The following is a 57,671-nucleotide window of genomic DNA, read 5'->3' on the forward strand; positions in this document are numbered from 1 at the left end:
GGAGGAAATCTGCATGGAAACTGTACTTATTGCGGATGATGAAGAGAATATCAGAGAAGGTATAAAACTAATTATTGATTGGGAAGAACTTGGATTCGAAATCGCAGGAACTGCCACCAATGGTGAAGAGGCACTTTCTTCAATAATGAAGCTTAATCCTTCATTGGTAGTCATGGATATGCAGATGCCCAAGCTTCACGGAATTGATGTCATAAAAAAATCAAGAGCCCTGGGTTATGAGGGGTATTTCATAATACTTTCCGGTTTTTCCAACTTTTCATATGCACAGGATGCCATCAGAAACAGAGTCACAAACTATATCACAAAACCTGTTGATGAGGATGAGCTCTACGATACAGTTAAGAAGATAAAAGATGAAATAGACAAAAATGTAAAGGAAGGCAGGCGCTCAGGCCAGATAAGAAATAAGGCAAAGAGCGTTGTTGTGAGTGAGCTTTTTCTTGGAACCTACTTTGAAAAGAATGAAAAGGAAGAAGTGGTTTTCACAGATGAAAGCAGAGAAGAGCTGGAATCCATGAAGCTTTTATTCCCTCTTTATCAGGTGGTCATTCATGAAACCTATCAGGCAGGGAAAAGAAAAGAGTCTCTATCAGAGGATTATAAGCTGACAGATCTTTTGCCAACCTTCCTTGATGAAAATAATTATGAAATTTTAGAGGTGAATGGCAATGATTGCCTGCTCCTAAAGGGAAAAGCGGCTATATCAAGATTCGATGATTTTATTCACCATTATGAAAAATCCCCGATAGAATCCGATAGCCCTTTGGATGATATTTTTATTGCTATAGGAAAATCTGTGGAGTCTCCCACGGAGATTGAAGAATCCTATGAGTCTGCTAAGAGCCTTGCTGACAGAAGGTTTTTCTGTGATGAGGGCGAGCATTTTGTAAGAGCAGACAGGGTGAAAGAGGAGAGCAGCGGTTTTTTACAGGAGAAGGAAAACAATAAGTCCTCAGAGAATATTAAGGATGTGCAAAACAGCCTGTCTGAAAAGATTCTGGATGCAGTGATACAGGGAAACAGGACTGCAATGATCAATTCTTCTGAGGAGCTTTATAACTATATAAAAGAAAATATTTCAGGAAACTCAGATGCCTGTCTGTTTGTGACTGAGATACTTTTACAGATAAAGGACAGACTGACGAAGCAGTATCCAGTGGTTCAGGATCTGTTTGATTCCCACGCCGGGATAATTGAATTTATTGAGGGGCGGTTCTACCTTTATGAAATAATGCAGTACATGATGGAAACTCTGGAGAAGGTATTGTTTAAGCTCCATGAGCATGGCACCTATGAAAATATCATTGACGATATTATTTCATACACAGACAGAAATTATGCTCAGCCTCTGACATTGGAGGATCTGGCTTCTCAGTTTGGATACAACAGTGGGTACCTTGGACGACTTTTCACAAGGACCACAGGAACAGGATATAACTACTATCTGAATGAGTGCCGTATAAACAAAGCTAAGGGATTTCTTGCCGAGGGGCAGTATAAGGTCTATGAAGTTGCGCAGCTTGTAGGCTACAACGATGTGGACTATTTTGGAAAGAAATTCAGAAAGCATGCCGGAATGACACCTGCAGAGTTCAGAAGGCATATGAAAGAAAGTAAGTCGTAAATGTGCGACATTTTTATAATAAATAAAATTCGTGGACCTTTAAAACGCATTTAGCTGTTGCGATTTAGAAGTCATGAATTGGGGAAAACAATTAGGAGGCGAAATGAACTGGAATGATAATCTGAAAAAAGTTCCCTATGGGGGTGACTACAATCCGGAGCAGTGGCCGGAGGATGTATGGGAAGAGGATATGAAGCTGTTTAAGCAGGCAGGAATAGATACTGTCACGCTTAATGTTTTTTCCTGGGCATCGATTCAGCCCTCGGAGGATGAGTACGATTTTGACAGACTTGATAAGATTGTGAAGCTTGTTACTGAAAATGGCATGAACATAATAATGGCAACATCCACAGGAGCGCATCCCGCATGGATGGCAAAGCGTCACCCTGACATTTTAAGAACTGATTTTGAGGGTAGAAAGAGAAAATTTGGCGGACGCCACAACTCCTGTCCTTCAAGTCCCACTTATCGTATGTATGCCGGAAGACTGGCAGCAAGACTTGCAGATCATTTCAAAAATCAGGAAAACATAATCGCATGGCATATTTCCAATGAGTTTGGCGGTGAGTGCTACTGCGAAAACTGTGAGAGAGCCTTCAGGGAATGGGTTCAGGACAGATATAAGACCATTGAAGAAGTGAATAAGGCCTGGAACACATCCTTTTGGGGACACACTTTTTATGATTATGATGAAATAGTTTTACCTAATGCCCTTTCTGAGGAAAGCGTGTGGGGAGGAAGACTGCACACAGATTTTCAGGGAATCTCAATTGATTACAGAAGATTCATGTCTGACGCGATTCTTTCCTGCTACTGCCTTGAAAGGGATGAAATAAGAAAAATAATACCGGATGCTCATATAACAACAAATCTTATGGCATTCTTTAAGCCGCTGGATTACAGAAAGTGGGCTAAGGAAATGGATTTTGTATCCTGGGATAATTATCCTCAGCCAACGGATTCTCCTGCAAGAATTGCCATGAGCCACGACCTTATGAGAGGCGTTGGTGACGGTGCACCTTTTGCACTTATGGAGCAGACTCCAAGTGTTACTAACTGGCAGCCCTATAATTCCTTAAAGAGACCCGGAGTCATGAGACTATGGAGTTATCAGGCCATGGCCCACGGCGCAGACAGTGTGCTCTTTTTCCAGATGAGGAGAAGCATAGGTGCCTGTGAAAAGTATCACGGTGCGGTTATAGACCACGTGGGTACAGGTAATACAAGAGTATTTAGGGAAGTTACGGAGCTTGGAAAAGAACTGTGGGAAATCGGAAGATGCTCTATCGGAATGAAGACAAAGTCAGAGGTCGCAGTTATGTTTGACTGGGATAACTGGTGGGCAACGGAGCTATCTGCAGGTCCTACAAATGAGATGAATTATAAAGAGATAATCACTCAGTACTATGAGTCTCTTAGAAAGCTAAATGTAAATGTAGATATCATTTCCCAGGACTCAGATCTTTCTAAATACAAGGTTGTGATAGCACCTCTCCTTTACATGATAAAAGGAGATCTTGATCAGAGGATTCGCTCATTTATAGAAAATGGCGGCAGCTTTGTGACAGGTGTTTTCAGCGGATATGTTAATGAGAGCGACCTTGTTGTGACAGGAGGATATCCTGGAAAGCTCCGTGATATTCTTGGAATCTGGGTTGAGGAAACAGATGCTTTTCCTGCAGATAAGCACAATCACTTCAGCTATCATGGACAAAGATTTTACGCACGCAAGCTTTGCGATCTGGTACATCTTGAAGGAGCAAAGATGCTGGATGACTATGGTTATCTTGAGGACTTTTACCAGGGAATGCCGGTGCTGACATCAAGAAAACTAGGAAGCGGACGCGCATATTATATTGCGACAGAGTCTGATGAAGACTTCAGGGCAGCTTTCCTGTCAGATGTTCTGTCAAAGGCCGGAGTTCATCCTATTACCTTTACATCAAGTGATGTGGAAGTAACCAGCAGGGAAAATGATGAGGAAAAGATCCTTTATGTTCTAAATCATGGAGACAGCGAGGGTATTTACGAGCTTCACGAGGATGGAACTGAACTTATTAGCGGCATAGAACTTGCATCCGGTATGCATCGTATAGCACCAAAGGATGTTCATATTATAAAACGAAGTAAGTAATATTTTGTCCGGATCCGTTACTCAGGATTGTGAAGCGTGAATGGGTAACGGTACCGGCCAAGTCAGATAAGAACAATTATTTATACGTGAGGAAAAATAATGGAAGGATCAATACAAACACTTAAATACCGCGCAGAGGAGATACTTGAGGCACTTACCCTTGATGAAAAGATCGGAATGATCCACGGGGATGGTCTTTTTAAAACAAAGGGAGTTCCGCACCTTGGAATTCCGCCGCTTGTAATGTCTGACGGTCCCATGGGAGTCAGGGCGGATTTTCAGAATAGTCAGTGGATTCCTGTTGGGAATACAGATGATTATGTGACTTATCTTCCCTGCAACAGTGCTGTTGCTGCTACATGGAACAGAAATCTTGCATCCAGAACAGGAAGTGTTCTTGGATCAGAGGCCAGAGGAAGAAGAAAAGATGTGATACTTGCGCCCGGAATCAATTTAAAGAGATCACCTCTTTGCGGAAGAAATTTCGAGTATTTCAGTGAAGATCCATTCCTGACTTCTGAGCTTGCCACGGAGTATGTAAAGGGAGTTCAGAGCTGGGATGTGGCGGCATGTCTTAAGCATTTCGCCTTAAATCATCAGGAAACTGCAAGACTTGAAGTTGATGAAGAAATAGATGATGAAGTATTAAAGGATCTGTATCTGCAGGTTTTTAAGGATGTCATAGACAATGCTAATCCCTACAGCATCATGGTGGCATATAACAAGATAAAAGGAGAATACTGCAGCGAAAGCAAATTCCTTTTAAATGAGATACTCAGAAAGCAGTGGGGCTATCAGGGCTTTGTGGTTTCAGACTGGGGAGCAGTCCATGACACGGTAGGAGCCGCAGAAGCAGATATAGATTGTGAGATGTCTGTTACGGATGATTTTGACAACTACAAGCTGGCTAATCCTTTGAAGGAAAAGGTTTTAAGCGGAGAGATCGATGAAGAACTGATAGATAGAAAGGTTATCAGAATACTTATTTTGATGCTGCGTCTTAACATGCTTGATGAAGATGCAATGACAAGGAAGGATGCTGCCTACAACTCATTTGCTGCAAGACAGGACTGCCTTGATATAGCAAGAGGAAGTGTTGTTTTACTTAAAAATGAGGAGCATATATTACCCCTTGGCAGATATCAGATAAAGAATAAGAAGATTCTGGTTATTGGAGAAAATGCCAACAGAATTCATTCTAATGGTGGCGGAAGTGCAGAAATTAAGGCTTTGTATGAAATCTCACCTCTTATGGGATTGAAGGCAAGGATTGGTGGAGCAACCAAGATAGATTATCTGAGAGGTTATGCAAGCACCATAGTTGAAAACTCTGCACCAAACGGAACAAACTGGCAGGCTATAAGTCTTGAAAATGAAGGTGGAAAGACTGCAGAGGGTGAGGATACCGCTGCAAAGGAACTCTCCGAATACAGGAAAAAGTTAAGAGATGAAGCGCTGGCAGCCTGCAGCGATTATGACCATGTAATTTTCGTAGGAGGTCTTAACCACGATATAGATTCAGAGGGTCTCGACAGGAAGGATATATCACTTCCTTATGAGCAGAATGAACTGCTTGAAGCTCTTCTTGAAAAGCGCCCCGACACTATAGTTGCCATGATTGGCGGTGGAGTAGTGGATATGACTCGCTGGCTTGATAAGTGTAAGGCTCTTATATGGATGTACTATAACGGAATGGAGGGCGGAAATGCTCTTGCTGAGGTTATATACGGTGACATAAATCCCTGTGGACATCTCCCTGAAACTTTCTACCGCTCAGCCTCAGATTCATCAGCTCTTAGCGTGGGCGATTTTGGTGACAGCCGCATGGTACATTACCGCGAGGGCTTCCACATCGGTTACAGACACATTTATAAAGAAAATATACCGGTGCAGTTCCCCTTCGGATTTGGACTTACCTACTCCGATTTTGAGATAACAGATTTGTCCTACAATACCGGCAGACACGCAGCAAAGGGTAAACTCATAAATAAATCAGATGAGGACGGCGCTGAAATCATACAGGTATATCGCCTGCCTGATGAACAAAAAGATTACCTTGAACTTGTAGGATTTGAAAAGGTATATCTCCGCGCTAATTCAGAAATAGAATTTGAAGTTAATGTAAGAGACAGAGTCGGAATCGGTAAATATGCAGTTGGATTTAACAGCAGAGATCTGATAGAGATTTAATATATAGAGATGGTTTATCTGCAAAAATCTGATTGAGATTTAATAGGGATCAGCCAGATATCGATAAATATTGCGAAAAAGTACTTCGCCAAGTGTACTTTCTCAATATATGAAGCCTTCCAAGGTATTTTAATGCCGGGGAAGGCTGATTTTATGTGCAGAGTACAAGGGGAGGTTCTTTACAAGCTTGTGGTGTGCTTGAAATTGTTGATATTTATACTTAATGGTACTCCAGTTAGCTAAGTATACTATTTCGCGCAGTATTTTAGGTCAATTGTGTGGAAAAAATTGGAAAATCTGCTATCATTGATAAAGGAAATCAGTCTAATTGTGAATAAATTTGAAGTAGACTGTGTGACGTACAAGAAGTCAAAAATTTCAAGAATAATTCCAGGGGGAGAATTATGCTGAACATAAAATGTGATCTTCACACTCATACACTTTACTCAGCACATGCATACTCAACAATTGAGGAGAATGTCAGAGAGGCTGAAACTGTAGGATTGGAGCTCCTTGCAAGTACAGATCATTTCAGTTCAATGGTGGTTGCTGAGGATGAGGACTTGCGCTCGTATCAGTTTTTCACAAATCAGGGCTGTTGGAAAAGATTATGGCACGGAGTTAAGCTCCTTAGAGGGTGTGAAGTCGATATAGTTACACCGGATGGGTATCTTTTCGGAATGGGACTTCCAATAAAAAAATCAATTGTCGGGGATCCATATACTGAGGATAAGGATTTATTTCAAAGAACTACTGAGCGTCTTGATTTTATAATTGCAAGTGTCCATGGAAAATGGGGACTTCAGGGAATAACCCAAAATCAGGCTACTCAGATGTACATCACTGTTCTTGAGGATCCAAGGATTCTGATGCTTGGACATATCGGAAGAGCTGGAATTCCTTTTGAAACTGATGAGGTACTTCTTCGGGCAAAGGAGCTTCACAAGCCTATAGAAATAAATGAGCACAGCGTAATCTGGGACGGAGATGTGGCTCAAAGATGCAAAGAAATCGCAGAAAGATGCGCGGAACACGGGGTAACGATATGCGTAAACACGGATGCTCACATAGCGACTGACATAGGAAGATTTCCTACTGCAATAAGTATGTTGGAGGAGATACATTTTCCTCAGGAACTCATCATGAACAGAGACAGCGAGAGCTTCCTCAGGCAGTATTATGAAGCAGGATTTCCGGAAATTGACTTTAAAGATGAGAATTGACTAGTACAGATAATTTCAAGATGTTGAACTAGCTTAAGTAGTTAAAAATAGTGCAGTATTATAGATGCTATTGTAAGTAAAAGTAATAGCTATTAGAAGATGGTACTGCGAGCAAAAAGAAATAGTTATTAAAAGATGGTGTTGTGTATTGATAACGCATATTGATAATCGGTCAGGCAACTTATCTGATTACCAAAGTGTCAATAGACTTGGAACCATGAGGACCAGGGGAGTATGAAAATAGTTTTAGATAATCTCACAAAAAAATTCCCAAGCAGGAACAGGAAAATTAAAGAAGAAACAATCGCGGTAAAGAATTTTACCTACGAGATACCGGATGGAAAACTGGTAGGACTTCTCGGTCCGTCTGGTTGCGGAAAAAGTACGGTTTTAAATCTTATAAGCGGACTGGAAAAACCAACCGCAGGAAAAATATATTTTGGAGATGAGGATGTAACAGAGCTTCCTCCTGAAGACAGGGGAGTGGGGTTGGTTTTCCAAAATTATGCATTATATCCGCATCTGAATGTAGAGGATAATATCAAATTCCCTCTTGAAAATCTCCGGGGAAAAAACAAACTTTCAAAAGAAGAGATGGACAGAAGAGTTATGGAAGTCGCAAAGCTTGTTCAGATTGAGAATCTTTTGGACAGAAAGCCCTCTGAGATGTCTGGCGGACAGCAGCAGAGAGTGGCCATAGCAAGAGCACTTGTGAAAAGACCAAAGGTTCTTCTTCTTGATGAGCCGCTATCAAACCTCGATGCCAGACTTCGCCTTCAAACAAGGGAGGAACTTAAGAGGATTCAGCTTGAGACAGGAATTACCACTATATTCGTAACCCACGATCAGGAAGAAGCCATGAGTATCTGTGACGTGATGCTGGTCATGAAAAGCGGAGAAATCATGCAGCATGGAGCACCTCAGGAAGTTTATGATCATCCTGATAATCTCTTTGTAGCAAAATTCCTTGGAACACCTCAGATAAATGTTTTCCATGGAAAACTTAAGGATGGTGGTATTTATATAGGAAAAGACAGAGTCATGGAGGAAAAGATGCTCTATGAGGAGTCTGATGCACTTGCTTTTGCCAGCAGTTCCGGAAGAGAAAATACCGAAGGGAATGATAAAAATACCGTAGGAACAGTTAAGGAAGATAATATAGAAAATTACAGCAGATCCGGAAACGTGATTGAGGAGAATGCTTCGGTGCGCAATAACGGAACCGAGAGGAATGTTTATATAGCGGTTCGGCCTGAAGGATTTGAGATGGTTACTGAGAAAGGAATCGACGCAGAATCTAAGCGCAGCAACAAAGATACGGTGGAGAAAGGTTCACACAAAGCGGCAGACTTTTTTGATAATAAGGATGTCTCTTTAGGAGATGTGGTTTCAGACAGTGATAAAAATGTTTTGCACTGCGATTTTGTAAAAATGGAGGTTATGGGACGTGATACCAGCATAATCTCTAAGAATGCAGATTTTGACGGAAATATTATAAGAGCAATCATTCCTTCAGAGAGAAGACCACAGATTCTAAGCGGTGAAGTAGCATTTAGACTCAAACCATCAAAAGTGCATGTTTTTGATGAAGCAACCCAGATAAATCTTAGAATAAATAAGTAATCTAAGAAAGATAATTGAGGCTTTTTCTACAACAATAAGGAAATATGTTAAAGGTTCAATAACGCGAAAATAAGTCACAGATTTTAATTAGGAAGATGTCAGTGAAGCTGACGAATGAGGATGAAATTCCCATGAGCAACAAAAAACAGATATATACGGCATTTTTATGCTTGCTGCCTGCCATAATATTTCTTGGAGTTTTCCTTGTCTATCCGATGATAGATGTTTTCATATATTCCTTTGAAGAGGGATATAACTACGCATCGGGAAGTTATATGGGAGTCGGGGGATATAATTATTCATATGTTCTTCATGACCCGTATTTTATTAAGGCATTGAAAAACACCTTCATTATCGTTCTTGTGACGGTTCCGCTGTCCACAGGAATCGCGCTTTTGATTTCACTGGCGCTAAGTTCTATTGAAAAGCTAAGAGACCTTTTTCAGACTATATACTTTTTGCCATATGTGACAAATACCTTGGCGGTTGGCCTTGTTTTCATGATACTTTTTCAGAAGACAGCATATACAGACGGAATGGTAAATGTGCTGATAAATCTCTTTGGAGGCGAGAGCGTGGACTTCATCGACGGACCATACTGGGCGAAGATGTTCGTCATGTGCTTTTACACCATCTGGATTGTACTACCTTTTAAGATACTGATTTTAACCAGTGCTTTGGCATCTGTTGACAGAATATACTATAAAGCAGCTCAGATAGACGCTACTCCAAAATGGAGAGTTTTTGTAAAAATTACATTGCCGATGATCTCACCTATGATCTTTTATCTTGTGATTACCGGATTTATCGGAGCCTTCAAAGCATACAGCGATGAGGTTGCACTTTTTGGAACAGACCTGAATGCTGCCGGAATGAATACAATTGTCGGATACATCTACGACATGCTTTACGGAAATAGCGGTGGTTACCCGTCCTACGCATCGGCAGCTGCCATAATCCTGTTTGCAATTGTCTTTACGATCACTGTCATAAATCTTCTTGTCAGTGAAAAGACCGTATACTATCAGTAGAGAAAAAAACATGACTTCTGCATTAGCTCCGCAAGAAGTCCAAGTTTTATGGAAAATGATTCAACAGAAACAAGATCTAAAGGAAATGATTCTATGGAAACAAGTTCAAAAGAAAATGATTCAATAGATAATAATTCAAGGGAAAAAATAATACGGAAAACATCGGTAAAGAATAATACTTCGACCGTTGTGAAATATCTTTTCCTTACATTTTGGGCAATAATCGTATTGTTCCCTTTTTATTGGATGATCATTACGTCATTCAAGAGCTACAGCTCCTATAACAGCGAGTTTGTGCCCAGGCTTATCGCCACATCGCCCACATTTCAGAATTATGTCAGTGCCTTTACAGAGGTGTCACTTGGAAGGTACCTGATCAATTCAGTGATTTTTACAGTTCTGACAACGGCTATCATGCTTGTGATAGTGGTTCTTTCAGCCTTCGCATTTTCAAGGCTCGAATTCCCGGGGAAAAACCTTTTGTTTGCATTTTTTCTCTCACTCATGATGATTCCCAATGAGCTTGTCATTATAACCAATTATGTGACAATAACTGATCTTAATATGCGCAATTCATTTCCAGGGCTGGTGCTTCCTTCAGTTGTTGCGGTTTTCTATATTTATCTGTTAAAGGAAAACTTCGAGCAGATTCCGGATGAGCTATACAAGGCAGCAAAAGTTGATGGCACAAGTGATCTTCGATATTTGTGGCGTGTCATGATTCCTATTTCAAGACCAACAATTATCACGATCACCATCCTTAAAGTCATCGAATGCTGGAACTCCTATGTCTGGCCGAGACTCATCACTGATGATTCTGCATATTTTCTTGTATCAAACGGAATCCAGGAGATTCGCGAAAATGGTTTTGGACGTGAAAACATTCCGGCAATGATGGCTGCGGTAGTTGTAATATCCATACCTCTTATGGTGCTGTTCCTTATTTTCAGGAAAAGGATTATGGCAGGAGTCGCAAGAGGAGGCACGAAGGGATGAGCTTTTATGTAATAGATAGGATTCTGCGGCGGGATATAGGTGGAATTAAAAGTAAGCCGGATTTCCGTACGATTTTTTCTCGTTATCGTTCGGAAAGTCATACATTAAGGAAAAGTGTGAGCGGATATATTCTGGATAAAATGTCGGCTGCAGGTTCATGGGCAGGCGTTGGACTTAAAACTCGTATTCGGACAGTATCAATATCAATTTTGGTTATTTTTGCATCACTGTCTCTTACTGCCTGCCACGGAAGCAGGAAAACTCAAGGGTTTGAAATCCCTGAGACTTTTGATGAATCAAAGAAATATGAGATTACCTTCTGGGCCAAGAATGATACAAACAAGACCCAGACAAAGATATACGAAAAAGCGATTTCTGATTTTGAGAAAATATATCCAAATATCGATGTGACTATTCGTTTATATACGGATTACGGAAAGATATATAATGACGTAATAACGAATATTTCTACAAATACTACACCGAATGTTTGTATAACTTATCCGGACCATATCGCAACATATCTGACCGGAGAGAATACGGTTGTGCCGTTGGATGACCTTTTTGCAAATGACAAGTATGGGCTTGGAGGAAGTGAAGTAAAATTTAATGCGCCCACCGGGGATGAAATTATTCCGCAGTTCCTTACAGAGTGCAAAATAGGGCAAAGCCATTATGCGGTGCCATATATGAGATCTACAGAGGCCTGCTATGTAAACAAGGATTTTGTGGAGAAACTTGGATTTGAGCTTCCGGAAGTACTTACCTGGGATTTCATATGGGAAGTGTCTGAGGCAGCCACCGAGAAAAATGATGATGGAACCTTTAAGCTTAATGGACAGAAGGTTTTGATACCATTTATCTACAAATCTACCGATAACATGATGATTCATATGTTAAGGCAGCAGGGGGCAGAGTATTCCAATCCTGCAGGAGATATCCTTCTTTTTAATGATGATACAAAAAAGAATCTTGAAACAATAGCAAAGCATGCAAAAAGCGGAGCCTTTTCAACCTTTAAGATTTCAGGATATCCTGCAAATTTCCTGAACGCAGGACAATGCATATTTGCTGTGGATTCAACTGCCGGATCAACCTGGATGGGCACCAATGCGCCGCTTTGCGATATCGCTGAGGATAAGATTGTTGACTTTGAGACCGTAGTTTATCCTGTACCGCAGGTTGCGACTTCACCAAATACTAATGATGGAAGTCAGTATGCCATGATTTCTCAGGGGCCTTCACTTTGTATTTTCAGTAAGGAAGATCCTCAGGAGGTACTTGCTTCATGGCTTTTTGCTCAATATATGCTGACAAATGATGTCCAGATTGCTTATGCTGAAACAGAAGGATACGTTCCTGTTACTTCAAAGGCTCAGGAATCTGCTGAATATCAGGACTATCTGAGCAGAGCAGGTGAGGATAATTCCACTTATTACGATGTGAAGATAGATGCTACAAAGCTTCTTCTTAACAACCAGCAATACACATTCACAACAAGCGTTTTTAACGGTTCTACCTCACTTAGAGATGCAGCAGGACAGCTGATTGAAAATGTAACAAAGTCAGTTCGCAGAAAAACCAAGGTGGACGATGCTTACATAGAGAAGCTTTATGAGGATACAAGAAGTCTCTATCATCTTGATCAGAGCAGTGCCGTTGTCTCAGGAAAGGCGGAGTTTGGAGAGCTTCCTGTCGAATCCAGAAGACTTATAGAAGGACTGGTTTTAGTCTGGATACTTATAGGGGCATACCTTGTAAGACGGGCTCTGAAACGGAAACGTTAATATTCTATATTGATTTGAGCATGTGATTACTGTGTTTGCTTGAAGGCAATATTTAATAAATTGTTGAAGAATTTCTCGCAAATAGGGAAATTGTGATATAATAGGCGGCGGTAATGTAAATGGCAGAGAACATTTATATGTCCGCTGTCTTTTTATTAGGAGGATTATTATGAAAAAGAAGACTATCGCAACATTATTAACACTTGGTCTTGCATTCAGCATGATCGGTTGTGGCGCTAAGAGCCAGCCTGCAGAAGAAGCTGCAGTTGAGGCTGAGACAGAAGAGAGCGCAGCTGAAGAAACTACTGAGGCTGAGGATGCAGCTGAAGAGACAACAGAAGAAGCAGAAGCTGAAGAGAGTGCTGAAGAAGAGACAACAGAAGAAGCAGCTAAAGAGAGCACAGAAGAAACTGATGCTGAGGAAGCTGAAGGCGAAGATGCTGAGAGCACAGCTTCAGGTGAAGTTATGACACATGATGATTATGTAGCTGCTGATCTTGATTCAGAGGTTACTGTTGAGACCTACGTTCAGGCTAAGCAGGGCTGGTGGGAGAATGAAGGCGTTGGTAACGCTACATTCTATACACAGGCTGAAGATGGTGCTTACTTCCTTTACAACATGCCTTGCACACAGGAAGAGTATGATGAACTTAAGGAAGGCACAAAGATCAAGGTTACTGGTTATAAGTCAGAGTGGTCAGGTGAAGTAGAAATCACAGATGCTAAGTTTGAAATCGAGGATGGCAACTTTGTTGCTGAGCCTACAGACGTAACAGCACAGCTTGCGGATGAGAATCTTATTGATCACCAGAACGAATACGTATCTTTCACAGATATGGTAATCGAAGCAAGCAAGGATGCTGATGGTAATGATGTACCTTTCCTTTACAACTATGATGGTTCAGGTACTGAAGGTGATGACCTTTACTTCAATGTTTCTGCTGATGGTAAGACATACACATTTACTGTTGAATCATACCTTTGCGACAAGACTTCAGATGCTTATAAGGCAGTTCAGAACCTTAAGGTTGGTGATACAGTTGATATGAAGGGCTTCCTTTACTGGTATGAAGGTGTTAACCCTCACATTACAGAAGTAACTGTTAAGTAATTTTATGTATTGTTTAATATGAATTATTCTGGGCAGCCGGAAAAATGCTGAGCATTTTTCCGGCTGCTTTTTGTTCAGAACTCCCTTCGCGGGGATACTATTTCGGTCTGTAATCAGTCTGAGCGCGAAGAAATTTGAATTAGACTGAAAAGAGTGAATTAGAGTTTGGGGTTATGAAGAGTCCTTGAAGTAGGATGATATCTTTGGGACTGATATTCAAATAGAATATTTATATGATGAGTCAGTCCCATAAGACAATAACACGCAATAGACTTATCACTAACCGGAATAATATCTCCGTGAAGGGAGTCCTTATAAAACAAGTATGCGAATAGACTGCACGGCGGGCAGTAAGAAGTTCCCGCAGAGGGAGTCCCAATAAAACAAGTGCGCGAATAGACTGCACGGCGGGCAGTAAGTAGCCCCGCAGGGTGAGTCCTACCATTACTGCATGAAGTGGTGCTCAATCAGAGTCCATATCTGTTTCATGTTTAGGGGGCGCTTCGCTGTTTCTCTTGTTATGATTAGTCCGTCTCCAAGAAAGGCTCCGTTTGCCTCATAGTTATCCAGTTTCTCCATATTTTTGTTGAGATACAGGTCATCATCAAGCATTCCCAGGTGTTCCCAATAGATTATTTTTCTGCTTGGCATTTTTAATATTGTGAAGTCAGGATAAATCTTTTTATTGCCAATAAATGCAGGGCATTCGTACTTAAAAGGAATACCGGCTTTGTAGAGAGCATTGGCTATCATGACTTCTGATTTTGATCGGACCCGAATATCGTTGTCTGCATAGTGCAATACAGAACCATCTTCAAATTCAAGAGGATCATAGGGTTCTGCAAGCCATGTAGATACATATTCTTCATCAGGCACATAGTGGGGAATTACCAGAACTTTCCTTGCAATATTCAGATTGTCATAGGTATGTTCGTAGGTGGCCTTTGGCATTTTGCGGTTATAAGACTGTATGGCAGATATTTCTTTACATATGGAATCCTTAACCTCAAGTTCATAGTCTCTTTGAGCAAGATTCCTTGCAGTATCAATATTCTGCTTTCTGATATATGTACCTACTTTATCTGTTCCTGATTTTCTAAGATAATAGCATGTAGCCTTTTTGGAATTGTTGACTTTTAAATTACCTGAAGGTGCTTTCTTTAGTTTTGAATCACAGTCTTTTAAGACCATGGTAAGTTCTTCTTCTCTTTTCTTAAATGCTTTTCTCATGTCCATAGATTTATCCTTTCGGTTATATGCATAAAATAGTGTGAATTATCTGATATTCCGGAATTTCATCAGAAATATTTGTATGTGAAGTGCCAAAAACTTTGTACAAAAATAGAAAAATGTAAAACGTTTCGCATTATTGCTCAATGGTTTGAACTTCAAAAATAGCTTGCTTATTGAGCAAAAATCAGTGTATCAATTCAATAGTCCCTCAGAACCGTCTGTTTATGATTTTGTAAATAATGGAAATCACAAGATGATTATCTTGTGAGCGATGCACTTCTCCCTTAAGTGCGTTGATATAATAAACCGAATCATATTAATTGTCAATAGTGAAAACAAGCGAAATAATATGATAATTAAATAAACGGTAAAAGTTTAGAATCCGTCAAAAAAACGAGTAGAAAAAAATCATAATTGTGGTATACTATTTATGGGGAAACTACTATATATTGTGGTTGATAATATATAGTGGCTGGATAGCTCTGTTGTATGAGAATTGTTATAGATACTCCTTGATCTATGGTAAACGACATAGGATTTTACCTGATGTCGATTGATGCGCCGGATTTTGATTGCTAAGTGCGACATTTTCAAAGTCCCTGCGCAACAATACGTAGTGCTATGGTGGGCTGAAAATACTTTTGAAGCTTACTGTAGCCGGGGAGCGTTTTATATGGATCAGGGAATATCACGGGGGAGTCTTATTATGGATTATGATTATCTTTCGTCCATAGTTTCAAATTACAGCAATTTAACTTCACTTAATTCCTTAAACAACAAAACATTAACTGGGGGATCAGTTATCAAAGGCATAGCGGCACTTGCTGACCCTGGTGGTTCGCTTGAATCTTTAGATGCTACAAGTGAACTTACAGGAGCAAATACTTTTTCGGCCATTCTGGAAGCAGCCATACAATCCGGCAGATTAGAAAATGCAAATATGAGTGATGAGACGTTGGAGACCTTGAAGACAGCGGCTGAGAGATTATCAGAGGATTCAGCAGGGGAGAATATCTCTGAGAAACTGGCGCAGAAGCTTTCAGGTATTGCAGGAGCAGGTGCGGAGTCCGCTTTTGATGGCGAGGCCAGAAGTACACTGATAATGCAGAATTACCTTTATGCTGCGATGATGAAGGATTCACTTCAAAACTCTTTGACTGATAAAGCTGATTTTACATCAGGCTTGTTTTCAGATCTTGCGGTAGGAACAGAGGATAACAATACATCTTCGATTCTGGGAAGTCTCAGGGATAACACATTAGGAGCCATCAGTAATTTTACGGCGGATGGGAATAACGCTCTGGGAGCCATAAATAATTTGGGGGCGGATGTTGATAATCCCGTAACGGCATACGCTGAGCGTGGTTCACTACTTCGGGAGATGCTTAGCAGCCTTTCTAGTGAACTAAGGAATATTCCAGCTTCTGAACAAACTCAGGAATCTGATAGAAGCTTCGACTCACATCTAAGGCTTCGATCTGCTTCATATCATCAGGCGTAAGACATAAGTGATCCAGATGCAGATTCCTTTGAATATGATCCGGGTTTGATGACTTTGTGATATAGACATGCCCCATCTGCTGATGCCATTTTAGAATTATCTGCGGAACAGTGGTATGATGCGCGGTAGCAATATCCATTAGAACAGAATTATTTAATAAAAGTGAATGTCCATGTCCTAGTGGATACCACGCTTCAAGCTGAATGTTTTTCTCATTCAGCTTTTTTTGTATATGACGCTGTTGTAAAAACGGATGGCATTGAATCTGGTCAACCACAGGCTTGATGTTCGCAATACTGCACAATTCATCCAGGGATTTTTCGGTCATAAAATTACAGACACCGATAGATTTTACAAGCCCCTTTTCAACAGCCTTTTCTAATTGCTGCCAGGCATTTTGCCATCCTTTTATGATTGGAGTTTCTAATAAAGCAAGGTCGAGATAGTCAGTGCGAAGATTTTTTAAGGTTTTTTCGATACATCTAAGCGTTCTGTTTTTCTTATAATAAAAAGGACTGATTCGTGAGGTGATAAACAGCTCGGACCTGTCGATGGACAGCTCTGAAATAACAATTCCTATAGAGGCCTGATTATGGTAGGAAGGCGTCGTATCGATGAGCCTGTATCCGTTCATAAAAGAGAAAAGAACTACCTGCTCACAGATGTCAGGATCAGATAAGTCTTTTGTACCTATGCCCTGGATTGGCATTTCGATTTGATTGTTTAAACGAACAGTATCCATATTTAATCCTCACAATAATTCCAAAAGCTTCTCACGGTCAACACTGGCAAGGTATTTGCCGGTAAGGTTATATTTTTCCAGCTTATCAGCAGGAATGGTATAGTCAGATAGCATCTTATAAATCTCTGAAGCATTGTCATAATCGAATGCCTCCATGAGTTCTTTTATATTATTAAAAGCGCTGTCCAGTTCATCAGGTGAAATAACGGGCTTTGAGTCTGACTCTTCGTTTGAGGATTCATCAGCAGATAGTCCCCAGAAAGACAAGTATTCTCCGAGCATATCAAGGAGAACTATGGTCTTTTCGTGGATGGTATCCCGCATAGACGGATCCTTTGAGGATTCATTCCACTTATCACCAAGCATCTCCAGCTCAGCTGCAAGTTCTGATAATTTGCCGGCTCCGATTATTCTGGCAGAACTTTTAAGAGAATGGACATGTATGGTGAAATTCTTTATATCATCTGTGCTTTCGAATTCTTTTATGGCAGAATACTTATCCGGAAGGTTTATTTTGAAATCATCAATTACCATGAGAGCAGTTTCTTTACTTCCACAGTTTTTAATGGCTTCTTCCATATTTATTCCGGAAAAAATGTTGAAATTAATAATTGACGAACCATTATCACTGGCGGTATTAAAATCTCCGGAGGATTCAGCCTCGTCAGCACCGGATGGATCAGCCTTATGTACTTTATCTTCAGGTAAGTACATGGCGAGCATGTTTTCAAGTCGCGCCGGATCTATAGGTTTGGAAAGATAATCTTCAAAGCCTGCATTAAGATAAAATTCTCTGGCGCCTGCAACGGCATTTGCTGTGAGAGCGATGCACAGGGTATCAGAATTAGGATTATCGGGAAGCTTCTTTATGGCATCCAGGGTCTCGATTCCATCCATATCCGGCATTCTGTGATCCAGGAAAATTAGATCAAATTTTTCCTTAGCAACCAAACCAAGGGCTTCTCGTCCGCTTGTTGCAGTGATGATCTGTATAAGGGTTTTCTTAAGGAGACCTATAATAACCGTAAGATTCATGCTGGTATCATCAACAACGAGTATTTTGGCGTCAGGTGCAACAAAACTCTCGTGATATTTTTTCCTGGTAGAGATAGTTTCCTTGTAACGCTTTTCAAAATCTCCGATGGGCTCCCAGTCGCAGACTTCCTGCTCTACGACAAATGAAAAGTCAGAGCCTTCTCCGTAGACACTTTCGACGGTGAGGCGGGTATTCATCATGGCAAGAAGCTTCTTGACGATGCTCATGCCGAGGCCTGTGCCCTCAATTGAGCGATTGCGTATTTCTTCGATGCGCTCGAAGGGAGAGTACAATTTATTGATGTCCTCTTCTTTAATGCCGATTCCGGTGTCGATAACCCGTATTTTTAGAGCAATCTTACCGACAAAATTTCTTCGATTCTCAGATTCGACAGTGATATATTCAGTATTATCAGTCTTTTGCTTATCAGAGTTTGTTCCATTTGAAACAGTAGAATCCTTTACAGAACTGATAGTTTCATTATTTGCACCATATGAAACAGAAGAATCCTTTAAAGAACTTACAGTCACATCATTTGTGCCATTAGCATTAGTGTTCTCTTTCCCGGAATTATCATATTCTTCCAGCTTTTCAAACGAGATGTCCAGTGTAACAGAACCCTTTTCAGTGTATTTAACGGCATTTGTAAGGATGTTTGTAGCACACTGCTTAATCCTTATCTCGTCACCAAACAAAAGATCAGGGATACTTTCTGATACATTTACTTTCAGCTCAAGGTTTTTGTCCTTTGCCCTGCGAAGGATCATGTTTACCAGGTCATTGATCACAGAGCTAAGGTTATATTGCACAGGCAGAATATCCATTTTTCCGGCTTCGATTTTTGAAAAATCAAGGATGTCATTTACCAGAGAGAGCAGAGTGTTCCCGGCACTCTGAATGGTGGATGCATACTCAAGGGTCGAAGGCTCGAAGCTTTCACGAAGAATCATTTCATTCATTCCGAGCACGGCGTTTATAGGCGTGCGGATTTCGTGGGACATATTTGAAAGGAAAGATGACTTGGCTTCACTTGCAGCTTCAGCGACTCTCAGATCTTCCTCCAGCTTTTGTTCTTCCTTGATTCTCTCAATGTAGCCGGTTACTTCATTTAATGTGATCATCATGGAATAGTACAAGTCTGTGATCTCATCATGGGTGTTGATAGGATTGCTTTTTATGGTTTGAAGATATTCTGTGCGGTTTTCATCGTTTGTGTCGGTGAATTTGAGCATATAATTAGACAATTGCCCAATAGGACTGCCGATTCTCGTTTTTGCATAGAAATGGATATTAGCTGCGATGGGGACAGCAATGCTCAGTTCCATAAAAATCATTTTAACTGTAAACGCTATACCGTAATTATTGTATCTGAAAATAATGTCATCCCCTATTTTGCGTGTTTGTCTTAAGCCATCATTCATCATATGCCTAAGATCCGGGAACAGAATGCTTATAAAAATAATGGAGAACACGCTTAATAGCACAGTTTCAATGATGATAAGCGTGCTGATTTTAGTGCTGATGCGGGTCTTTTTTATGGAATTCTGCAGGATCAGATTTTCCACATACTCACGGGTGTACATGTAACCTAAAGGAAAAATCCCTTTTATGAAATCCGGTGCATGGTTAAAAAATATATATAGGAAAAAACATCCGACAAGACACGAAAAAAGCGGGCCGGTTGTGTGATTAAGAATGGTATTTATCCGCCCCATCTCGAAATCATATTTGATCATATATTCGTTATTCAGACTTTCGAAAATAAGGCAAACCAAATAACTGCATATAAAAGCGCTGATAGTTTTTTCTTTGGTCCTAAACCACCTGTACTGTGAAAAAATAGAGTATAGGAATATAACTATCATATAAGGAGTCAGCAGAAATGCGTCCATGCTGTTTAAAAAGACAGCCGTAATAAAGAGGACGAGATAGGCATTCAGAGCAAGAAAATAACCAAATAAGCTTCCTATTAGAATAAATGGAAGGTATCGGAAATTTATATCAAGTCCGAGTCTATGTACAAACATATAATTATCCAGAAAATATATGCTCACCATCTGTGAAAAGAGTGCGAGGAAAACGATAACATATATTGTTCTGATTAACCATTTGTTCTTTCTGAATCTATCAGGCATGAGAAGACCTCGTTAATATAAGAATCATCATTCAATAATCTGTAAGTCATCAATAAACATCCACATTAATTTTACAAATCGGTTTTTGGTCAATCAATTATGAAAAAATGTAATTTGGTTAATTTTTTATAAAGTAATGGGAATTTCAAATAAAGATTTCCATGACTTTTTGCGGGCAAAAGCGGAAATCGCCCGCAAAAATCCTGCCTTCGGCAGGACACGCCCCTCGCTTCGCGAGGACCTGGTCCAATACGATTCCCGTTTTTCTGAGGAAAAACAGGAATCTATAATCTTTAACGGAATGTATTTAAGCAGTATTCATTAAAATATGATAGAATGCGTATAGTGTGAAAAGCGGAGGAAAAGTCTTGAAACAAAGGGATAAATCAACAGCACAGATAATACATGAGTATGGCAGCGATGTAACTACTTATTATTTGATCGCCATGCTGGCAATTTTGCCGCTATATTACAATAACGGATATATCGATATAGCTGATGCAAAATACAAGTTTTACAGGGGAATTACCATTGCATTCCTGGTTCTGGCAGGGGTAATATGCTTTACTGCTGAAAAAGTCTTTGGCAGGATATTTAAAGAGAAAGTGGCAGGTAAGGGAGCTGAAAAGGGGGATGGCAGAAAGCTAACCTCATATCCGATTCCAATTATCCTTATTGCTGCGCATCTTCTATTTAATATGGTAACCTGGCTGTTTTCCGTGGACCGCGATTTATCAATTGTCGGAAACGGAAGCTGGCATATGGGTATCATATCTCAGGGGTTGATTCTTTTGGCGGCTCTCCTTGTATACCATTATTTTGAAGATAAATTACTTATACTCATAGCCTTTTCAATAGGTGCGGGTCTAAGCAGTCTGTTTATTATTCTGAATGGCTTTGACATCTATCCCCTTGATATGGGTAAAAAATTCAATCTTTTTACATCAACACTTGGACAGACAAACTGGGCATGTATTTATCTGGCAGTAATGCTGGGCGTAGCCATGGGAATGTTCATCCATGAAAAGGGACTTCTCAGAAGAACTATCGTGGTGATCACTCAGTTGTTTATTTTTGCCGGAGCCTGGGAGATAGGAAGCGACACAATTCTTCTTGTTATGGCAGGAGAGTTTTTTGTAATTCTCGGGATATGCATAAGAGAAAGAGAGCTTATGAAAAGATTCTCAGAGCTTCTTATTACTTTTGGAATCTCCACGAGTGTAGTATATCTTCTTATTTATCATGTATTTACGGGCAAATTTACCTTTGTTGACGAATATAATGACGGACCCAATAAGCTCCTTAGAACAGGAGTGGGATTTCTGATCCTTGCCGCCGGAATCCTTTTGTATATGGTCATCTATTGCACTAAAAACAGAGAGTGGAAGGCCGGTATTTTCAAAAATATATACAGGGCATTGGTGGCTATTGGTGCCGTGCTTGTTATAGGGACCATTGCTGCAATAGTAATAACCACAAATAATCCTGAAAAGGCAGGGACATTATCAGGAATAGGTCTTTTTAATTTTGATGTACACTGGGGGAACAGGCGAGGAGCCAACTGGAAATGCGCTGTAATGGCCTTTGGCAGAATGCCGTTTTTCAGACAACTTATCGGAATGGGGCAGGGATGCTATGAGCAGTATCTGAATTCTTTTGAGGATCTCAGAGTGATAATCGAAAGCGAATTTGGTGAAAAAGCGCTCATGACGGCTCACAACGAGTATTTGAACATGATTGTTGAGAACGGAATCCTGGGATGTTTTTCATATATAGGTATAATTGTGAGTTCTTTTATAATTATGTGGAAAAAGGCAGCAGAAGATAAGCACGCTTTAATGGGGCTTATTGCTGTAACGGGTTATGTGGTATGCAGCATGTTCTGCTTCCAGCACGTGTATGGAACTTCGTTTATGTATATGTTCATTGCCATTGCCATGGCTTGACCAATCTGTGGCTTGTTGATAAAATCTAAGTTTGATTAAAACCTCGCAAATTAAGGATAAATATAAATGGAATATATTTTGGGTTTTTTAATAGTCTTTAATAAGTCGCTGGCAGCTTTCGGCCTGCCTGAACTGATCAGTGTGTTTTCAGTTCTGGTTCTGGCGTGGTATATCATAACCAGAAAACAACAGCTGAAGGGGATAGTTAGAACAACACTGGTTGCTGTAGTTTATGCAGTGGTGGTACAGCTGATTACGCACACCATGGATTTTCCTGCGACAGGGACGTTTATACTGACTGCGCTTTTGAACATAACCCTTGCATCCTGGGTAATTAATAATTTTCAGAAATATGAACAGCATGCCTTTGTTTACAGCGTGGCACTGTGTCAGGGAGTGATGACTCTGGCAGCTTTTATGCTTCCGGGTTCAGTTTTGTGGAAGGTTGATGAATATGTATCAGGTACTTCCCTTAACAGACTTAAACTCCTGTATTCAGAGCCTTCGTATTTATCCTTTGTATCAGGAATTGCACTTATTATCTGTGTTTATCAGATTCTTGTATATAAATTGTCCTGGCAAATAGTTCTCGCAGGTCTTATTCTTCTTCTTGATATGTTGCTTTCTTATGGAATGGGAGGAATGATCTGTCTCGTACTTGCCATATCTGTAATGCTCATGGCACATGTTGCCAAGAACAGAGATAAGATTGTGGCTGATCCTGCAGCGAAATATAAATGGATTCTTTCCGCCACATTTATTGTGGTTGTGCTGATATCCATCATTGTTATTTCCCCGACTTATGGCTTTAGACTTGCATCCTTGATCCAGGGAACTGATTTGGGTCTCTTCTATATGATAAAGGAACCGGTTGGAGTATTTTCCGATATCATGAAGGAAACAGGATGGAAGGGAACCGGAATCGGACAGCTCCTTTATTCAGACAGACTAAGTCAGGCAGAGCTGGTAGAGGGCTTTAAAAATGCGTACTTCTACTTCATGGCAGAGGGTGGAATCGTAGGATGTGTTCTGGTACTCGGAATAGTTATTTTCCTTATCGGATATGTGCTTCTTTATGGCGGAATTCTGCCACTTGCACTTTTCATCTATGTGACAGTATACATGTTCACAGCAGGAAGATATGACGATCCGGTTAACTGGATTGCTTATGGAATAATACTTGCACATTGCCTGCTTTCAAGGAATGATGCCAGGATTCAGGAAGACGCTGAACTTGACGATTCAAGGGCAGGAGAGGTAGTAGTCGGTATTATAGGTGCCAAGGGTCTTGGTAATTACGGCGGATATGAGACCTTTGTTGATAAACTGACAGAATATCATGCTAACAATGTTAAAATAAGATACCTTGTTGCCTGCAAAGCTAACGGCCAGGGAGCAATGGATGAGACTAAGCTTAAGGGTGCTGTGCCTATCAGTGAAAGTGAGTTTACATATCACAATGCTCACTGCTTTAAGATAAATGTGCCTCAGATTGGTGCTGCTCAGGCGATAGTATATGACCTTATGGCAGCAGCTTACTGTATCAGGTATTTCAGAAAACACAGGACTGAGAAACCGATTCTCTATGTGCTTACCTGCAGAATCGGACCTTTTATAGGAATTATCGCCAACAAGATACATGAGCTTGGCGGTGAATACTACGTTAATCCAGACGGACATGAGTGGAGGAGATCCACCTGGAAGCCTGCTATCAGAAGATATTGGAAAATCTCTGAGAGACTGATGATAAAGCATTCGGATCTTGTAATATGTGACAGCAAGAACATTGAGACTTATATAAATGCTACATATGACTCTTATAATCCTAAAACAACGTATATTTCATATGGCGCTGAGCTGGAAAAGAGTAAGCTTGCTGATGATGATGCCAAGTATACTGAGTGGATGCACGATCATTCATTAAATGAGATTGGCTGGCTTATTGTAGGAAGATTTGTTCCTGAAAATAATTATGAGACAATGATCCGCGAGTATATGAAGAGCGGAAGTGACAGGAATCTTGTGATAATAACCAATATCAACAAGACCTATATGGATGAGCTGGAGGATATTCTTCACTTCAGCAGAGACAGACGTATAAGGTTTGTGGGCACGGTTTATGATAAACAGCTTTTAAAGAAAATAAGAGAAAATGCTTTCGGATACATACACGGACACTCTGTAGGAGGAACAAACCCCAGCCTTTTGGAGGCTCTTGGCAGTACGAAGATGAATCTGCTTCTGGATGTGGGATTTAACAGAGAATGTGGAGAAGACAGCGCTCTTTACTGGAGCAAAGAGTATGGAAGCCTGTCATCTCTTATCGATAAGGTGGAAAAAATGCCATCCGACGAGATAGAGAAGTATTCCGAGAAGGCCAAGAACAGGATCAGAGAGGCCTATAGTTGGGAATATATCGCCGGAAAGTATGAGAAAGTCTTCAGGTAAAACTCATATTTATAAATGGAGCAGATATCATTAGCGCTTAGGGTATCTGTATTAGACCGAGATAGACAAGCGTTTATAGAGGAGAAAAATGAAAATAACAAGAGAAGATATAAAGCTTATCCTAAGCCTTGTAAAAAATGACTTAAAATCAAGATATTCCGGATCAGCGCTGGGAATAGTATGGGCATATGTACAGCCCCTTATCACCGTGCTTGTATTCTGGTATGTATTTCAGGTGGGCTTTAGGAATCCCCCGGTAAACAATGTACAGTTTATACTCTGGTTTGTAGCCGGCTATATACCATGGACATTTTTCAATGATGGATTATTGTCATCAACAAATGTATTTTACGAGTACTCCTATCTTGTAAAAAAGATGAAGTTTAAAGTATGGCAGCTTCCTATTATTAAGGTTTTATCATCACTTTGCATACATTTGTTTTTGATGCTGTTTGTGATTTTTCTGTATCTGATTTACGGATATAAACCGACAATAGCATGGCTCAGCGTGCCATATTATTCATTGTGTGTAATGATGCTCCTTGTGGGCTTGTCTTATCTGGTGGGCGCAGTATCAGTATTCTTTAAGGATGCAGCACAGCTCGTAAATATCATTTTGCAGTTGGGATTCTGGATGACTCCTGTATTCTGGGCTCCTGAATCAATGAATGCTAAAGTAATAAAGGTTTTAAGATTTAATCCTCTTTATTATATTTTTGAAGGTAACAGAGATGCCCTTATTGAAGGAAGAGGCTTCTGGCAGCAGTCTCCTATGATGACTCTGTATTTCTGGATAGTTGTTGCAGTACTGATTTTACTGGGTATGAAAGTGTATAAGACACTTCGCATACATTTCTCTGATTTACTGTAACTACTGAGTCAAGATGTAACAACTGTAATAGATCCGGATAACGTGGAGATCTATTTTGATTAAGGAATAATATATGGACGAAATTGTTGTAAAAGCAGACAAATTAACTAAAGAATATAAGCTCTATGAGTCTGAAATGGACAGACTGAAAGAAGCATTTAACCCATTTAAGAAGAGCTATCATAAATCCTTTTTTGCATTAAAAAATGTATCCTTTGAGATAAGAAAAGGAGAGAAGGTAGGAATCATAGGCTCTAACGGAGCGGGTAAGTCTACACTTCTTAAGATGCTTACGGAAGTTCTCACTGCCACCAGCGGAGAGATGAATATCAACGGTAAAATTGCCGCCCTTTTGGAGCTTGGTGCGGGATTTAACCCCGACTACACCGGTATAGAGAACATCAATCTGAATGGAAAACTCCTTGGCTTTTCACAGGAAGAGATGAAGGAGAAGATGGAGAAAATAATAGAATTTGCAGATATAGGAGAGTTTATCAATCAGCCTGTAAAGAACTATTCAAGCGGAATGTTTGTACGTCTTGCATTCGCTACACAGATTTTCTCAGATCCGGATGTGCTTATTGTTGACGAAGCTCTTTCTGTAGGTGATATAAGATTCCAGCAAAAATGCTACAGAGCCATGGACAGACTCATGAAGGACAAGACAGTTCTTCTTGTTACTCATGATACTGCAGCGGTTACAAGGTTCTGCGACAGAGTTCTCTGGCTTGATCATGGCGAACTCAAATTTGATGGAGATGTGGGAGAAGGACTTCAGAAATATCAGGAGTATATCCTTAACAAAATCGATGAAGAGAAGAAAAAAGCAGCATACGATGAGGATTATTATCGTCCCGCCAAAGGAAATATATCACTTAAGAAAAACGACAGAGGATTGAACATTCCTGAAGTAGTAAGTGGAATCAAAAATAAAGGAAATGGACAGGTTACCCTTACTCATTGCGGCCTCTACAATGAATTCTATAAAACTTCCGACGTTTTTGAGCCAGGAGATGTATTCAGGTTCATTGCCAAGGTTAAGTTTAATGAGATGGCGAACAGACCTATAATGGGACTTGGAATCAGGGACAGACTTGGCAACGAGGTCATAGGTATAAATACTAATACCATAGGGGTTGAACTTCCTGCTCTTGAGGGAGAAGCCGAGGTTGAGTTTACTTTTAAGCTTCCTGAGCTGAATAAGGGAGGCTATACCGTCACCGTTGGAATCGCTAACGGATTCCAGGATGACCATGTCCAGATGTGCTGGATGGATGATGTCTGCATATTCAGAGTACCAATGAGGGAATATGATATCCCCGGAACAATTTACCTGCAGAAGGGTAAGGTTGACGTATATAAATAGACTTTGGGAATATCATAAAAAATTTGTCTATATATGAGGAGTAGAAATGGGAACAACAAACGACAATGATTCAAACAAGGATTCATTAAAATATAAATTATTTCCGCAGGGATCCAGGAGACTTTTCTTTGCAAAGGTAATAAGAAGATGTGTGTTACATCCTGCGTTTATACTGAGCGCGCTTAGTCCGAGACACATTAAGAGCTTTATCAGAACTATTAAAAAGGAAGGCATGGAAGGTGTTTTCCTAAGATACAGATATGTTGAAGACATCGATGATAACAGAATTGAGAATAAAGGTGTTGTTTTACTTAAAGAGTATAAAATAAAAAAGATTAAGAAGCTTGAAGGATTGGAACCAATTAGTTTCAACCATTATGATAATCCCACGGTTTCTATAGTTATACCGGTATATAATCAGTTTGATTATACATATCACTGCCTGAAATCAATAAAAGAACAGACAAAGAATATTTCCTACGAAATAATTATTGCTGATGATAACTCATTTGACTTTACTACCAGACTTGACGAGGTGGTAAAGGGAGTAAATCATATAAGGAATAAGGAGAATCTCAGATTCCTCTTAAACTGTAACAATGCAGCAAAACAGGCAAGAGGAAAATATATTCTCTTCCTTAATAATGACACCCAGGTACTTGAGAACTGGCTTGATGAACTGGTTAAGCTTATGGATGATGAGACTATAGGTATGGTTGGTTCAAAGCTCATATATCCTACAGGTTATCTTCAGGAGGCAGGCGGAATTCTTTGGAATGACGGATCAGCCTGGAACTACGGAAACAGAAAGAATCCCAATGGACCTGAGTTTTGCTATGTGAAAGAGGCTGATTACATCTCGGGTGCGGCTATCATGATCAGGAGCAGCCTTTGGAAAGAGCTTGGCGGCTTTGATGAGAGATTTGTTCCAGCTTACTACGAGGACACAGACCTTGCTTTTGAAGTCAGAAAGCATGGCTACAAGGTTGTCTATCAGCCGGCATCAGTTGTTGTTCATTTTGAAGGCGTATCAAATGGTACTAACCTTACATCGGGACAAAAGGCATATCAGGTAGAAAATGCCAAGAAATTCTACGAGAAGTGGAAAGATGTTCTTGAAAAAGATCATTTCAAGAATGGTGAGAATGTCTTTGTAGCTAAGGACAGAAGCAGATACAAGAAGCATATCCTTGTTATAGACCAGTATGTTCCGCACTATGACCAGGATGCAGGCTGCAAATGTACATACATGTACCTTAAGATGTTTGTGAAGATGGGATTCCAGGTGACCTTTATAGGTGACAACTTCTATAAACATGAGCCTTATACTACTACACTTAACCAGCTTGGAATTGAGGTGTTGTACGGAAACTACTACAATAACAATTGGCAGGAATTTTTGAAAGAAAACCTGAAGTACTTTGACTATATATACCTTCAGAGACCGCATATCTCCATTAAGTACATCGATCTTATAAAAGAGTACTGTGGTGATGCTAAGATAATATATTTCGCTCACGATCTTCATCATATAAGAGAAAAGCGTGAATATGAGATCACCGGCAAGAAGGAGAAGCTTGCATCTGCTGAAGAATGGAAGAAGATTGAGTACGAATTGTTCTCAAAGGCAGACGTGGGACATGTGGTTGGAAGCTTTGAACAGGGAATAATGCAGAAGGCATTCCCGGACAAGCCTATAAGAAATATACCTCTTTATATATATGATGATAAGCCGGAGGGAATAAGGAAAGACTTCTCTCAGAGACAGGACCTTATGTATGTGGGAGGATTCGGACATCCGCCGAACATAGATGCTGTAATGTGGTTTGGTAAGGAAGTTATGCCTCTTATCGTTAAGAAGTATCCTGACATTAAGTGGCATGTTGTCGGAAGCAAGGCGAATGAAGAAGTAATGTCTCTTGCCAGCGATAACATAATTATCGACGGATTCCTTTCCGATGAAGAACTTGCTGAAATGTATAAGAACACCAGAATAGATATAGTGCCTCTTAGATTTGGTGCAGGTGTAAAGGGCAAGGTTGTAGAAGCTGCTTACTATCAGATTCCTCTTGTTACCACATCGATCGGTGCAGAGGGGCTTGATGCCACAATGGGAAATATGCATGTTGTGGATGATGCACAGGAAATGGCAGATTACATCTGCTCAATCTATGAGGATTATGACAAGCTTCGAGAGATGTCTGATGCAGGCGAGAAGTTTATAGAGCAGAACTTCACTTCTAAGGCTGCTGAGGATATCCTGAGACTTGATATAGACATATGAAAATACTACTAATTGATCAAATTGCGAAGGTTAATTATAAATATACCTATAGCCTGGCTAATGCGTTAAAGACACTGGGCACCGATATAGAGCTCGTCATCGATGATAAGTCTGATAATGAGTATTGTAAGTGCCCTTGTCACAATGCGTTTAATACTTCGAGAAAAGATGTATCAAAACTGGATAAAGTCACCAATTACATAAAATCATATAGATACATTTGTAAAAAGCAAAAAGCAAACAATACGGATATAGTTCATTTGCAGTGGTTTCAGCTTTCTCCAATGGATTATCATTACATAAAAAGGTTAAAAGCACAGGGCGCCGGAATAGTTGTTACAGTGCATGATATACTGCCTTTTAATGAGAAATTCTATGACAGATACTATCATGGGAAAATCTATGAGGCAGCAGATGCAATAATTGTTCAGGCTAAGACGAATGTAACCAGGTTTAAGGAGCTGTTCCCTGAGTGTGCGGATAAAGTTTCATATATCCCACATGGGAATTTCCTTGATTTTGCTGACATTTATGAAAAAGATAAGGCGAGGGAACACCTTGGTATACCAAAGGATAAAAAGGTATTTCTGTTCTTTGGGCAGATAAAAAAGGTAAAAGGTGTTGCAGTTCTTCTTGAAGCCTTTGGGGAGCTGCTTAAGAAACGTGACGATATATATCTTGCGATTGCGGGAAGCGTCTGGAAGGATGACTTTGGCATATATCAGGAAGTTATAGACAGATACGGACTGACAGATAAGAATCTTAAGACTGATATCGGATTCATACCTGATGAAGAAGTGGGATATTACTACTCAGCCTGTGATATTGCCGTTCTGCCATATCTTGATGTATATCAGAGCGGAGTTATTCAGCTCTCATATGCATATAAGAAACCTGTAATAGCAACCAATATTCCGGCATTTACCGAAATAGTTAAGGACAGAGAGACAGGTTACGTCTGCGAGGCAGGAAATGCTGGTAGCCTTATGGAGACTATGGAAAGAACTATTGAAGACGAGTCAAACTGGAGAAACGTTGGCATCGCAGGGGCTGATCTTATACGAGAGAAGTACTCCTGGGAAGATATTGCTGAGAAGATAAGTAAGGAATATAGTAAAATCAGATAAAAATCGAAAAGTCACGGAGTATTTCCGTGACTTTTGATATAATAGAGAAGAATATTGTTAACGGCTAACAGTTTAAGGGATGTTTAGTGTATGGAAAAAGCGGAGAATAAATCGGACATAACATGGAATGAATATCCGGTCATTGGACTGCTGGTGGCAATGATGCTGTCAATATTGGATTTTTCAAGGGATGGGTTCTATCAGATAATACCGGTGGCCTTGTTTTTTGTATTTACCGGAATGAAGGAAAACAGTAGGGTCCTCTTCATTTTTGTAAGAAGATATTGGTATTTTAACCTAATTGTAATAGGGTATCTTGGATATTTTCGTTTTGTGAATAAGGTAGCAACTTCAGACAGATGGATCATCTCTATGTTCTTTGTTGTCTTTGCAGGTTTTGTTTTAGTAATCAGAAACGAAGGGGATATTGAACCAGCTATCAATAAGCTATGGGTATTCCTCTTTGCAATAATAACCCTTGGCATAATAAAACATCTGGCAGACCATCAGACAGGATATTTTCTAATAAATGATATTGATCTTGCCGTGACCATCATATTTGCGGCGTTAACGATTCTCTTCATAAGTGATATTAAATATAAGGCAGCAGGTGCTGTATTGTCACTATTTTCTGCAATAATCCTCATAAATGATGGAGCAATTAATGTAAATAATATTACATCATTTTGGCGCATACTACCTATATACCTCCAGGGAGGCATTCGAAACATACTTCTGGGAAGAGGAATGTTACAAGCTCATGATATAGTTGAAGATTATTCATTTAACACTTTTTCATCTTTATTGTTTGATTTTGGTCTGATTGCTTTTGTGTTCTATGTGGGGCTTTTGGTCTATGCAATAGTGCTTATAATAAGAAGCAAGGATGTTGCACTTAGAAATATGGCCATACTTACATGTGTTACGTTGATTGTTAGCGCTTTGCATTTCTTGATATATAGCGTGAATGCGGCTTTTATAGTATATCTTGTGGTTGGAATGTTTATGGGAAATATTCCAATATCTGGTAGAAAAATGATGAGATAACATTTTCATGTCTTGTTAATTATATGTATGAAAAGGCTCAAGGTTGGGAGAAAAAATGGTTTTTAATTCTGTAATTTTCTTATTTTCTTTTTTACCGATTTTTATCTTGGGAAACGATGATAAATATTTAGAGTTAAAAGAAGATGATTTCAATATTGAAAAAGAGATATAGGGCAGACATTTTACAATGGAATACATCGGGTTGATAATGAGGAGATTTTTTCATTAAAGAAGCCACATGCGTTAAATGTGTCAGAAAAACTTCTTTATATACCTGAAGAAGGAAATCAAGCGCATGCAAAATACTATGAAAATTATCATGTCGATAACAATGATACAATATTGATTTTAGGGGATAGCTATTTTCATGATTACGGAGTTATTAGTGATTTGGCAGAAAGCTTTCATACTACATTGATGTTTAATGGTACTGCCGCAACTAAAGATAGCTTAATTAAAATTATAACTACTTATCATCCAGATATTGTTGTATTTGAAAACGCAGAACGCTGCAATTATAGATATGAGGAGATGCTTGAAAATGCAGATGATTTAAAAGATCGCAAATATAATATTGGAGAAGAAATAAAGTTTTATTCTGAAGATAGTGAAGCTGAAAAATATATTATAGATGGGTTTTCAAATAAAGAAGATGGATTTACATGGACTAATGGGAACAATGCGAATTTGTTTTTTTATACGAGTGGGTTTGAAAAAATGCAAAAACAAAAATATACATAGACTTGATGGGTATCTATGATAGAAAACAAAACGTGAAAATTTTTATAAATGGAAATGTAATTTTTGATCAAGATTATGATTTGGTATAAGCTTTAGAAATGTAAAAGGAGAGTTTATGATATGAAATTAATGCGTGAAATTGAACGACAATACGGGGACTTTTCAGAAAAAATGCAAGAATTTAATTTATTTCATGTAATGGGCTATGTTGTTTTTTGGACTTTTTTATCTCATGGGATGATAATTTTTAATAAGTATTCTTTCCATGATGATATTGGATACTATCAATTTAACGTTGGTGGAACCTATACTTTAGGAAGATGGGCTTTGGGATTTTGTGGCGAGTTAGAAAAAAGAATTTTCGGTGGAGGCCATAATTTTAGTCTACCCGTAATTAATGTTTTTTGGTCTGTGTTTTTTATTGGATTAAGTTGTGTAATTATATTTATAATATTTAACTTTAAATCCAAAATTGAGGAATTTTTGATTACAGGTATAGCGATATCCATACCAATGATTACTGGTCTTTTTGGTTACATGTTTACGGCTTCATATTATATGTTAGGAGCTTTTTTAACTTGTTTAGGATGTTGTTTTTGGATTATAAAAGGGAAAAGAATTTATAAGATATGCGCTATAGTATTAATGAGCTTTTCTATTGGTATTTATCAAGCAAATTTGGCTTTTGAAATTGCTTTTTTGATAACTTATGCACTTTTTACAACAATCAATAAAGACCTTAGTGTTAAGGAATATTTAAATTTATTATTTAAGGTTATTTCAGGAGTATTATTTTCATTGGTTTTGTATTTTGTAATCAATAGCCTTGTACTTAAGGTAAAAGGCCTTAGTATGTCAAGTTATGCGGGATTGAATACTGTAGGTAGCATTTCAATATTAACATATTTGAGAAGAATCCTAATTGCTTATAAAAGTTTTTTTGTAGTTGAAATTGATAAGACGTACTGCATGTTTCCATTTAATTTACATAAGTTATACTATGTTTCGGTTGTTATCGGAATAGGTTTAATGTTGTTGATTATTCTTGATAAGTATAAGAAAAATAAAATTTGGGCACTAGAAATATTTATTTTAATGATAATGTTTCCTGCAGCCGTTAACTCAATATTTATTATGGTCCCGATAGAATCTATACATCAATTGACAATGTATTCCTATATTTTTCTGTTTGTTTTGTTTGTGTGTGAGCTGAATTACATACGTACGAACATACATATGATATATGTAAAGTGTATAAGCGGATGTGCCTTTTTTATTCTTATGCTTTTCGGCTTAACTTATGCACGTTACTCAAATGTATGTTATTCACGTATTTGTTTTTCGATGGAAGAAGCAAATTCATACTTTAATACGTTGGTAACAAGAATTCAATCCGTAGAAGGATATAATGAGACAATTCCTATTGTGTATTTAAATGAGTATTCTAAAAAGTCAATTTCTTTTTATGATAACAGTGAATTTAGCAATGTTATAACTGATCCATATATTGATTCAAATGGGTTAATAAATAATTATTTATGGAAGGATTACATGAAAAAATGGATTGGGTTTGCACAAGAATATGTACCTGAAAGTCAGATAGACAAAAATGAATATAGAGATATCCGTTCGATGAGCCACTACCCGAATGATGGATCAATAAAGATGATTGACGGTTATTTGTTTGTGAAATTTTGATACAGATTATTCTCTTGTTGAACAAATATTACTACATTTATCTAGTATTTAATTAATGTTAAGAAAAAGTGGGCGAATGTTTAGGCTATGATTAATTGAAAACCTTTGTAGAAATGGTATAACGAGGTAAATTAAAACGGATGTTGCGGCAATGGTTAGGGGAATCCTCGAAATGGTATTACAAGAATAGAATTGTCGGATAATTAAAGTTTTTGTGGGTGAGCTAAGGATAATGTCATCAAGCTAAGGGCTTCGAACTAAACCAATGTATATAAGAGAGACTGATATTATTGTTTTAGTCTCTCTTTTGCAATTTATGACATGACTAAGGGACATAGCTTTAGATGAATAAAACAATCATACCATGAAAGTGGGTGCGTTACTTTTCAAGATTTTCACAGAATTTTTTGAATTTTGATTTAAATGATGCGAGAACAATTAGTGAGACTATAGTGTAAAAATAATTAGAAACAAACTGATAAGAATATTGATATTTACATGTGTTAAAATAAACTGTAAGTTTTATTTATTATATATACTAGAATTTGTAAATATCATTCATGTAGAAGATATTGGTTCTGATATTTATGATTTATTAGGGTATAGTAGTAACTTGCAAATAGTGCTTGATTACTAGTAAAATTGGATAACGATGATAGATATAAAAATTATTATTGCAACGACAAAAGAATATAGAGTGCCGGATGATCCGGTTTATCTGCCTGTTGAGGTTGGTGCTGCTTTAAGAGATTCGCGGATACAGGGATATACTGCTGATGATACAGGAGACAATATCTCTGTAAAAAACGGAAGCTACTGTGAGCTTACAGGATTATACTGGGCATGGAAAAATCTTGATGCCGATTATATAGGCCTTGTGCATTACCGAAGGTATTTTGGGTCACCTGAAAGAGATTATGATTATGAACCCTTTGACCGGGTAATAGGTGGTGAGGAATTAAGGCAGATACTAAAGGATAAGGCTATCCTAATTCCGGGCAAAAGAAAATATTATATTGAGACAATTAAATCTCATTATGCACATACTCATTACATAAGTCAGCTCGATGATACGAGGAGAGTAATTGAGAAAAAATATCCGGGTTATCTGGATTCATTTGACAGGGTATTGAATAGAGTTTATGGATATATGTTCAATATGATGATAATGAGAAGAGATTTAGTTGACAGATATTGTTCATGGATGTTCTCAATACTACCGGAAGTGGAAGAGCTTCAAAAAGATAATGCATATGACGCATATCAGGGAAGATATATAGGACGAATTGGAGAAATATTATTCAATGTATGGCTTGATCACGAACTGACCGAGGGGACGGTAAGTGAAGATCAGATAACAGAACTGCCATGTGTTCATATTGAACGAATAAATTGGATAAAAAAGGGATGGGCATTTTTAGCTGCCAAGGTATTTCATATGAAATATAAGCATAGCTTTTAAATGCGATAATGATTAAAGTAAGATTTCAAGGATGGGATATTATGGAATATTTGTTGGGGTTATTACTCGTTTTTAATAATAGTTTGAGTGCACTTGGGTTAAGCGGCACACATCTTCTATACATTTTCTCCGGAGCTATTCTAATATGGTATGTATTTAAAAGAAGCATGCTTGTAAAAAGTATTGGTGAAATATTTCTGTTTTTTGTAGCATATGCTTTGATTAGCCATTTTATCACCGGAGCGTCTGATAAAACAGCTATAGCAGTCTTTCTGATTCACACCTTATTGAATATTACATTAACTATATGGGTAATTAATGAGCTTGAACATTTGGATATTGAAAAGCTTGTTTTTGTTGGAGCCATCCTACATTTTATACTATGGGTTATTGCGTTATTCACACCGGGATCATTACTATGGCAGCATGCAGAATACATGACTGGAACAAAGGCGATGAGGTTAAAACTGCTATATAATGATGCAGCTGAACTATCTGTTGTTTGCGGAGTGTTTCTCTTGTTATGTGTATATAGATTAGTGCATAAGATTAGCTGGAAAATAGTAGTGTCCAGTGCAGTTTTTCTTCTGACAATGTTCCTATCATATGGAATGACAGGAATCATCTCAGTTGCAATAGCAATGTTAATACTATTATTTGCTTATATTTCAAATAATAGAAACCAATTAGCCAAGGATTTTAAGTCAAAAATAAAATGGATCAGTATTATGACTGTGGCTTTGGCGATAATACTCACAATTGCTATGCTCTCTCCAATCTATGGATTAAGAATTGGAAATTTATTCATGGGAACAGATACAGCAATGGCGTTTGAGATTACAAATCCCTTTAGAGCATTTATAGAGGCTATGCATGTTACTAATTGGAGAGGCGTTGGGTTTGGGGGGCTGTCAATTTCTGGAGTCGGGAATGTTATTGGATACAGCCGCCCAATAAAAAACTCATTTCTTAATGTTATGATAAATGGCGGTGCATTAGGCGTATTGCTTGTAGTAGTGTTAGTAGCGTTTTTGATAATTATGTGCCTGTTTTATGGCAATGTGCTGAATGTGGCATTTTTGACATATATTTTGATTGTACAGATTGTGCTGGGGACATTTGATGGACCTCTAAATTGGTTCGTATATGGACTTATTTTGGCTGATTGTATGAAAACGAGAGCAGTGTTAGAAGAAAAAAGGTACTATTAAAGAAATTGCAAAGATTAAACAGAAAATAGGCTAGATAATATGACTTTTGATTGCTATCATAATATGTTATAATACCATTCTGTGTTTATATGCATGATTGAAATACTCTTTTAATATGAGTGTAATTAGTTGTAACATATAAGATAAGCTAATGATTTTATTTGTAGTTATGCCATCTTGAGATTATATAAGTGTGGTTTGTGAAAACTATATAAATAATTTATTCCGCAGGAATTATGTATTATGTTTTTTGAGGAAAATATGAGTATGAAAAAAGTTCTACATATATCTAAATACTATTACCCGTTTCGTGGAGGAACGGAGCAGATTGCTCAAGATTGTGTCAATTCTCTTGCGGGAAAGTTTGAGCAAAAAGTGATTTGTTTCAATGATTCAGCGGATGATAAGACGGATATAGTTGATGGGGTAGAAATCATTCGATGTGGAGTGTTTTCTACAGTATCATCACAGGGATTATCTATAAGTATGGGGAAAAGAATTAAGGAGTTAATAGCATCTTTTTGCCCGGATATAATTATTTTTCATTATCCTAACCCTTTTGTGGCTAGATATCTTTTGAGAAACATTCCTTTGTCAACAAAACTAGTTATATATTGGCATCTTGATATAGTTAAACAGAAAATTCTTAAAAACTTCTTTGTCTGTCAAAACAAAAAGCTGATAGAGAGGGCTAATGTGATAATTGCTACCAGTCCTAATTATGTTGATGGGAGTTCATGGCTTAAAAAGGCGAAAGAGAAATGTGTTGTCGTGCCAAATTGCATAAATGTTGAACGCCTTCAGTCAACACCAGAAGTTGAAGAGATGGCTGCTAAGATTAGGAGTATGAACGAAGGGAAGATTATTTGTTTAGCCGTTGGGCGTCATACGGAATATAAAGGGTTTAAGTATCTGATAAAGGCAGCACATCTTTTGGATGATAGATTTCAATTTTATATTACCGGTAAGGGAGAAGAAACTGATAATCTCAAAGCAGAGGCTGGGACTGATAAAAAAATACATTTTTTAGGACTTGTCGATGATGTAGAACTTAAAGGCTATTTAACTGCTATGGATATATTTTGCTTTCCATCTATTACTAAGAATGAAGCCTTTGGGTTAGCTCTGGCAGAAGGAATGTATTATGGGAAGCCGGCAGTGACCTTTACTATCCCTGGTTCTGGCGTGAATTATGTGAACTTGAATGATATTACAGGTATAGAGGTGCCTAATAGAGATGTAAAAATGTATGCAAATGCTTTACAAAGGCTCGGTGAAGATTCAGAACTTAGGAAAAGCATGGGCGAAGCAGGAAAAAAACGTGTTGAAGAGAATTTTCTAGACACTCAATTTAAGGCGAATTTATTAAAAGTGATTAATTGATGAACTTAAGGAAATGTTAGAATATTTGGATTTAAATATAAATAAGATGATCAAATTAAATGCTCTGTAATTATCGTTGTTTTTGTTCGGAGCTGTATTTTCAATTTGTTCATCTTTGTTTATGCTTAAAGAAATATTTATACTTTGATCCTTGTTTGAAGAGTTCCAAATGAGATAGGCAAAAATATATAGGTGAAATTGTGAAAAAAATAATTATCAATGGCAGATTTCTTCTCCATAAGATTACCGGAGTGGAAAGGTATGCTCGGGAACTTCTTGAAGAGTTGGATAAGATAGTAAAACCGGGTGAGGTCGAAATGGCTATACCTCCGGAAATAGTTGAGGTCCCTGATTTTAAAAATATAAAAATCACGAAAGTTGGAAAGTTACATAATCGTCTTTGGGAGCATTTGTCATTTCCGCTATATGTAAATAAGAGAAATGCCATTTCTTTAAATCTATGCAATGTCGCTCCTATCCCTGCACCGGGTATAGTATGTATACATGATGTTAAAATTAATGCATGCCCACAATTTTTTAGTAAAAAATTTATCGCTTGGTACACGGTTTTGTTTTGGAATGCGATAAAGCGAAGCAATAAGATTCTCACAGTGTCCGAGTTTTCGAAAAAAGAATTATGTAAGTACTATAATGTTAATGCAGATAAAATAGTGGTTATTCCAGATGCATGGCAACATTTTGAACGAATAGGATATGATGAAACAACGTTGAATAAGTACAATTTGCAAGAGAATGGCTATTTCTTTTCAATGTGTAGTTTAGAACCAAACAAGAATTTTAAATGGATAGCAGAAGTAGCGAAAAGAAATCCAGATCAAACTTTTGTTGTGTCTGGCTCGATCAATAGGACAGTATTTGCTGAGGGGCTTGGTTTTGAATGTCCGAATAATATGAGATTGATTGGTTATGTTAGTGATGAAGAAGCTAAAACTTTGATGAGAGATTGCAAAGCCTTTTTATTCCCAACGTATTATGAGGGGTTTGGGCTTCCTCCATTAGAGGCAATGAGTGCAGGGGCAAAGTGCATAGTTGTATCAGATACAATAATAATGCATGAAATATTTGGAGAAGCTGTCAATTATATAGATCCAAGAAACTGGGAGATAGATTTATCAACTGTTAAAGTGATTACTAATGAGCAAAGAGAGACAGTATTGGGGAAATATAGTTGGAAAGGTTCAGCGTTTGATTTGTATCAAAAGATATTGACATGATTTTGGTTTATTGCTTTATAGATTAAAACGTATATAAAATATGTTAAAAAATTGGACTTATAATAATTTACAAAGAATTACGTGGTGAGATTATGAGAGTACTGATATTTCGTACAAATGGAAATATAGTAAATTTAAAAACATACAACTTACAGGAAATAGGAATAGCTAAGGCATTAATATCTAAAGGTATCGAGTGTGATGTAATGTATTATGGAGGAAATGCACCTACGCATGAAGACATCATACAATATGAAGATTCACATATTCGGGTTATATGGGCTAAGGGATTCAGTATTGCGGGTAACGGTTTCTTTCCAAATGTTGGGGAAATTTTAAAGGAATATGACATTATACAGGTTTGCGAATATGATCAGTTGTTTAGTAGATATCTTGCCTTTTTTAGTAAATACAAAAAAAGGGTATGTATGACTCATGGACCATATTATAATGTGACAAATAGAAAATATAATTTGAAGATTAAATTGATTGATCGTTTATGGATTCCGAGAAAAGCAAAAGAGAATATTTGGATGTTTGCTAAAAGTAATTATGCGAAGGAATTTTTGAGCGAACGAGGGTTTAAAAAGATTGCTGTAACAGGAGTAGGCCTCGACATAAAAAGGTTTGATGGTAATGAGACAGCAAAAAAAGGGAAGGTTGTAAAAGATTTAGAAGAATTCAAACAAAATGATAGGCTTCTTTTATATATTGGACAGATTTCAGAGAGAAGAAACATTATTTTTCTGTTAAATACTTTTAAAGAACTCTCTAAAGATATTCCAAATTGTAAGCTTGCAATATTGGGTGATGGTCCGGAAGACTATAAAGAAGCTTGTAAGAAGGAAATTAGTAAGTTAGGAATTGAAAAAAGCATATATTATGCTCAAAAAGTTCCGCAGGATCAGGTTCCGCTCATCTATAGGATGTCAGATTTGTTTCTTCTTCCGACGAACTATGAAATATTTGGAATGGTAATGTTGGAAGCTATGTTTTTTGGGACACCCTTCTTAACAACAGATAATGGCGGATCAGCAACGGTTATAAAAGATGGTGAAAATGGATTCATATTACCATTAGATGTTGAGAGATGGTGTGTCACGATAAAGGAATTATTGAGCAATAGAGATAAAGCAAAGGCAATTTCTATGAAGGCCCATGAGACAATAGTACAAGATTATACATGGGATAAAATTGTTAATAAAATGGTAGATGCTTATCATCAAATATTATTAGGCCTCCAATAAAATTGGGGGCTAGTTATTTTGAAATTAAGAGCTTCTGATTGAAAGAAATGCTTATAATAGGAAAACACTCATAATAATTCAATGGACGAAATATAAAATGAAGAGAAAAGTAAAGATAACATATTTTTATATGCTTTTTTTTCTAATTGTGTTTACAAAACCTACATTTGTAGATGTGATGAGTGAATTGGCATTAATAAACTTCATATACGATGGTTTTAGAGTGATTTTGATGGGAGTGATTCCAGTGTATTACATTTGGAAACGCGACTACTCTAAAGTTGTTATACTAATTTCTTTACTGTATGTTGCTTTGTTTGTATCTACATACATTAATAGGGGCGATATCAGGTCTATTATTCTTACATCAGGAACGGTGATTACATGTAGTATGTTTGCCGATATTTCGATGAGAAAGGATAAATATAGTTTATTCTTTGCTGTCGAAAGCCTGTTTTTTATTTATGTTATTTGTAATTTTTTCACTTTGATTATTTATCCAAACGGATGGTTTATGAGTGGAGATGTCAATCCTGATAACTGGTTTTTGGGAAACAAAAACCTTTTTGTAATGTATCACATTCCGTATTTGTATAGTACTTTTCAAGCTAAAAAATTGGAAATGAGAAAATTCAATTTGTTAGAATATGTAGGTATTGCGGCAACAATCCTATCAACTTTGATTGCAAGATCTGCAACAGGTATTGTTGGCATCATGGTCTTCTTTTTGATCTATTGCCTCAAAGAACTAATAAAAAGGTCAGTAACAGCATTTTTGGGTGTAATGATAGCATTAATGGTTTTTGTTTTGATTGTTTTATTAGATTTTGAAAGGCTTTTCTCATTTATTATTGTTGGGCTTTTGCATAAAGATTTGACATTAACAGTTAGGACTTATGTTTGGGATGCAGCGATACAATGGTTTAAAAGTTCACCAATGTATGGTGTTGGCGTACAATTTACAGATATAGCAAAACAGAATATGTTTGGTTATTACCATCCGCATTGTACATATTTATATTTTCTTGTTTTTGGTGGAATTGTAGGTGGGATATTATTTTCCCTGATTATTTGGATTCTTTCTGTGAAAATTGATAAAGCAGATGTACGGTTAAGTATTCCTGCAGTCAGCATGCTTTGGGCTATATTGATGATTTATATAACAGAGGTCTATTCTAGACCTGAGCTGTTCTTTATATGCTTCGTTACAGCATGGACTTTGGCTGACAAAGGGGGCAAAAAATCTATTTCTAGGGAAATGATTTATAAATTGGATGAATAAAAATGATTGATTGAAAGGGTAATTGTTAGAATGAGAGTTATATTTTATCCACCACACAGTAATTCAAACGATTATGTTAAGCTAGCAACAGAAGCATTGGAAAGCAATGATTGTGAAATAATCAATAAAAGGTGGGAAGGAGATCTAAATCTGATTCTCAAATCCATTTTGAGTGTACTAAAGAACAAAAAGGTTATTTTTCATTTTAATTGGTTAGAAGAAAATGCGGCTCATAAAGGAGCCGCTTCATTTGTGAAAAGTCGTTTAATCCTTCTTTTTTTGTATTTATTTCATATTTTAGGAGGAAAAGTGGTTTGGACAATGCATAATGCCAAAAGTCATAATGGAATTAATGCAAGGCAAGATGAGTTCATAAGGTCTTTCTTAAAATGGACTAGCCTTGTAATTGTTCATTGTACGGAATCAGCTGAAATTTTGACTAAAGATTATCATTTCCCGGAAAATAAGATATTATTTGTTCCACATGGTAACTATTGTAAGTCAATAAACAACTATGTTCATGATAATAATCATAAAGATTCGAAAGTGCATTTTTTATATTTTGGGGCTATTTCCAAATATAAAGGGGTTCCATATCTGATTAAGGCATTTGATTGCGAATATCTACATAACAATGCGGAGTTGTTAATTTGTGGAAAGGTTAACAATGATGAATTAAAAAAGCGAATAGAAGATAGTGTTGAAGGGATAGATAACATAAAGCTAAAGCTGCATTTTCTATCCGATGAGGAATTAGGTAGTGCACTTGCAGGCTGTGATGCCACAGTGCTGCCTTATGAAAAAGATAGCATGCAAAATTCAGGCTCGGCAATTATGTCAATTTCAGCTGGAAAAGCAACGGTAATCCCAATCTTTGGGTATATAAAGGATATTGCTGATAAAGATTTTATAATTTCTTATGATTATAAAAATAAAAAAGAGCAGGTCGAGAATTTAAGGAATGCTATGATTGAGTTTTGTGAAAAAAACAAAAAAGATCCAGATTATGCTCATCGGGTGGGCGAAGAAGCCAAAAGGTTTGCCGTTGATGAGCTTGATTGGGATAATATTATGGCAAAAGTTGCTAAAAGATATAATGACTGTTTTAGGGTGTAATTAATGAACAGGGAAGTACTAAAGAATATAAAAGACTCTAATATCGTTTTTGTTACATGTTTTGATTTCATCAAGAGCTTTTATGGTTGGTTTTTGAACTACATAGTTGCAATAATCCCTGTGTGGCATATACGAAAATTATTTTATGTCATATCAGGCATGAAAATTGGGAAAGGTTCAAGAATCGGGCTACGAACAAGAGTAATACGACCAAGTAAGATACAAATAGGTGAAAGAAGCATAATAAATGAATATTGCCATTTGGATGGCCGTGGTGGATTGACGATAGGAGATGATTGCTCAATATCTATTTATTCAAAAATAATCACTGCTTCTCATAAAGCTAATAGTAAAGATTTTGAGTATTATGAGGCTCCTGTTAGCATGGGGGATCATGTTTGGATTGGGTGTAATGCAATTATCCTTGATGGATCAATTCTTAATGATGGGTGCATAATTGGTGCTGGAGCTGTAATAAAAGGTACAGTAGAGGAGAATGCAATATATATTGGAAATCCAGCTACTAAAGTTAAAGAAAGGAATAAAGATTTGCAATATCAAATCAATTTTCATCCTTTCTTTAGGTGAGTTTTATTTTATGTGTTGCATTAACCAATGATATTAGGAGAAATTGCATGAAGAAAAACATGGCTTATATACTGGTGGCAAATGTTTTGTATTTGTTTATTGGATTAGTATCAAGTTTTGTACTACCTAAATTTTTATCAGTTGATTCTTATTCATATTTTAAAACATTTACATTGTATGTTGGATATGCTGGCGTAATTCAGTTAGGATATGCGGATGGTATGTATTTATATTACGGCGGAAAAGAGCTGGATGGTATAAATGATAAGACTATCGCAGTTGACATAAATAATTATATTATTTTGAACTTGATAGTTGGATTTTGTATATTTATAGTTTCTGCGATAATGCACAGTACAATTGGAGTTATTGTTTCTATTGCTATGATTTGTGATAATTTCCTGGGCTTTTTTAGATCATTATTTCAAGCTATAGGAGAATTTAAGAATTATGGACTGGCACTAAATATTCAAAAGTTTTCTATATTGATTATACAATTGCTAATAATGTTCGTGTTTCATAGCGATAATTATTTACATTATTCAGCTGTATCAGTTTTTGTAACCTTTGGATGTGCTGTATATTTTTATCTGCAACTGTCGAAAAAAAAGACTATTAGACCTGGGATGCTGTCTTTCCAAAGGGCAATGGAGATGATAAAGCAGGGAATAGTTCTCTTAATTGGTAATTTTGCTAATCTATTATTTACTAGTTTGGATAGATGGTTTATCAAAGCATTGATGGCAAATCTTCAGTTTGCACAATATTCCTTTGCTGTTAGTGCTGAAAGCTTGATCAATGCATTGATTTCTCCTATAACAGTTTCTTTTTATAATGCATTTTGCAAAAATAGTAGTGCAGAATATATTAAAAAATCCAAGCGTATATCTATGATATTTGGAGTATTGGCAATTTCAACTGTTTTTCCAATTGTCTGGGTTACTAAAATTTTCCTGCCTAAGTATACTGACTCTGTTACTCCATTAGTTTTTCTTTTTGGGGCACATTCATTTTATGCAGTGGTAAAGGGGGTTTACGTAAATTTATATAAAGTAAATAAGAAACAGAATAAATACTTATTTCAATTGATAGAACTTATAATTATCGCTACTTTATTAAACACAATATTATATTTCTTTTATAGGAAAATGGATGCATTTGCGATAGCCACATTCTTAACAGCTTTATTGTGGCTTATTATTTGTGAGGTACAAAATCCTAATTATCGCTTTGCTAAAAAAGAATGTGCGTATTTTTTGATAGTAATTTGTGTTTATTTTGCGTTGAATTTTTTCATTAATGAAGTTTTGGGATTCATTATATATATTACGACTGTAATATTAGGCTTAAGGATGCTTTTGCCAGAGGTGTTTGAAGAAATACTGGGTTTGTTTAAAGAGGCATATTTGAAAATAGCTAAGAGGAAATTATCAAAATAAATAGGTCTTAAGGAAATATAGTAAATGCAATAAAAGTGTGCTATTTCAAAGTATGATTGGAAGGAACGAGCATATGAGAGAAAGATTAGTATCTTGGACTGATTATTTATATATTGGCATAGCATTTGCTGTTTTGCTTTCGATGAAAGATGAGTACAGAGATGGCTTTCTAGAAATTATTCTAGTAAGCCTCTTTTTTGTAGTTACAGGGTTAAAAAATAATATTAGTAATTTATTTGCTTTTATTAAAAAGCATTCGATATTCGCTGTGTTGACAGTAATGTGGATGCTATATTTTTTGTTTATTGAACATGCTTCTAATATATCTTACAGGTATTCACTATCCATTTTTTTTATTGTATTTGCTGGATATAGTATTGCAGTTTCGACAAAAGGGGAGTTGACTGTCGTATTTAATAGACTATGGATGATTCTTTTTGTGACTTTATTGATTGGGACTTTGGATTATTTTGTAGTCCATGATTTTTCTGACAGAATGCATATGGCATTTTTGCATCCTATTGCTGAAGGAAATGCGGCATTGGTATTGGCATTTGTTTCATTATTCTATGTTAAAGACAAAAGGAAAATGATTGCTGGAACGATATTGTCAGCATTAATAATGATAATTGCTCAATTAAGGCATGTTTCTGCTTTATTATTAGTTTTATTGGTGATTTTTGTGGTTATAAATTGGCATGGAATTAAAGCCTTTTTTTGGAATAGTGTGCTACATAGTATTAAGGGGCGTATCATGTGGAGCATATTGTTTCTTCTGCTAGTCATTTTGGTATTATTTATATCCATTAAAGGTACTACTATTGAGGTTATTGAAAATCTAATAAATAGATTTGCAGTTATGTTTGCAGCTATAAATAAAGATGTTTATCTAAACTATTATGGTGACAAGGGATTTAGGAACAGAGTAGCTGACCTTGATTTTGCAATAAATGTGTGGAGAAATGGAAATCTTCAACATAGTATATTTGGAGGGGGGATGCTATACACATATAGTATAATAAAGCCTCTTGCAGCATTGTTCCTTGGTATAACTGGTGATACTGCAGGTCCGGTAGAAAACTCTTTTATATCACTTTTGTCCGACTATGGAATGGCTGCTTTTATTCTATATACAAGCTGTTTTATCTCTGCTATTAGCACTTCCATAAAATCAAAGATAAAATCAGTCCGTACAATTTCATTGTTAGTGGCTTTTATAATGCTAGTAAGCGCTTTCTCAGACATGATTTATTGGATAAATATAGCGTTTCTAATTTTTGTTTTGATAGGTGTATACCTAGGAGAGTTAGCGGAATATGGAGAAACCAGGGCATTATATCCTGCTCTTGTTTTTGCATTCCTGCTTTCAATATTTATCTATGCTTTACCAATTACTTATTTATGGCTAAGAACAGCAATAATGGTAACTATGGACAACATAGGTGTAATGGCAACAATGCTTGTTTTATTTATCACATTTGCAGTTGTATTGATTATTATTTGGAGTATAAGTTTTCTTCTAGTTTCATTAGTGTTTGATAAAAGAATTATAAAATCCAATGCTGTCACAGTAATCATAAGTACAGTAGCATTATTGCTGTTGCTTACTTGTGGTATGTTTGAAATAATTGCAGCAAAAAAATATGTAATCCCAAGAATCAATGATGAAAAGGAAGTATTAACGACAATAGTAGAGCATGCTGATGGCGAAGTTTATAATGATACTTATCCTTACCTTTATAATAAAGAAATAGGAGGAATAAAGGCATCAATATTTAGTGGGGCTTCGCTTGGTGCACAGAGCAATACTACGGTTATAATGGATGTCAAGGATGAGGCTCAGGTACTTATAAATGCCGGGTTCTTATACACACCTATATCTGAGACTGATGTGGTATATACAAATGATGACGCTGTTATTAAGGTGTTAGAGGATAGAGGGCATCATCTTACTGGTTACTGTACTAATGAGTATGCCGTTGATTTGGACGATTTAGCTGCGGCCAATGGCCTTGGTAAAGCAGATGATGGAGCTGTTATCATAGATGGTCAGGATCAGAATATAGAAAATGGAATTATGATTGAAATCTATCCAGGTAAATATACCGCGACATACGAATTGGTGCTTAGAGATAATAATGCATATGTTGACGACTATCAGGTTTGCACAATTAAACTTACGTTAGGAAAAGATAAAGAGAGTGCAAGTGAAGTGATATCTACACCAGTTATGCGAAGTGAGTTTGATGAAGCCGGGAAATTATCTAAATCGCTTATCTTTCAAGCAGGTGCGGTTGACTACAATTATCTTTTGGTTATGGATTCAAATGACAGTTTGGAACTAAGATCTATAAAATATAGAAGAACTCCTGATTTTGACACTCGCCGTGAGTTGAACAACAATTATAAAGTAATTCAAGAGGAGTATTTTGATTTGGAAGGTAAACCCATAGTTATTGCAAATGGGTATCATGGAGCTAATTTTGAATACAAGGATCTGGGATACTGGACATCATGTAGTTTTTTTGATTTGAATTTTAATCCAATTGCGTCAATAAGCGGTGCTGCTAAAATAGAAAGAGAATATGATGAGGCAGGAAATATAATCGTTGAAAGATACTATGATGTGGAAAACGATCCGATTCTCAATTATGGAGAGTATTGGTATATTGTCAGAGCCTACAATGATAAACGACAGGTAATACATGAAGAGTTTTATGGACTTAATAATGAGCTGATATTAAGACCGGATGGCTACTGTAGCATTGATATACGTTATGATGAGACAGGGGCTATTGCTGGTAAGACATATTATAATCTTGATGGAGAGATTGTAAATGAAGAATGATTGTTATTGTTTGGGATAATGCAAGTTAATAGGATAGGGAAATTATGCTTATAGTAAAGAAAAAATAAACCAGTATTATGTGAGTAACAAAAATATAAGGCTAATACTTGGAGAATTCTTTAGCGATTTATAAAGACAATTTTGTTTTTTTAAAGTGGCTGCCGTGGTGAAAGTTAAATAAGTTAATAATAACTAATTCTATGAGGAGGAAGAACTATGGATAATAAGGCTATGTACAAACTGTCGTATGGATTATTTGTTCTTACAGCAAAAGTTGGTGATAAAGAGAACGGCTGTATTACAAATACCGCAATTCAGGTGGCGTCTGAGCCAAATCAGATTTCTTTTGCTGTAAATAAAGCAAACTATACTCATGATATGGTTATGCAGACGAAGAAATGCAATATATCTGTAATAAGTGAGGCAGCAGATTTTGAATTGTTCAAGCATTTCGGATTCCAGTCGGGAAGAGATGTCAATAAATTTGAAAGCTTTAGTGACTGCAAATATGCTGATAATGGAATACCGTATATCACAAGAGGAACAAATGCTTTCTTCTCAATTGAAGTGGAGCAGACAGTTGATCTTGGCTCTCATACTTTGTTTATTGGTAAGCCAACAGCTATGGAAGTGTTGGAGGCTACTCCATCAGCAACCTATAGCTACTATCAGGACAATATAAAGCCGAAGCCTGAAGCTGTAGGAACTACTCCAAAAGGCGAGACCATATGGCGCTGTAAGATATGTGGATATGAGTGGGTAGGAGAGGAACTTCCTGATGATTTCATCTGCCCGGTATGCAAACATCCTAAGGCTGATTTTGAGAAGGTAGTGAGATAAGTAAATTAAGACTGTATTTCGAAAAAATATGAAGCAGAGGTGTGCTTCATATTTTTTTGTGGTAATATGACATATAAAGCAAAAAATGAGGATTGAATGCTTTAATTATATAAGGTGGAGTGTATTTAAGGTTGTGAAAAAGAATAAAAAGGTTGGATTAGTTTTATTGGTTATCATCTTGCTGGTAGCAGGATTTGCCGGTGGGAGCCTTATAAGGAGTAGACTTATCGGTCACAGGACAGAATCTGAATATAAGTATAATAGTAATTTTGGAAAAGATGAGTATGTTCGTTCAGTAACATATTTTGGTGAGAGTTGGCCTATTAATTTTTGGAATAGTGAACTTGAGACTCTTGATAGTGATTTTAAACAGATAAAAAGTGATGGTTTTAATAGTATTATTCTGGTTATTCCCTGGAAGGAATTTCAACCTTCTGTAGATCCAATAGAATATAATGATTATCCATTTGAAAAACTAGATGAAATCCTTAATGCTGCAGAAAAGCATGATTTGGATGTATATGCCAGAGTTGGATATCTTTGGGATTTTTATAACGATCAAAATGAAAACATTGCCCTTAGATCTTTTGATATTATGTGCAAAGGGCAGGCGTATACAGCATGGCTGGATTATTGTAAGCAGCTTTATGAAGCATTGTCAAAGCATCCCAATTATAAGGACTCTTTTTTGACATGGGAAGATTTTTGGGGTGCATTAGGTGTATGTCTTGGCGGAGATGAGCAAATACGTCTTGAACATGCAAAGGTTGCAGGATATCAGGCATGGGTAGAGAATAAATTTGGATTGGATTCATATAATGAAGAATTCGGATATAATTATTCTGATATTTCAAGTGTTCCTTTTCCGGATAGATCTGAGCCGGGCATGAAGGCATTTTATAATTATTTTGATGATTTCCTTAATGGAATTCTTGCTGATACTCAGGAAGTTTTCCCTAATATGTCTATGGAAGTAAGACAGGATGCTGATCCTATTGTTAAATTAGATGGAGGTTCTGCACATTATTCTCATGAGGAGACATATTCATGTGAAGACTCTGATTATGTTGCCACAATGTATGGTATTCACATGGGATTTTCCAATAATGGAGAGCGTGTGACAGCAGAAGAGACATTACCATGTACAGAATACATTCTAAAAGATCTTACAGAGAAAAATGGTGGCAAACCGGTTTATGTTGAACAGTTCCTGTTTTATGATAATGCACAGGGCTTTGATCAAAATGCCAAACTTCAGGAAGGCGAAATCGGTAAATATTTGGAAAGCGTATCAGGAGTATTAGCGAATTATACAAGAGGATATGCGCTATGGACTTATAGAGATTACAGAGGAAGCATGATATACAATCCTCAATTTGGAATAGGGGACGCTGGATGGGAAATAGAGGGTAATGCCACTGTAGAAAACTCATCAGAATATAACAGTAATGTTTGTAGACTTTCAAAAGGTGATGCATTGACTCAGTTCATACCGGGAGTTAGAAACCATTATCAAAATGATGTGTATAATCTGGAGTTTGATGTAAAAGAAGCAAATGGTGCAAAACTTGAGATATCTTTTGGTAATGATACAAAGGAGATTCAGATTGATTCTGCTGGAAATTATTCGCTTCAATTTAATATCAATGATTCCCTTGATTTAAAAATAAGGGTGACTGATGGTGATATTGTATTAGATAATTTGAATCTGTATTCCTTTATACAAAAAGGGCTCTTATATGATGAGAACAATGAAAGACAGCCCTTAGTTGATAGCATTAAAAAACTAAATAAGCAATTATCAAAGATTGGGTGATTGAGTATATGAAGAATAATAATTTTACTATAATACATATTGCAGCAGCATTCATGGTTTTGATGGGACATCAGTTTGTTCTGTTAGGGAGTGCTCCATTAACACTGATGGGAATGGATTTACATGGGTTAGGAGTACGAGTCTTATTTATGGTAAGTGGTTTTTTAGTAAGCGCAAGTTATATGCGATCCAAGAACCCTGCTCATTTTCTTTGGAAAAGGCTGTCAAGATTGTACCCACCTTTAATTGTGTGTTTGGCATTGACAATAATAGTATTTAGTTTTATAAGCAATTCTCCTGAATATTATTGGCACAGTGCAAAAAAATATTTTATTTATAATATAACAATGAGACCAATATTTGATCTGGCGGGCGTGTTTTCCGAAAACCCATATCCTTCGGCAGTAAATGGTTCATTATGGACATTGCCTATAGAGATTGCTTGGTATTTTGCACTTATACCGGTGCTGGGATTGTTTAAAATCTTAAAACGCTATTCAGATGTTGTTTCTAGGATTTTTCTAGTAGTTCTTCTCTGCATAATGACAGCTTTTGATTTTTGGATAACACGTAATCCTGAAGGGATCAATCTTCTTTATTGGAACACAGATTGGAAATATGGCGTGATATTAGGAATTTACTTTATGATTGGTGTGACATTTCAGATGATGAACCTGAAAAAGTTGTGTAATATGCAAATAGCAGTAATTGTAATATTAGTTTATACTTGTCTGGCGCCGGATATTAAATACATATTAACCCCATATGTTGTTAGTTATGTTGTTTTATCATTTGCACTTGTGGAAAATCCGCTTTTTGCAAAATATATTAAGAAAGATATTTGTTATGGTCTATATCTCTATGCATTTCCGGTTCAACAATTGTTGATTTATGAAATATATGTCAGGAATAATACCTATGTTTCACCATTTATGATGGGACTAATTTCTGCGGTGATAGTCCTTGTTATAGCTGTAGCAGAATTCTACCTGATAGAAGAGAAAATATGGCTAAACAGATTAAAAGCTAAATTAAATAATAGATAGTTCGAGGAGATATAAAGGATTTGAAAAAGGCTTTGGTTCAAAAAAATGAAATAATAGTTTTACTGGGAGTTTATTTAGCGATAGTAGCATTGCTCAATTTCTCTTTGAGATACGTGTTTTGTCCTGTGTATGGAGATATCCTTTTATACACTGATGAGGCAAGGTCTCTTGCAGATTCCGGTACATTCAAATTTGCAAATACTTATGGGACCAGCGGAGCTTATGTATATCCATTTATTATTTCATTTATTTATAAGTATTTTTATAATAGTTATAATATAGTTGATATGACGAGATTTTTGGGAATTGTTTTGATGACAACCACAATTTTTCCTGCATATCTACTTTTAGGGAAGATGAAGATTTTCGGCAGGAAAAGAGTTATTCTGTCAATTGCTTCAGTGGTTATTCCGGATATGCTTCAGTCATGGTTACAGGTTACTGAAGTTATAGCATACCCTTTATTCATTTGGACCTTATTGCTATTTTATATAGATATTGAGCAAAAAGATAAGTTAATTACAACGGTTGGTATGGCACTTATTTGTTTCCTTGATTATTTAACAAGGGGACAATATCTGGTAATTGGTCTTGCATATATTTGTACATTATCAATATTTGTGTTACAGGAATTATTATCGAAGGGTAAGCCTGCGGTATTTTTAAAAAAACTTGGTGTGTTTTTAGTTTTATTTGCAGGCCTTTATATAGCTGTTCCTAAGGTGCTTACTCAGTTACATGTTATTGCTGATACCGAAGATATGGGTGGCTCGTTTTTATCTGAAAGTATACAGAAGATACTTGAAAATCCGTCTTATTTCCTTGTTCAATGGGGAAAAGGATTCTTTTGGTATGCATTCTTTATATCATTGGCATTTGGATTTGTTACAGTGCTTGTTCCGGCTTTTTACAGATCTTATGAAGATGAAATTTGCAACAGATTAGTTGTTTTTGTAAATGCTATATTTCTTCTTACGCTTGCAATTGTTGTATTGATCATATATAGCATGGAAGAACCGCTGGAATATGATACACACAGAATCCATCAGAGATATTTTTTCTTCTTGTTCACTCCTTATTTATATCTGTTCTACAGGATTGATTTTAGTAGATTTAAGTTTGGGAAGATTCGTACTTTAATCATGGCTATATTCATGATTTTTATTGCTTTCGGAAGATTTATTTTTCAGCTAAGAGAAAACTTCTATCTTGGTGTTGAGTCTATAGCGCTTACTGCGTTTAGAATTGCAAAAGAAAAAATTACCATAGAGCCAAGATTAGAATATGTCTACACTATTGGTACTTTATTATTTTTAGGTATAGTATTTACTCTTATTAAGGCAAAAGGATGGGTCAATTTTTCCAGGATAATATATCCAGTACTGTTTGTTGTAATTATTGCATTTAATACAAAAATATATACGGATAGACAGATCTACATTACAGATACAGCTATGCATGATTATAGTAATCGATATGGTCATGCCGCGGATTTTCTTAAGGACTTCAATACTGGAGAGGTCGTTGCTATAATAAACGAGTTATGTATTGACAGTGAGATACAGACTTTTCAGGTAGTTAATAAAAAATGTCTGGATGTAATAAGTATTGCGGAGTTAGATGCTCTATATGAGGAGACTCCGGGCAAGCTCAATATTAGAGAATTTGACAGGTTAGGTTATTTTTATTATAAACCGGATAAACATAGAGTGCTGTCAGATGCAAATTATGTAGTAGTCCGTCGTGGTTATTTAAAAAATAAGTATAAAATTCAGAATGAAAAAGTCTATAAAGACGATTATTTTGTGATATATAAACTCGATGATGGCTATCTTAATGTCAATAAAGTAGAGTGATTAAGCATATATCTACGGGAGAATGGGTTAATGAGTGACAAGTTGATAATTATTCCTGCATATAATGAGGGTGAGAGCATTTGTGGAACGATTTCAAAAATAAAGGAAGATGCTCCGGACTTTGACTATATAATAATCAATGATTGTTCAACTGATGATACATTACAGAAGTGCATAAGTAATGGATATAATTATTTGAATCTTCCTATCAATTTAGGAATCGGTGGTGCTGTTCAAACAGGATATAAATATGCAGCTGAGAATAACTATAAAATTGCTGTTCAGGTAGATGGAGATGGGCAGCACGATCCTTCATTTTTGAGCAAGATGGAAGAAACGTTAATAAAGGAAAATGCTGATATGGTAATTGGCTCCAGATTCATCACAAAAGAGGGGTTTCAATCTACATTGGCACGAAGAATCGGAATAGGATATTTTACAAAACTTATAAAACTATTTACAGGAGAAACTATAACAGATCCAACATCCGGGCTTCGAATGGTTGGAAGAGATCTTATAGAACTTTTTGCTATAGATTATCCAAGAGATTATCCCGAGCCTGAAAGCCTTGTAAAAGCCATCAAGAACCAGAGGAAGGTTATCGAGATTCCTGTCATAATGAAGGAAAGACAAGGTGGTCAGTCTTCAATCAGATTAAAGAAGTCTGTTTATTATATGATAAAAGTATCTCTGGCAATAGTTTTAGAGTTGTTGAGAAAGCATAAGAGTTTTAAGAATGGAGAAAATAAATGAGTAACAGACTTAGAATATCGATTATCCTCTTGCTGCTGATTTGTGCGTTTTTGCTAGTCAGGCAGGCCAAAAAGAAGAAAGTAGATATAAGATACATCCTTTCCTGGATGCTATTAATTTTTGTTTTGTTCATATTAACATTGCTGCCTAATACTTTAGAGATATTGACTTTGGCGCTAGGAATTACTCTGCCAATAAATCTGTTATTCTTTTTTGGATCTGTTTTGATGCTTGTAATAATTTATTCTCTTACCATATCAGTCACTAAATTGAATGATGAGGTAAAGGAACTAGCGCAGAAACTTGCGATAATTGAGAAAAAGACAAGAGATACCACAGAAAAGGACAATGAAAATGAGTAAAGACAGATATAGAGCAAATGATCATACATTTGCAATATGTGCTTATGGAGAGAGCCAATTTTTAGAGGAATGTATTAAGTCGGTTTTAGATCAGAAACTTCGAACAAATGTAATAATGGCTACTTCTACACCAAGCCAGTACTTAACTGATTTGAGTAATAAATATGGGATAAAGTTATTTGTTAATGAGGAGAAAATTGGTAAGAGTAATATAGCAACAGACTGGGAGTTTGCTGTTAGTTGTGCGGGAACTCCGCTTGTAACCATTGCTCATCAGGATGATATATATAAAAAGGATTTTTCCTATGAGGTTATTAATTGCATTAACAGAGCCCAAAAGCCTCTTATAGCATTTACAGATTATGCAGAACTTCGAAATGGAGAAGAAGTTGCTGATATAAGAAATCTAAACATCAAGAGAATCATGCTTTTTCCATTACGCAGCAGATTATTATGGGCATCAAAGTTTATAAGAAGGAGAATTCTTTCTATGGGGTCACCTATATGCTGTCCATCTGTTACTTATGTTATTGAAAATCTGCCGGATCAATTGTTTATTCCGGGATATAAGGGCGGAATAGATTGGCAGGCATGGGAGCGATATTCAAGAGAAAAGGGTGACTTTGTTTTTGTAAATAATATTTTGATGTTGCATAGAATTCATGCGGATTCTGAGACTTCAGCAATAATAAAAGGGCATGAGAGATCTGATGAAGATTACGCTATGTTCTGCATGTTTTGGCCTAAATGGATAGCCAGAATAATTGCACATTTCTATAGAAAAGGTGAGTTACAGAATAACTTGTAAGTAATATGGGGAATAAAAATCGAACTGTTAAGAATGTATTATGGAATACAATAGGAAGTATTTACTATAGTTTTTGCCAATGGCTGATAACCGTAGTTGTTGTCCATATAGCTACATTTTCTGATGCCGGTTTCTTGTCTATCGCGATGACGACAAGTAGTAGCTTTTCAGCAATCTCATTATTTAGTATGCGTAATTATCAGGTTTCGGATATAAATGGTGATTATTCGGTACATGAATATTTTGGCAGCAGGATATTAACCAGCATAGTTGCACTTGTTGCCTGTATTTGTGTTTCAGCGTTTGGAAATACGACTTATATGTTGATCTGTATTAGCTCCTTTATGCTAATCAGAGTTGCAGAAGCAATAGCAGATGTATTACATGGACAAGATCAAAAATATAATAGATATGATTACATTGGCATTTCTTACATTTTGAGAGGAACAGCAACAGTCATTTCATTTGTGATTGCATTAAAGATTACAGGCGACATGATGATTACGCTGATTATTACTGCTGTAATAAACCTGGTGATCGCATTTTTATGGGATTATTTAAAAACAAATAGGATAGAAAATATAAGACCTGTTATTTATAGCAATAGAGTTAGACAATTATTAAAAAGTTGTGCACCTTTAGTAGTATTTTCTTTTTTGCTAAGTCTCGAAAACCTTGTTAGCAAAGTTGCTCTTGAGAAAATCCTGGGAACTGAGAAATTAGGAATATATTCAACCATAGCTACACCAACTCTTGTAGTTCAGGTTTTCGCCATGGTTGCGTTTAATCCTTTTCTGCCTGCATTTTCATACAATTATATGAGCGGCAATATAGATAGGTTTAAAAAGGATATATACAAGCTTATCGGAGCATTTGTCGGTATGTATGTAGCAGTGCTTATAGGAGCAACGTTATTAGGCAAGCCAGTGCTGTCACTTATATTTGGTAAGGGGATTCTTGAGAATTATGATCTGTTTATACCAATAATATGGGTAACACTGCTAACAGGAACCATATGGGTTCTTTCCGCAGTGCTTATAGGAATGAGAGAAATCTTTTTCTTGTTGATTGCAATATCTATAAGTTTTACTTTGTGTCTTATTATTGTGATGTCATGTATAAATAAATATGGGATGAATGGTGCAAGTGTAGCACAGATTATTCCTATGGCTATTCTTTGTCTGGCGATTGTGGTGAAGATTATAATGGCTATTATAAAAAAGGAAAAAGAGATTGCACGTTAAATGAAAAGGGAAACTGCGGTATATCGTAGTTTCCCTTTGCGGTTTGAGCTAAGCACTTAGACAGGTATTTAGTGAGCTGAGATTAAGTGTATTTATGCAAGTTTATGTTTTGTACTATTAAATTTACTGATTATTATGTTTATTATCCTTTGTACATTAAATGTTATGATGTTATCAAAAATAAAAGCAATGATACATGACTGGATGAATACTACAAACGTTGCCACTAATATGCGGGCAACGTTTGCACTGTAATCAGGATTGTTATTTATATACATTTGCAATAAAACAATATGAATAAGATAAATCGAAAAGGTGTATTTTGATATAGTAACTATTATCCAATTTATTATTTTAGATTTGGTTATGTATTTTTCAATCAACATAAAGCATGACCATACACCGCAACAAGCAATTATCATATGTGGAGCCAAATCGTAGAAATTCATACTTAAGTGATCAGGGAATTTCCATTTCCACACAAACATTACAAGAATGTCCAATAATCCAGTAACCGTCATTACCTTATATGTATTTATGTCTTTGATGCTAATAAGGATATAGCCAAGAAGAGCATATGAAAGCCAATCAGCGAAGAAATTACTGATTCCAATTGTAATTCCGAATAAAGGTAGATAATCTATTACGGCATATGTTATCAATAATAACCCAAGCAGAGCAAAATTGTCCTTTTGATCAAAAGCAGACAATCCCTTTTTTAGAAATGGAGCTACTATATAGAATCCCATGATCATCAACATGAACCAAAGATGAGTGCTCTGATACGACTCTAATCCAAGCTTCATTGAAAGAGGGATGTTTCTTAAAAATATTTTTATTGATTCTTTTGAAGGAATTTCTGCTATAGTATGCCCAAGGTTGAAATATCCCACATATAAAGCATTATATATAAAATAGGGGATAAGAATTTTTATACATCTCTGTAGATAATATTGTATATAACCTTCTTCTTTTTTACTGCTTAAAGCAAGAGCTCCACTTAAAACAACAAACATTGGAAGAGATATTCTTGATAATATCTGTAATACAATACCTTCAGGATCTACCCTCTCGCCGGTTGCATGTAAGCTTATTATTCCAATACATGAAATAACTCTTATGTAATCAAAAATTATTTTTCTTTGTGATGAAATTAGAAATAAATCAGTTGGTTTCGATTTTGCCATCAGTAATTATCCTATCTATAGTGTACATTTAAT

41 protein-coding genes are annotated in these 57,671 nt (G+C 36.7%); 37 read left to right on the forward strand and 4 right to left on the reverse strand.

All coding sequences use genetic code 11. The features are described from left to right. Positions 1-13 precede the first annotated feature (13 nt). The 9 genes from G622_RS0107240 (at position 14) to G622_RS0107280 (ending at position 13,740) form a co-directional block, all read left to right on the forward strand. Positions 14-1,645: a response regulator transcription factor gene (locus tag G622_RS0107240; RefSeq protein ID WP_026510153.1), complete on the forward strand. Its 1,632-nt coding sequence runs from the start codon at positions 14-16 to the stop codon at positions 1,643-1,645. A 103-nt stretch (positions 1,646-1,748) separates the two neighbouring features. Continuing rightward, the gene (locus tag G622_RS0107245) at positions 1,749-3,779 is read left to right on the forward strand and encodes a beta-galactosidase (RefSeq protein WP_026510154.1); all 2,031 of its coding nucleotides are present in this window, start codon (positions 1,749-1,751) and stop codon (positions 3,777-3,779) included. Between the two features lie 99 nt (positions 3,780-3,878). Continuing rightward, positions 3,879-5,969, forward strand: a complete 2,091-nt coding sequence (locus G622_RS22040) for a beta-glucosidase (protein ID WP_044957288.1) — start codon at positions 3,879-3,881, stop codon at positions 5,967-5,969. 404 nt (positions 5,970-6,373) lie between these two features. Continuing rightward, entirely contained in the window at positions 6,374-7,192 is an 819-nt protein-coding gene (locus G622_RS0107255; RefSeq protein WP_242832977.1) for a PHP domain-containing protein, read from the forward strand. A 234-nt stretch (positions 7,193-7,426) separates the two neighbouring features. Then, the gene (locus G622_RS26845) at positions 7,427-8,815 is read left to right on the forward strand and encodes an ABC transporter ATP-binding protein (RefSeq protein WP_044957290.1); all 1,389 of its coding nucleotides are present in this window, start codon (positions 7,427-7,429) and stop codon (positions 8,813-8,815) included. A 131-nt stretch (positions 8,816-8,946) separates the two neighbouring features. Next, entirely contained in the window at positions 8,947-9,846 is a 900-nt protein-coding gene (locus G622_RS0107265; protein WP_026510156.1) for a carbohydrate ABC transporter permease, read from the forward strand. Between the two features lie 48 nt (positions 9,847-9,894). Beyond that, positions 9,895-10,842, forward strand: coding sequence for a carbohydrate ABC transporter permease (locus G622_RS0107270; RefSeq protein ID WP_242832978.1), 948 nt, complete (start codon positions 9,895-9,897; stop codon positions 10,840-10,842). After that, complete coding sequence (locus tag G622_RS0107275) at positions 10,839-12,629, forward strand: ABC transporter substrate-binding protein (protein WP_242832979.1); 1,791 nt, start codon at positions 10,839-10,841, stop codon at positions 12,627-12,629. The genes G622_RS0107270 and G622_RS0107275 overlap by 4 nt, the downstream gene beginning before the upstream one ends. Positions 12,630-12,798: 169 nt before the next feature. Beyond that, entirely contained in the window at positions 12,799-13,740 is a 942-nt protein-coding gene (locus G622_RS0107280) for a hypothetical protein (protein WP_044957292.1), read from the forward strand. 444 nt (positions 13,741-14,184) lie between these two features. On the opposite strand, the gene G622_RS24465 is transcribed toward G622_RS0107280, so the two are convergent. After that, positions 14,185-14,976 carry a hypothetical protein gene (locus G622_RS24465; protein WP_049945734.1) on the reverse strand — a complete coding sequence of 264 codons (792 nt, stop codon included), beginning with the start codon at positions 14,974-14,976 and terminating at the stop codon, positions 14,185-14,187. 670 nt (positions 14,977-15,646) lie between these two features. Between G622_RS24465 and G622_RS0107290 the strand changes: the two genes are divergently transcribed. Beyond that, complete coding sequence (locus tag G622_RS0107290) at positions 15,647-16,474, forward strand: hypothetical protein (RefSeq protein WP_155831431.1); 828 nt, start codon at positions 15,647-15,649, stop codon at positions 16,472-16,474. On the opposite strand, the gene G622_RS25215 is transcribed toward G622_RS0107290, so the two are convergent. After that, positions 16,371-17,216, reverse strand: a complete 846-nt coding sequence (locus G622_RS25215) for an aldo/keto reductase family protein (RefSeq protein ID WP_081675221.1) — start codon at positions 17,214-17,216, stop codon at positions 16,371-16,373. The two genes, G622_RS0107290 and G622_RS25215, sit on opposite strands and share 104 nt — an antisense overlap. A gap of 9 nt (positions 17,217-17,225) precedes the next feature. Further along, positions 17,226-19,835, reverse strand: a complete 2,610-nt coding sequence (locus G622_RS0107300; protein ID WP_242832980.1) for a response regulator — start codon at positions 19,833-19,835, stop codon at positions 17,226-17,228. Between the two features lie 920 nt (positions 19,836-20,755). Between G622_RS0107300 and G622_RS0107305 the strand changes: the two genes are divergently transcribed. The 27 genes from G622_RS0107305 (at position 20,756) to G622_RS0107440 (ending at position 56,451) form a co-directional block, all read left to right on the forward strand. Further along, positions 20,756-22,333, forward strand: coding sequence for an O-antigen ligase family protein (locus G622_RS0107305; RefSeq protein WP_026510162.1), 1,578 nt, complete (start codon positions 20,756-20,758; stop codon positions 22,331-22,333). A 66-nt stretch (positions 22,334-22,399) separates the two neighbouring features. Then, complete coding sequence (cps2T, locus tag G622_RS26850; RefSeq protein ID WP_330363582.1) at positions 22,400-24,781, forward strand: beta 1-4 rhamnosyltransferase Cps2T; 2,382 nt, start codon at positions 22,400-22,402, stop codon at positions 24,779-24,781. An 88-nt stretch (positions 24,782-24,869) separates the two neighbouring features. Beyond that, complete coding sequence (locus G622_RS0107315) at positions 24,870-25,652, forward strand: ABC transporter permease (RefSeq protein WP_026510164.1); 783 nt, start codon at positions 24,870-24,872, stop codon at positions 25,650-25,652. A 73-nt stretch (positions 25,653-25,725) separates the two neighbouring features. Then, positions 25,726-27,018 carry an ABC transporter ATP-binding protein gene (locus G622_RS0107320; RefSeq protein WP_026510165.1) on the forward strand — a complete coding sequence of 431 codons (1,293 nt, stop codon included), beginning with the start codon at positions 25,726-25,728 and terminating at the stop codon, positions 27,016-27,018. Positions 27,019-27,064: 46 nt separating this feature from the next. Further along, on the forward strand, positions 27,065-29,302 hold the full coding sequence (locus G622_RS22055) for a glycosyltransferase (protein ID WP_049945735.1): 2,238 nt from the start codon (positions 27,065-27,067) through the stop codon (positions 29,300-29,302). Further along, positions 29,299-30,429 carry a glycosyltransferase family 4 protein gene (locus tag G622_RS0107330; protein WP_026510166.1) on the forward strand — a complete coding sequence of 377 codons (1,131 nt, stop codon included), beginning with the start codon at positions 29,299-29,301 and terminating at the stop codon, positions 30,427-30,429. Before G622_RS22055 ends, G622_RS0107330 begins: the two co-directional genes overlap by 4 nt. A 90-nt stretch (positions 30,430-30,519) precedes the next feature. Next, the gene (locus tag G622_RS0107335) at positions 30,520-31,476 is read left to right on the forward strand and encodes a hypothetical protein (protein ID WP_026510167.1); all 957 of its coding nucleotides are present in this window, start codon (positions 30,520-30,522) and stop codon (positions 31,474-31,476) included. Between the two features lie 249 nt (positions 31,477-31,725). After that, positions 31,726-32,217: a hypothetical protein gene (locus G622_RS0107345; protein ID WP_026510168.1), complete on the forward strand. Its 492-nt coding sequence runs from the start codon at positions 31,726-31,728 to the stop codon at positions 32,215-32,217. 120 nt (positions 32,218-32,337) lie between these two features. Continuing rightward, positions 32,338-33,915, forward strand: coding sequence for a glucosyltransferase domain-containing protein (locus G622_RS0107350; protein WP_026510169.1), 1,578 nt, complete (start codon positions 32,338-32,340; stop codon positions 33,913-33,915). Positions 33,916-34,567: 652 nt separating this feature from the next. Further along, entirely contained in the window at positions 34,568-35,377 is an 810-nt protein-coding gene (locus G622_RS0107355) for a DUF4422 domain-containing protein (RefSeq protein WP_044957294.1), read from the forward strand. Positions 35,378-35,418: 41 nt separating this feature from the next. Then, positions 35,419-36,588, forward strand: coding sequence for a hypothetical protein (locus tag G622_RS0107360; protein WP_026510171.1), 1,170 nt, complete (start codon positions 35,419-35,421; stop codon positions 36,586-36,588). A gap of 267 nt (positions 36,589-36,855) precedes the next feature. After that, the gene (locus tag G622_RS0107365; RefSeq protein ID WP_026510172.1) at positions 36,856-37,971 is read left to right on the forward strand and encodes a glycosyltransferase; all 1,116 of its coding nucleotides are present in this window, start codon (positions 36,856-36,858) and stop codon (positions 37,969-37,971) included. Positions 37,972-38,171: 200 nt separating this feature from the next. Next, on the forward strand, positions 38,172-39,206 hold the full coding sequence (locus tag G622_RS22060) for a glycosyltransferase family 4 protein (RefSeq protein ID WP_049945736.1): 1,035 nt from the start codon (positions 38,172-38,174) through the stop codon (positions 39,204-39,206). A 92-nt stretch (positions 39,207-39,298) separates the two neighbouring features. Beyond that, positions 39,299-40,453 carry a glycosyltransferase family 4 protein gene (locus G622_RS0107375; protein WP_026510173.1) on the forward strand — a complete coding sequence of 385 codons (1,155 nt, stop codon included), beginning with the start codon at positions 39,299-39,301 and terminating at the stop codon, positions 40,451-40,453. Between the two features lie 97 nt (positions 40,454-40,550). Further along, positions 40,551-41,735 (forward strand): O-antigen ligase family protein, encoded by a 1,185-nt coding sequence (locus tag G622_RS0107380; RefSeq protein WP_026510174.1) that lies wholly within the window; start codon positions 40,551-40,553, stop codon positions 41,733-41,735. A gap of 30 nt (positions 41,736-41,765) precedes the next feature. Next, positions 41,766-42,851, forward strand: coding sequence for a glycosyltransferase family 4 protein (locus G622_RS0107385; RefSeq protein WP_026510175.1), 1,086 nt, complete (start codon positions 41,766-41,768; stop codon positions 42,849-42,851). A gap of 3 nt (positions 42,852-42,854) precedes the next feature. Then, on the forward strand, positions 42,855-43,439 hold the full coding sequence (locus G622_RS0107390) for an acyltransferase (RefSeq protein WP_044914237.1): 585 nt from the start codon (positions 42,855-42,857) through the stop codon (positions 43,437-43,439). A gap of 47 nt (positions 43,440-43,486) precedes the next feature. Beyond that, complete coding sequence (locus tag G622_RS0107395; protein ID WP_026510177.1) at positions 43,487-44,878, forward strand: hypothetical protein; 1,392 nt, start codon at positions 43,487-43,489, stop codon at positions 44,876-44,878. A gap of 73 nt (positions 44,879-44,951) precedes the next feature. Beyond that, the gene (locus G622_RS0107400) at positions 44,952-47,726 is read left to right on the forward strand and encodes a hypothetical protein (RefSeq protein WP_026510178.1); all 2,775 of its coding nucleotides are present in this window, start codon (positions 44,952-44,954) and stop codon (positions 47,724-47,726) included. A gap of 216 nt (positions 47,727-47,942) precedes the next feature. Next, positions 47,943-48,566: a flavin reductase gene (locus G622_RS0107405; protein ID WP_026510179.1), complete on the forward strand. Its 624-nt coding sequence runs from the start codon at positions 47,943-47,945 to the stop codon at positions 48,564-48,566. Positions 48,567-48,699: 133 nt separating this feature from the next. Next, on the forward strand, positions 48,700-50,382 hold the full coding sequence (locus tag G622_RS22065; protein ID WP_155831432.1) for a hypothetical protein: 1,683 nt from the start codon (positions 48,700-48,702) through the stop codon (positions 50,380-50,382). A gap of 8 nt (positions 50,383-50,390) precedes the next feature. Beyond that, positions 50,391-51,428, forward strand: a complete 1,038-nt coding sequence (locus tag G622_RS0107415; RefSeq protein WP_026510180.1) for an acyltransferase family protein — start codon at positions 50,391-50,393, stop codon at positions 51,426-51,428. Between the two features lie 20 nt (positions 51,429-51,448). Next, positions 51,449-53,284, forward strand: coding sequence for a hypothetical protein (locus G622_RS0107420; protein WP_026510181.1), 1,836 nt, complete (start codon positions 51,449-51,451; stop codon positions 53,282-53,284). 30 nt (positions 53,285-53,314) lie between these two features. Further along, positions 53,315-54,037: a glycosyltransferase family 2 protein gene (locus G622_RS0107425; RefSeq protein ID WP_026510182.1), complete on the forward strand. Its 723-nt coding sequence runs from the start codon at positions 53,315-53,317 to the stop codon at positions 54,035-54,037. Continuing rightward, complete coding sequence (locus G622_RS0107430; protein ID WP_026510183.1) at positions 54,034-54,399, forward strand: DUF2304 domain-containing protein; 366 nt, start codon at positions 54,034-54,036, stop codon at positions 54,397-54,399. Before G622_RS0107425 ends, G622_RS0107430 begins: the two co-directional genes overlap by 4 nt. Next, entirely contained in the window at positions 54,392-55,207 is an 816-nt protein-coding gene (locus G622_RS0107435; protein WP_026510184.1) for a glycosyltransferase, read from the forward strand. The genes G622_RS0107430 and G622_RS0107435 overlap by 8 nt, the downstream gene beginning before the upstream one ends. 5 nt (positions 55,208-55,212) lie before the next feature. Next, the gene (locus G622_RS0107440; RefSeq protein WP_081675223.1) at positions 55,213-56,451 is read left to right on the forward strand and encodes a lipopolysaccharide biosynthesis protein; all 1,239 of its coding nucleotides are present in this window, start codon (positions 55,213-55,215) and stop codon (positions 56,449-56,451) included. Between the two features lie 92 nt (positions 56,452-56,543). Here the strand turns inward: G622_RS0107440 and G622_RS0107445 are convergent, their stop codons facing one another. After that, a complete protein-coding gene (locus tag G622_RS0107445; RefSeq protein ID WP_026510186.1) occupies positions 56,544-57,638 on the reverse strand; it encodes an acyltransferase in 1,095 nt (364 codons plus the stop codon). Positions 57,639-57,671 lie beyond the last annotated feature (33 nt).

The sequence above is a fragment of the Butyrivibrio sp. LC3010 genome, assembly GCF_000424385.1.
Lineage (GTDB): Bacteria > Bacillota > Clostridia > Lachnospirales > Lachnospiraceae > Butyrivibrio.

What these genes read in the sequence shown, in the direction of transcription:
- G622_RS0107395 (WP_026510177.1), top strand. Translation starts at nt 43,487, where the DNA reads ATGAAGAAAAACATGGCTTATATACTGGTGGCAAATGTTTTGTATTTG.
- G622_RS0107320 (WP_026510165.1), top strand. Translation starts at nt 25,726, where the DNA reads ATGGACGAAATTGTTGTAAAAGCAGACAAATTAACTAAAGAATATAAG.
- G622_RS0107275 (WP_242832979.1), top strand. Translation starts at nt 10,839, where the DNA reads ATGAGCTTTTATGTAATAGATAGGATTCTGCGGCGGGATATAGGTGGA.
- G622_RS0107375 (WP_026510173.1), top strand. Translation starts at nt 39,299, where the DNA reads ATGAGAGTACTGATATTTCGTACAAATGGAAATATAGTAAATTTAAAA.
- G622_RS0107445 (WP_026510186.1), bottom strand. Translation starts at nt 57,638, where the DNA reads ATGGCAAAATCGAAACCAACTGATTTATTTCTAATTTCATCACAAAGA.
- G622_RS24465 (WP_049945734.1), bottom strand. Translation starts at nt 14,976, where the DNA reads ATGGACATGAGAAAAGCATTTAAGAAAAGAGAAGAAGAACTTACCATG.
- G622_RS0107380 (WP_026510174.1), top strand. Translation starts at nt 40,551, where the DNA reads ATGAAGAGAAAAGTAAAGATAACATATTTTTATATGCTTTTTTTTCTA.
- G622_RS0107270 (WP_242832978.1), top strand. Translation starts at nt 9,895, where the DNA reads ATGGAAAATGATTCAACAGAAACAAGATCTAAAGGAAATGATTCTATG.
- G622_RS22040 (WP_044957288.1), top strand. Translation starts at nt 3,879, where the DNA reads ATGGAAGGATCAATACAAACACTTAAATACCGCGCAGAGGAGATACTT.
- G622_RS0107245 (WP_026510154.1), top strand. Translation starts at nt 1,749, where the DNA reads ATGAACTGGAATGATAATCTGAAAAAAGTTCCCTATGGGGGTGACTAC.
- G622_RS0107365 (WP_026510172.1), top strand. Translation starts at nt 36,856, where the DNA reads ATGAAAAAAGTTCTACATATATCTAAATACTATTACCCGTTTCGTGGA.
- G622_RS0107280 (WP_044957292.1), top strand. Translation starts at nt 12,799, where the DNA reads ATGAAAAAGAAGACTATCGCAACATTATTAACACTTGGTCTTGCATTC.
- G622_RS26845 (WP_044957290.1), top strand. Translation starts at nt 7,427, where the DNA reads ATGAAAATAGTTTTAGATAATCTCACAAAAAAATTCCCAAGCAGGAAC.
- G622_RS0107335 (WP_026510167.1), top strand. Translation starts at nt 30,520, where the DNA reads ATGGAAAAAGCGGAGAATAAATCGGACATAACATGGAATGAATATCCG.
- G622_RS0107240 (WP_026510153.1), top strand. Translation starts at nt 14, where the DNA reads ATGGAAACTGTACTTATTGCGGATGATGAAGAGAATATCAGAGAAGGT.
- G622_RS0107405 (WP_026510179.1), top strand. Translation starts at nt 47,943, where the DNA reads ATGGATAATAAGGCTATGTACAAACTGTCGTATGGATTATTTGTTCTT.
- G622_RS0107330 (WP_026510166.1), top strand. Translation starts at nt 29,299, where the DNA reads ATGAAAATACTACTAATTGATCAAATTGCGAAGGTTAATTATAAATAT.
- G622_RS0107425 (WP_026510182.1), top strand. Translation starts at nt 53,315, where the DNA reads ATGAGTGACAAGTTGATAATTATTCCTGCATATAATGAGGGTGAGAGC.
- G622_RS0107300 (WP_242832980.1), bottom strand. Translation starts at nt 19,835, where the DNA reads ATGTACACCCGTGAGTATGTGGAAAATCTGATCCTGCAGAATTCCATA.
- G622_RS0107315 (WP_026510164.1), top strand. Translation starts at nt 24,870, where the DNA reads ATGAAAATAACAAGAGAAGATATAAAGCTTATCCTAAGCCTTGTAAAA.
- G622_RS0107390 (WP_044914237.1), top strand. Translation starts at nt 42,855, where the DNA reads ATGAACAGGGAAGTACTAAAGAATATAAAAGACTCTAATATCGTTTTT.
- cps2T (WP_330363582.1), top strand. Translation starts at nt 22,400, where the DNA reads ATGGAATATATTTTGGGTTTTTTAATAGTCTTTAATAAGTCGCTGGCA.
- G622_RS0107350 (WP_026510169.1), top strand. Translation starts at nt 32,338, where the DNA reads ATGAAATTAATGCGTGAAATTGAACGACAATACGGGGACTTTTCAGAA.
- G622_RS0107290 (WP_155831431.1), top strand. Translation starts at nt 15,647, where the DNA reads ATGGATCAGGGAATATCACGGGGGAGTCTTATTATGGATTATGATTAT.
- G622_RS25215 (WP_081675221.1), bottom strand. Translation starts at nt 17,216, where the DNA reads ATGGATACTGTTCGTTTAAACAATCAAATCGAAATGCCAATCCAGGGC.
- G622_RS0107430 (WP_026510183.1), top strand. Translation starts at nt 54,034, where the DNA reads ATGAGTAACAGACTTAGAATATCGATTATCCTCTTGCTGCTGATTTGT.
- G622_RS0107385 (WP_026510175.1), top strand. Translation starts at nt 41,766, where the DNA reads ATGAGAGTTATATTTTATCCACCACACAGTAATTCAAACGATTATGTT.
- G622_RS0107360 (WP_026510171.1), top strand. Translation starts at nt 35,419, where the DNA reads ATGGAATATTTGTTGGGGTTATTACTCGTTTTTAATAATAGTTTGAGT.
- G622_RS0107400 (WP_026510178.1), top strand. Translation starts at nt 44,952, where the DNA reads ATGAGAGAAAGATTAGTATCTTGGACTGATTATTTATATATTGGCATA.
- G622_RS0107435 (WP_026510184.1), top strand. Translation starts at nt 54,392, where the DNA reads ATGAGTAAAGACAGATATAGAGCAAATGATCATACATTTGCAATATGT.
- G622_RS0107440 (WP_081675223.1), top strand. Translation starts at nt 55,213, where the DNA reads ATGGGGAATAAAAATCGAACTGTTAAGAATGTATTATGGAATACAATA.
- G622_RS22055 (WP_049945735.1), top strand. Translation starts at nt 27,065, where the DNA reads ATGGGAACAACAAACGACAATGATTCAAACAAGGATTCATTAAAATAT.
- G622_RS0107355 (WP_044957294.1), top strand. Translation starts at nt 34,568, where the DNA reads ATGATAGATATAAAAATTATTATTGCAACGACAAAAGAATATAGAGTG.
- G622_RS0107265 (WP_026510156.1), top strand. Translation starts at nt 8,947, where the DNA reads ATGAGCAACAAAAAACAGATATATACGGCATTTTTATGCTTGCTGCCT.
- G622_RS0107415 (WP_026510180.1), top strand. Translation starts at nt 50,391, where the DNA reads ATGAAGAATAATAATTTTACTATAATACATATTGCAGCAGCATTCATG.
- G622_RS0107255 (WP_242832977.1), top strand. Translation starts at nt 6,374, where the DNA reads ATGCTGAACATAAAATGTGATCTTCACACTCATACACTTTACTCAGCA.